General features: G+C 70.6%; 51 protein-coding genes and 4 pseudogenes (1 of these 55 running past the window's edge). 27 read left to right on the forward strand and 28 right to left on the reverse strand.

Annotated elements, in window-relative coordinates:
- Positions 1-142: 142 nt before the first annotated feature.
- Positions 143-688 (forward strand): annotated as a pseudogene (locus tag MQP27_RS20275) (reverse transcriptase/maturase family protein); the annotation flags it as partial.
- Positions 689-861: 173 nt separating this feature from the next.
- Positions 862-1,497: a group II intron maturase-specific domain-containing protein gene (locus MQP27_RS20280; RefSeq protein ID WP_242766699.1), complete on the forward strand. Its 636-nt coding sequence runs from the start codon at positions 862-864 to the stop codon at positions 1,495-1,497.
- A 553-nt stretch (positions 1,498-2,050) separates the two neighbouring features.
- Here MQP27_RS20280 and MQP27_RS51005 read toward each other — a convergent pair.
- Positions 2,051-2,397, reverse strand: a pseudogene (locus MQP27_RS51005) (sigma-70 family RNA polymerase sigma factor); the annotation flags it as partial.
- A gap of 741 nt (positions 2,398-3,138) precedes the next feature.
- Between MQP27_RS51005 and MQP27_RS20290 the strand changes: the two are divergent.
- Positions 3,139-3,527, forward strand: a pseudogene (locus MQP27_RS20290) (transposase family protein); the annotation flags it as partial.
- A gap of 21 nt (positions 3,528-3,548) precedes the next feature.
- Positions 3,549-3,901 (forward strand): annotated as a pseudogene (locus MQP27_RS20295) (transposase); the annotation flags it as partial.
- Between the two features lie 69 nt (positions 3,902-3,970).
- Here the strand turns inward: MQP27_RS20295 and MQP27_RS20300 are convergent.
- From MQP27_RS20300 to MQP27_RS20325, 6 genes are read right to left on the reverse strand one after another with little or no spacing between them, the layout of a single operon-like run.
- Positions 3,971-4,714: an SDR family NAD(P)-dependent oxidoreductase gene (locus tag MQP27_RS20300; RefSeq protein WP_242766702.1), complete on the reverse strand. Its 744-nt coding sequence runs from the start codon at positions 4,712-4,714 to the stop codon at positions 3,971-3,973.
- Positions 4,711-6,000: a cytochrome P450 gene (locus tag MQP27_RS20305; RefSeq protein WP_242766703.1), complete on the reverse strand. Its 1,290-nt coding sequence runs from the start codon at positions 5,998-6,000 to the stop codon at positions 4,711-4,713. The genes MQP27_RS20300 and MQP27_RS20305 overlap by 4 nt, the downstream gene beginning before the upstream one ends.
- Positions 6,001-6,059: 59 nt before the next feature.
- Positions 6,060-6,335: a cytochrome C oxidase subunit IV family protein gene (locus MQP27_RS20310; RefSeq protein WP_242766704.1), complete on the reverse strand. Its 276-nt coding sequence runs from the start codon at positions 6,333-6,335 to the stop codon at positions 6,060-6,062.
- Between the two features lie 4 nt (positions 6,336-6,339).
- Positions 6,340-6,954, reverse strand: coding sequence for a cytochrome c oxidase subunit 3 family protein (locus MQP27_RS20315; protein WP_242766705.1), 615 nt, complete (start codon positions 6,952-6,954; stop codon positions 6,340-6,342).
- A 21-nt stretch (positions 6,955-6,975) separates the two neighbouring features.
- Complete coding sequence (locus MQP27_RS20320) at positions 6,976-7,731, reverse strand: hypothetical protein (RefSeq protein ID WP_242766706.1); 756 nt, start codon at positions 7,729-7,731, stop codon at positions 6,976-6,978.
- Positions 7,728-8,459: a hypothetical protein gene (locus MQP27_RS20325; RefSeq protein ID WP_242766707.1), complete on the reverse strand. Its 732-nt coding sequence runs from the start codon at positions 8,457-8,459 to the stop codon at positions 7,728-7,730. The genes MQP27_RS20320 and MQP27_RS20325 overlap by 4 nt, the downstream gene beginning before the upstream one ends.
- Before the next feature lie 103 nt (positions 8,460-8,562).
- Here MQP27_RS20325 and MQP27_RS20330 point away from each other — a divergent pair, with 103 nt between their 5' ends.
- Both MQP27_RS20330 and MQP27_RS20335 read left to right on the forward strand, forming a co-directional pair.
- Complete coding sequence (locus MQP27_RS20330) at positions 8,563-9,156, forward strand: TetR/AcrR family transcriptional regulator (protein ID WP_242766708.1); 594 nt, start codon at positions 8,563-8,565, stop codon at positions 9,154-9,156.
- A 302-nt stretch (positions 9,157-9,458) separates the two neighbouring features.
- Complete coding sequence (locus MQP27_RS20335) at positions 9,459-10,838, forward strand: ABC transporter substrate-binding protein (RefSeq protein ID WP_242766709.1); 1,380 nt, start codon at positions 9,459-9,461, stop codon at positions 10,836-10,838.
- Between the two features lie 1,018 nt (positions 10,839-11,856).
- Here the strand turns inward: MQP27_RS20335 and MQP27_RS20340 are convergent.
- The 6 genes from MQP27_RS20340 to MQP27_RS20365 all read right to left on the reverse strand — a co-directional run bounded on the left by MQP27_RS20340 (position 11,857) and on the right by MQP27_RS20365 (position 17,095).
- On the reverse strand, positions 11,857-13,443 hold the full coding sequence (locus MQP27_RS20340; protein ID WP_242766710.1) for a long-chain-fatty-acid--CoA ligase: 1,587 nt from the start codon (positions 13,441-13,443) through the stop codon (positions 11,857-11,859).
- 44 nt (positions 13,444-13,487) lie between these two features.
- Positions 13,488-13,664, reverse strand: a complete 177-nt coding sequence (locus MQP27_RS20345) for a hypothetical protein (protein ID WP_242766711.1) — start codon at positions 13,662-13,664, stop codon at positions 13,488-13,490.
- A 29-nt stretch (positions 13,665-13,693) separates the two neighbouring features.
- Complete coding sequence (locus tag MQP27_RS20350) at positions 13,694-14,449, reverse strand: SDR family oxidoreductase (RefSeq protein WP_242766712.1); 756 nt, start codon at positions 14,447-14,449, stop codon at positions 13,694-13,696.
- Positions 14,450-14,573: 124 nt separating this feature from the next.
- Complete coding sequence (locus tag MQP27_RS20355; RefSeq protein ID WP_242766713.1) at positions 14,574-15,239, reverse strand: histidine phosphatase family protein; 666 nt, start codon at positions 15,237-15,239, stop codon at positions 14,574-14,576.
- 6 nt (positions 15,240-15,245) lie between these two features.
- On the reverse strand, positions 15,246-16,286 hold the full coding sequence (locus MQP27_RS20360) for a phosphotransferase family protein (protein ID WP_242766714.1): 1,041 nt from the start codon (positions 16,284-16,286) through the stop codon (positions 15,246-15,248).
- Positions 16,283-17,095 (reverse strand): enoyl-CoA hydratase-related protein, encoded by an 813-nt coding sequence (locus MQP27_RS20365; protein ID WP_242766715.1) that lies wholly within the window; start codon positions 17,093-17,095, stop codon positions 16,283-16,285. Before MQP27_RS20365 ends, MQP27_RS20360 begins: the two co-directional genes overlap by 4 nt.
- A 232-nt stretch (positions 17,096-17,327) precedes the next feature.
- On the opposite strand from MQP27_RS20365, the gene MQP27_RS20370 reads away from it, so the two are divergent.
- From MQP27_RS20370 to MQP27_RS20380, 3 genes are read left to right on the forward strand one after another with little or no spacing between them, the layout of a single operon-like run.
- Positions 17,328-18,560 carry an acyl-CoA dehydrogenase family protein gene (locus tag MQP27_RS20370; protein ID WP_242766716.1) on the forward strand — a complete coding sequence of 411 codons (1,233 nt, stop codon included), beginning with the start codon at positions 17,328-17,330 and terminating at the stop codon, positions 18,558-18,560.
- Positions 18,561-18,569: 9 nt separating this feature from the next.
- Positions 18,570-19,088 (forward strand): MaoC family dehydratase, encoded by a 519-nt coding sequence (locus MQP27_RS20375; protein WP_242766717.1) that lies wholly within the window; start codon positions 18,570-18,572, stop codon positions 19,086-19,088.
- The gene (locus tag MQP27_RS20380) at positions 19,085-19,834 is read left to right on the forward strand and encodes an SDR family oxidoreductase (RefSeq protein WP_242766718.1); all 750 of its coding nucleotides are present in this window, start codon (positions 19,085-19,087) and stop codon (positions 19,832-19,834) included. Before MQP27_RS20375 ends, MQP27_RS20380 begins: the two co-directional genes overlap by 4 nt.
- A gap of 90 nt (positions 19,835-19,924) precedes the next feature.
- On the opposite strand, the gene MQP27_RS20385 is transcribed toward MQP27_RS20380, so the two are convergent.
- The 8 genes from MQP27_RS20385 to MQP27_RS20420 form a co-directional block, all read right to left on the reverse strand.
- A complete protein-coding gene (locus tag MQP27_RS20385) occupies positions 19,925-20,872 on the reverse strand; it encodes a zinc-binding dehydrogenase (RefSeq protein ID WP_242766719.1) in 948 nt (315 codons plus the stop codon).
- Positions 20,873-20,927: 55 nt separating this feature from the next.
- Positions 20,928-23,123, reverse strand: coding sequence for an acyl-CoA dehydrogenase family protein (locus MQP27_RS20390; RefSeq protein WP_242766720.1), 2,196 nt, complete (start codon positions 23,121-23,123; stop codon positions 20,928-20,930).
- Between the two features lie 41 nt (positions 23,124-23,164).
- Positions 23,165-23,935 carry an SDR family NAD(P)-dependent oxidoreductase gene (locus tag MQP27_RS20395; protein WP_242766721.1) on the reverse strand — a complete coding sequence of 257 codons (771 nt, stop codon included), beginning with the start codon at positions 23,933-23,935 and terminating at the stop codon, positions 23,165-23,167.
- Complete coding sequence (locus MQP27_RS20400; protein WP_242766722.1) at positions 23,932-24,705, reverse strand: alpha/beta fold hydrolase; 774 nt, start codon at positions 24,703-24,705, stop codon at positions 23,932-23,934. Before MQP27_RS20400 ends, MQP27_RS20395 begins: the two co-directional genes overlap by 4 nt.
- Positions 24,702-25,760 carry an LLM class flavin-dependent oxidoreductase gene (locus tag MQP27_RS20405; protein ID WP_242766723.1) on the reverse strand — a complete coding sequence of 353 codons (1,059 nt, stop codon included), beginning with the start codon at positions 25,758-25,760 and terminating at the stop codon, positions 24,702-24,704. The genes MQP27_RS20400 and MQP27_RS20405 overlap by 4 nt, the downstream gene beginning before the upstream one ends.
- Before the next feature lie 106 nt (positions 25,761-25,866).
- Positions 25,867-27,453 (reverse strand): FAD-binding oxidoreductase, encoded by a 1,587-nt coding sequence (locus MQP27_RS20410; RefSeq protein WP_242766724.1) that lies wholly within the window; start codon positions 27,451-27,453, stop codon positions 25,867-25,869.
- Between the two features lie 153 nt (positions 27,454-27,606).
- Positions 27,607-27,939 carry a hypothetical protein gene (locus MQP27_RS20415; protein WP_242766725.1) on the reverse strand — a complete coding sequence of 111 codons (333 nt, stop codon included), beginning with the start codon at positions 27,937-27,939 and terminating at the stop codon, positions 27,607-27,609.
- Between the two features lie 254 nt (positions 27,940-28,193).
- A complete protein-coding gene (locus MQP27_RS20420) occupies positions 28,194-29,414 on the reverse strand; it encodes an acetyl-CoA C-acetyltransferase (protein WP_242766726.1) in 1,221 nt (406 codons plus the stop codon).
- A 303-nt stretch (positions 29,415-29,717) separates the two neighbouring features.
- On the opposite strand from MQP27_RS20420, the gene MQP27_RS20425 reads away from it, so the two are divergent.
- Together MQP27_RS20425 and MQP27_RS20430 are read left to right on the forward strand one after the other, a co-directional pair.
- A complete protein-coding gene (locus MQP27_RS20425) occupies positions 29,718-30,536 on the forward strand; it encodes a PaaX family transcriptional regulator (protein WP_242766727.1) in 819 nt (272 codons plus the stop codon).
- Between the two features lie 74 nt (positions 30,537-30,610).
- Positions 30,611-31,441 carry a p-hydroxycinnamoyl CoA hydratase/lyase gene (locus MQP27_RS20430; protein WP_242766728.1) on the forward strand — a complete coding sequence of 277 codons (831 nt, stop codon included), beginning with the start codon at positions 30,611-30,613 and terminating at the stop codon, positions 31,439-31,441.
- Between the two features lie 276 nt (positions 31,442-31,717).
- Here MQP27_RS20430 and MQP27_RS20435 read toward each other — a convergent pair whose 3' ends face one another.
- From MQP27_RS20435 to MQP27_RS20445, 3 genes are all read right to left on the reverse strand, one after another.
- The gene (locus tag MQP27_RS20435) at positions 31,718-32,992 is read right to left on the reverse strand and encodes an MFS transporter (protein ID WP_242766729.1); all 1,275 of its coding nucleotides are present in this window, start codon (positions 32,990-32,992) and stop codon (positions 31,718-31,720) included.
- 294 nt (positions 32,993-33,286) lie between these two features.
- A complete protein-coding gene (locus MQP27_RS20440; protein ID WP_242766730.1) occupies positions 33,287-34,240 on the reverse strand; it encodes an isocitrate lyase/PEP mutase family protein in 954 nt (317 codons plus the stop codon).
- 34 nt (positions 34,241-34,274) lie between these two features.
- Positions 34,275-35,735, reverse strand: a complete 1,461-nt coding sequence (locus MQP27_RS20445; RefSeq protein WP_242766731.1) for an aldehyde dehydrogenase family protein — start codon at positions 35,733-35,735, stop codon at positions 34,275-34,277.
- Between the two features lie 193 nt (positions 35,736-35,928).
- Here MQP27_RS20445 and MQP27_RS20450 point away from each other — a divergent pair, with 193 nt between their 5' ends.
- The 11 genes from MQP27_RS20450 to MQP27_RS20500 all read left to right on the forward strand — a co-directional run bounded on the left by MQP27_RS20450 (position 35,929) and on the right by MQP27_RS20500 (position 46,492).
- Positions 35,929-37,116 (forward strand): PucR family transcriptional regulator, encoded by a 1,188-nt coding sequence (locus MQP27_RS20450; RefSeq protein ID WP_242766732.1) that lies wholly within the window; start codon positions 35,929-35,931, stop codon positions 37,114-37,116.
- Positions 37,117-37,263: 147 nt separating this feature from the next.
- Entirely contained in the window at positions 37,264-38,736 is a 1,473-nt protein-coding gene (locus tag MQP27_RS20455; RefSeq protein WP_242766733.1) for a 4-hydroxyphenylacetate 3-hydroxylase family protein, read from the forward strand.
- Between the two features lie 22 nt (positions 38,737-38,758).
- Positions 38,759-39,763: an amidohydrolase family protein gene (locus MQP27_RS20460; RefSeq protein WP_242766734.1), complete on the forward strand. Its 1,005-nt coding sequence runs from the start codon at positions 38,759-38,761 to the stop codon at positions 39,761-39,763.
- Positions 39,764-39,773: 10 nt separating this feature from the next.
- Positions 39,774-40,787, forward strand: coding sequence for a DODA-type extradiol aromatic ring-opening family dioxygenase (locus MQP27_RS20465; protein ID WP_242766735.1), 1,014 nt, complete (start codon positions 39,774-39,776; stop codon positions 40,785-40,787).
- Positions 40,784-41,482, forward strand: coding sequence for an RraA family protein (locus MQP27_RS20470; protein ID WP_242766736.1), 699 nt, complete (start codon positions 40,784-40,786; stop codon positions 41,480-41,482). Before MQP27_RS20465 ends, MQP27_RS20470 begins: the two co-directional genes overlap by 4 nt.
- Complete coding sequence (locus tag MQP27_RS20475; RefSeq protein WP_242766737.1) at positions 41,479-42,132, forward strand: RraA family protein; 654 nt, start codon at positions 41,479-41,481, stop codon at positions 42,130-42,132. Before MQP27_RS20470 ends, MQP27_RS20475 begins: the two co-directional genes overlap by 4 nt.
- Positions 42,129-42,770: a 4-carboxy-4-hydroxy-2-oxoadipate aldolase/oxaloacetate decarboxylase gene (locus MQP27_RS20480; RefSeq protein ID WP_242766738.1), complete on the forward strand. Its 642-nt coding sequence runs from the start codon at positions 42,129-42,131 to the stop codon at positions 42,768-42,770. The genes MQP27_RS20475 and MQP27_RS20480 overlap by 4 nt, the downstream gene beginning before the upstream one ends.
- Complete coding sequence (locus tag MQP27_RS20485) at positions 42,767-43,798, forward strand: flavin reductase (protein ID WP_242766739.1); 1,032 nt, start codon at positions 42,767-42,769, stop codon at positions 43,796-43,798. Before MQP27_RS20480 ends, MQP27_RS20485 begins: the two co-directional genes overlap by 4 nt.
- Positions 43,795-44,931, forward strand: coding sequence for a cupin domain-containing protein (locus MQP27_RS20490; RefSeq protein WP_242766740.1), 1,137 nt, complete (start codon positions 43,795-43,797; stop codon positions 44,929-44,931). Before MQP27_RS20485 ends, MQP27_RS20490 begins: the two co-directional genes overlap by 4 nt.
- The gene (locus MQP27_RS20495; protein ID WP_242766741.1) at positions 44,928-45,773 is read left to right on the forward strand and encodes a fumarylacetoacetate hydrolase family protein; all 846 of its coding nucleotides are present in this window, start codon (positions 44,928-44,930) and stop codon (positions 45,771-45,773) included. The genes MQP27_RS20490 and MQP27_RS20495 overlap by 4 nt, the downstream gene beginning before the upstream one ends.
- Positions 45,770-46,492, forward strand: coding sequence for a maleylpyruvate isomerase family mycothiol-dependent enzyme (locus MQP27_RS20500; RefSeq protein WP_242766742.1), 723 nt, complete (start codon positions 45,770-45,772; stop codon positions 46,490-46,492). The genes MQP27_RS20495 and MQP27_RS20500 overlap by 4 nt, the downstream gene beginning before the upstream one ends.
- Positions 46,493-46,517: 25 nt before the next feature.
- Here MQP27_RS20500 and MQP27_RS20505 read toward each other — a convergent pair whose 3' ends face one another.
- The 4 genes from MQP27_RS20505 to MQP27_RS20520 are packed head-to-tail and all read right to left on the reverse strand — an operon-like array spanning position 46,518 to position 50,090.
- The gene (locus MQP27_RS20505) at positions 46,518-47,552 is read right to left on the reverse strand and encodes a zinc-binding dehydrogenase (protein ID WP_242766743.1); all 1,035 of its coding nucleotides are present in this window, start codon (positions 47,550-47,552) and stop codon (positions 46,518-46,520) included.
- A gap of 28 nt (positions 47,553-47,580) precedes the next feature.
- A complete protein-coding gene (locus tag MQP27_RS20510) occupies positions 47,581-48,351 on the reverse strand; it encodes an SDR family oxidoreductase (protein ID WP_242766744.1) in 771 nt (256 codons plus the stop codon).
- Between the two features lie 36 nt (positions 48,352-48,387).
- Entirely contained in the window at positions 48,388-49,455 is a 1,068-nt protein-coding gene (locus MQP27_RS20515; RefSeq protein WP_242766745.1) for a D-2-hydroxyacid dehydrogenase, read from the reverse strand.
- Positions 49,452-50,090 carry an RraA family protein gene (locus tag MQP27_RS20520; protein ID WP_242766746.1) on the reverse strand — a complete coding sequence of 213 codons (639 nt, stop codon included), beginning with the start codon at positions 50,088-50,090 and terminating at the stop codon, positions 49,452-49,454. Before MQP27_RS20520 ends, MQP27_RS20515 begins: the two co-directional genes overlap by 4 nt.
- Before the next feature lie 1,039 nt (positions 50,091-51,129).
- Here MQP27_RS20520 and MQP27_RS20525 point away from each other — a divergent pair.
- The 5 genes in view from MQP27_RS20525 to MQP27_RS20545 are tightly spaced (at most 55 nt apart) and all read left to right on the forward strand, a layout consistent with a single transcriptional unit that may run on beyond the window.
- Positions 51,130-52,506, forward strand: a complete 1,377-nt coding sequence (locus tag MQP27_RS20525; RefSeq protein ID WP_242766747.1) for an MFS transporter — start codon at positions 51,130-51,132, stop codon at positions 52,504-52,506.
- A 27-nt stretch (positions 52,507-52,533) separates the two neighbouring features.
- Positions 52,534-53,343 (forward strand): 5-oxoprolinase subunit PxpA, encoded by an 810-nt coding sequence (locus MQP27_RS20530; protein WP_242766748.1) that lies wholly within the window; start codon positions 52,534-52,536, stop codon positions 53,341-53,343.
- A gap of 22 nt (positions 53,344-53,365) precedes the next feature.
- Positions 53,366-54,097, forward strand: a complete 732-nt coding sequence (locus MQP27_RS20535; RefSeq protein WP_242766749.1) for a 5-oxoprolinase subunit B family protein — start codon at positions 53,366-53,368, stop codon at positions 54,095-54,097.
- Positions 54,094-55,116 (forward strand): 5-oxoprolinase subunit C family protein, encoded by a 1,023-nt coding sequence (locus MQP27_RS20540; RefSeq protein ID WP_242766750.1) that lies wholly within the window; start codon positions 54,094-54,096, stop codon positions 55,114-55,116. Before MQP27_RS20535 ends, MQP27_RS20540 begins: the two co-directional genes overlap by 4 nt.
- Before the next feature lie 55 nt (positions 55,117-55,171).
- Positions 55,172-55,906 carry the 5' portion of an SDR family oxidoreductase gene (locus MQP27_RS20545; protein WP_242766751.1) on the forward strand. It continues 63 nt past the right edge of the window, so 735 of the gene's 798 nt are visible here — the first part of the coding sequence; it begins with the start codon at positions 55,172-55,174; its stop codon lies off the right edge, out of view.

Below are 55,906 nucleotides of genomic sequence, written 5' to 3' on the forward strand. Positions count from 1 at the left end.
CGTGACAGCACTCACCCCGTCCGCAAGAGGTCGGATGGCGAGAGACATACTCACCAGGCCGAATATCTCTGCGAAGCCCGTCAAGCGTGTGCTTATTCCGAAAGCCAACGGGAAGACGCGCCCGCTCGGAATCCCCGTCCTGATGGACCGAGCTAACCAAGCCAGGGTCAAGAACGCTCTTGAGCCGGAATGGGAAGCCAAGTTCGAGGGACGGAGCTATGGGTTCCGACCCGGGCGCTCAACTCACGATGCGATCGAGATGATCTTTAAGCAAATCGGGAACAGGGCAGCTCGCAAGGTATGGGTTCTCGATGCAGACCTTGCGGCCGCCTTCGATCGCATCAGCCATCAACACCTCATGGATTCGATCGGCCTGTTTCCCGGTCGGAGACAGATACTCGGGTGGTTGAAGGCTGGCGTAATGGAAGGAACCACATTCGCTCATGCAGTAGATGGCACTCCACAAGGTGGTGTCATTTCGCCGCTGTTGCTAAATGTGGCCCTTCACGGAATGGGGGACGCCATCGGGGCCAACCGGCCGTTCAAGGGCCGGAAGGGCGCCCCGGTGCCGCCCGCACTGGTGAGGTACGCCGACGACCTCGTGGTGATGTGCACCTCGAAGGAACAAGCGCACTCCCTCCGTGCGGAATTGGCCGCATGGCTTGAGCCCAGAGGTCTCGCGTTCAACAGCGAGAAGACCCGCGTAGTCCATGTCGACAACGGGTTTGACTTTCTGGGATTCAACGTGCGTCGATACGGCGGGAAAACCCTCATCAAGCCGAGCAGAGAAGCCATCGAACGGGCAAAGGAACGGATCAGAACCACAATCCGAAAGGGAAGGGGAGCCCAGTTGAAAGACTGGTGGCGACACTCAACCCTTACGTGCGCGGCTGGTCCACCTACTACCGTCACGTGGTGTCTTCGGAAGTGTTCAGCTCGCTCGACTACTTCATGTACCACGCCCTGCAAAGCTGGACGCGCAGGTCGCACTCCAATAAAACCCTCGGGTGGATTCGGAAACGGTACTGGGGGATGTTCGCGCCGGGCCGTACGGACAAGTGGGTATTTGGCTCTCCGGATAGGTACCTACAGAAGTTCGCATGGACCCGGATCGAGCGTCATGTCTTGGTCGCCGGGGAGAACTCCCCGGACGATCCGGCACTAGAAGAGTACTGGGCGCACCGCCGCCGGAAGCGGATGCCGCAAACGGAATCCAAACGGATTCTCTCGCTGGCAGCCCGCCAGAAGGGGCTCTGCACGAGGTGCGGACAAGACCTAATCGAAGGGGCGGAATACGACCCCGACGACGTGAGGGACTGGGCCAGGTGGTTCACAGCGAACCTACGTGGAATCAACGTCCATCACACGGTCTACCGGAGTCAGGGCGGCGATAACCGTCCTGACAACCTGGAAGCGATTCACACGCAATGTCACCGGCAGATTCATGCCGGCGACTACCGGAAAGGAATACGCCATGCTGGCCACAAGTCCGCCTGAGCCGCGTGCGTCGAAAGGCGCTTGCGCGGTTCTGAGGGGGGCGGGATGCAGTAATGCACCCCGCCTACCCGACCCGCTCGCGGACGGGGAACGCATCCCGCCCATCGACTGGTCGACTGTCACCGACCGGGCACACATCCACCACCGGACCAATCGCCGCCCCGACGGATCCCGCGCCAGCTGCACCTACCTGCACGCGGCCATGCTGACCAGCGGCCTGCACGACGTCGCGCGCTATGCCGCTCACACCCTCGGCCAGCCCGGCGCCCTCGACGCGACCGCAGGCCATGCGAAGCCCCACCAGGGCGGACCGCGCCGCATCGACATGGTCTTCACGGACCGCCGGATCGTGCGCGCCGTACTGGCCGTCAACGTCCTCGACACCACCGGCATCAGCGATCACCACGGCATCGAGGTCGTCCTGTCCCGGCGCGGCCTGGCCGAGGCGCTGCGCCGCGAGCACCCGCCCGTCCCATTGAACCAGGCCGCTCTCTGACCCCGCCCGCACGGTTGTCGCAGTGCGGCCACAGACCGCGCATGGACCCGCCACCGCCGACTGACGCTGGATCTCGGTCAGTGTGCGCAGACAGCGCCGCACCTGCTCCCGCTCCAGCCGCGTCTCGACATGTTCGGCGACCTCGTCGTACTCCGGCATCCGGTCCAGCAGGGCGGCCTTGTGGTCCCGGGCCGCCGCGGCCTCCACCTCCACCAGCACCTCCTGTGCCACCTCCTCCGACTGCGCCTGATCCCTGACAACGGCGCGCACAACTCCGAACACCCCGCTTGCCACGGCGTCGTAGACCCCCGCGAACGCCTCCTCATCGCCCAGCACCACACGGTTGACCAGCTCCTGAAGGTCAGGCTCGGTGGATTTCTTCCGATATGTACTGCTTCTTTCACAGGGAGCCTCCGCGGTCGGGACATGTCCAGGCGTAATCCGTTCCGTCCGGGGCGGCGGATTGGTTGCAGAGATGACGAAATCGCTGGTGGCGAGGAAGGACGTCACGTCGTACGCGCAGGGTGGTCCGTCTGCTGCCGGCCTCCGCGGACGGCTACGGGCGGGCCGCGCTGGTGAGGTGGACGAGCAGGAGCGCGCTGTCGTCATGAGGGCGCGGGGTGGTAATCCCCGCTACCGGTGGCCCTGCTGACCTGAGTGGGGGCACGACTGACGACGCTCGCCGGGCAGCCTGAGCAGAAGTGGACACGACGATCGACGGCCGACTTCCCGAACTGATCGAGGTAGCGGCCTACCATGTCGTCTCAGAGATCCTGCACGGGCGCCCGTGGTCGCCCTCGCGTTTCTCCGCTTCGTGCGCCGCAGCACCATTGGGAAGCGCCCGCCAGTACCTCGAGCAGCAAAAGTGTTCGCTCCACCGTGCACGTCGGAGCAGCCTTGAGGTGCAGGCCATGAGCGTGGCTGAGTCAACGCGTCGCGCCCCGTCCGGTGAACAGGCTCGGCCGGACGACGGCCTGCCCCTGCGTCTGGAGATCCTCGGCCCGTTGCCGCCCTGGCGCGACGGCGCCGAAATGCAGGTGGGGCCGCCGCGGCGGGCCTTTCCGCTCGCCCTCCTCCTCGCTCGTGAAGGACGGCCGGTCAGCACTTCGGAGCTGGTCGCCCTGATGCGGGAGGAAGACGCGCCGGCCGGCGTCCAGGACTCCACCGCCGGCCGCACCCTGCTCGAACAGGCCGCCGTCCACCATCCCAGCTTGCGCAAGGTCTGGGTCGACGGCGGCTACCGCAAGCACTTCGTCGAGCCCGCCGCCGCCCTCGGCATCGACTCGAAATCGTCCAACACACCCCCGGGACAAGGGGATTCACCCCGGTCCCGAAGCGGTGGGCAGTGGAGGGGATCTACGGCTGGCTCATGCTGCACCGGCGCTTGGCCCGTGACTACGAGACCCATCCGCACCGCTCCGAAGCCATGATCCTCCTAGCCATGACCGACTTGATGGCCCGCCGCCTCACCGGCGAGACCACCGTCTCCTGGCGCTACCCCGCAGAACTCCATAGACCGCCGATTCCGGGATGAAACAACGGGAGAAAACGACCTCTCAGGACAGCCGCCACCTTGCTGGTCACCGTCGGCGACGGCACCAGCTTCCCCACCGCCGTCCACCTCGCCTCCTACGTCGGCCTCGCCCCTACGACCAAGTCGTCGGGGACCTCGATCCACGGCGAACACGTGCCCAGAGGCGGCAACCGACAGCTAAACGCGCGATGTTCCCGTCCGCGTTCGCCGCCCTGCACGTCCCCGCCTCCCGCACCTACTACGACCGATGCCGAACCCGAGGAAGGACCCACACCCAGGCACTTCTCCGCCTGGCCCGCCAGCGGATCAACGTGCTCTTCGCGATGCTCCGCGATGGCACCTTCTACGAACCCAGAACCCCACGCCTCGCTTGACGAAAGACATAGAGGCATCCCCGCGGCGGAGCGGCGGGAGCACGGACGGACGACAGCCCGGTGGCGGGGTCAGATGTACATTCCGCCGTTGACGCCGATCACTTGGCCCGTGATGTAGCCGCCGCCCTCGGAGCAGAGGAACGAGCAGGCGGCTGCGATGTCCGCGGGAACGCCGGCCCGGCCGAGCGGGATCATGGGGCCGATCACGTCGATGCCCGGGAAGTCGCCGGCGGCCTCGGCCTGGCGGGCCATGGGGGTGTCCACCAGGCTGGGCGGGATGGTGTTGACGGTGATGCCCTGGCGCGCGAATTCGACGGCCAGCGCCTTGGTCAGCGCGATGACCCCGCCCTTGGACGCGGCGTAGTGCGCCATGTTCGGGGCGCCCGACTGCGCGCTCGACGACGAGATCGTCACGATGCGGCCCCACCCGGCGGCGACCATGTCGGGCACGGCTGCCTGGACGCAGGTGAACGTACCGGTGAGGTTGACCGCCAGAAGCCGGTCCCACTCCTCCGGCTCGATCTTGCACAGGGGGGCGAACTTCTCGACGCCCGCGCTGGTGACGAGGATCCCGACCGGCCCCAGAATGGTCCGTACGTCGTCGAAGGCAGCGGCGACCGACTGCCGGTCCACGACGTCGACCTCGACGGCCAGGGCCTTGCAGCCCGCGTTGCGGATCTCGGCGGTGGCCGATTCGGCGGCTTCGATGTCGACGTCCAGGAGCGCGACATGGTGGCCGTCGAGGGCGAACCGGTGGGCGATGCCGAGCCCGATCCCCGAGGCTCCTCCGGTGATGACGGCTACGCGGCTCATGAACCGGCTCCCATCGGCGTGAACTCCAGGTGCAGTTTGCTGAGGCCGCGGAGCATCCAGGTGGGTTCGTAGTCGAACCGCCGGGCTTCCGCGGGGCCGTGATGTTCGGGGGAGAGCCGGATGTCCCGGGTCCGGTCGAGGATGCGCTCGATGCTCACACGTGCCTCGACGCGGGCCAGCGGACTGCCGGGGCAGGAGTGGACGCCCCGGCCGAAGGCGATGTGGGTGCGCAGGTTCGGCCGGTCCGTGCGCAACTCGGCGGGGCACGGGAAGTGTTCGGGGTCGCGGTTGGCGGCGCCGTTCAGGAGCATGACCGGAGTGCCGGCCTTCACCTCGACACCGGCGACCGTGGTGGAGCGCAGGGCCAGCCGGAAGTCGGTCTTCACCGGACTCTCCAGGCGCAGTGTCTCCTCGACGAAGTCCGGTATGCGCTCGGGATGTTCCCGTAGTTCGTCCTGGCTCCCGGGATGCTCCGCGAGGTACTTCAGCGCGGCGGCGAGCAGCCGGGCCGTGGTCTCCTGGCCGGCGGCGAACAGGAACGTCGCGCTGCGCACGACCTCGGCCACCTCGGGGGTGCCCCCGTCCGGGTACGTCGCGAGCGCGAGGTCGGTGAGGACGTCCCGCTGCGGCTGCCGCCGCCGGTCCTCGACGTACCGTGCGAACCATTCGTCCAGCCAGGACAGCGCGTTGAGGTCACCGCCGTCGCCGACCTGCTCGCCGGTGATGGCACCCGGCGCCGCCGTGAGCCCGAACCTCTCGCGGAACCGGTCGTGGTCGGTCTCGGGCACCCCGAGCAGGTCCGCGACGACTATCAGGGCGAACGGCTGCGCGTAGTCACGGACGAACTCGCACCGCCCCGCGGCGATGAAACCGTCCACCTGCCGTTCGGCCAGGCGCCGGATGAACTCCTCGTTCTCCTTGAGCCGCTTGGGCGTGATGAGCTTCATGAGCAGCGCGCGTTCCCGGGTGTGCGCGGGGGGATCCATGGTGACCATGTGCTCGTGCATCGGCAGCTGGCCACGGTGGCGGTCGACGATCTCGCCGATGTCGTCGCCCTCCAGCGGAACCGGGAACTCCGCGAACGGACCCACCACCGAGTTGCACGACGAGAAGGTGGCGGGGTCGCGGTAGACCTCGGTTGCAGCGTCGTAACCCGTCACGGCCACCACGCCGAGATGCGGCAACGGCAGCACCGGACAGGTCGAGCGCAGATCGTCGAAGTAGGGATACGGGTTCTCGATGAGTGACGCTTCGCTGAAGAAGTCGACATCTTCGCGGGCGGACATATGGACCTCTCTTGTGCGGGGGAAGGGAGGAGGGGAAGAACGCGGTGTGTTGGCGCCTGTCAGTACAGGTAGATCAGGAGAATCGCCGACATCAGGACCTGCAGCCAGTAGTCGGTGAAAACGCGGAGCCATTCCGGAGCAGTCCGGACCTCCATGAAGTAATGGATGATGCAGCGGACCTTGATGGCGGCCAGGGCGAGAATCCCGGCGGTGACCGCCGCATTCGGGGCGATGCCAGAACCTTCGTGTGTGGCGCCGAGCATCCAGGACCCCACGGTGATGCTGGAGAGAAAAATCCATACCTGGGTGACACGTGCCCGAGCGATCGACCGCATCACCTCACCTCATCACGTAGAGCAGTGCGAATATGACGACCCACAGCAGATCCACCATGTGCCAGTAGGTGGCCGTCGCTTCGACGACCGACATGCGGCGCAGGCGCGGATCGCGAATCTCGCCGCGGAAGAGTGCGAGAACGAGTATTCCGATCAGGACGTGCAGCAGATGCGCACCGGTGAGCATGTAGTAGAACATGAAGAAATCGTTGTGGGTCAGGGTGAAACCGTGGCCGATCATGGTGTGCCATTCCTCCGCCTTGATGAGCAGGAACAGCAGTCCGCAGCCGCCCGCGCCGTACACGAGTCCCGTGGCGCGCCGGATCTCACCGGTTCGTACCGACTGGACCGCCAGGGCCACGAGCCATGAACTCGTGAGCAGTACAAGGGTGTTGAGGGCTCCCATGGTCAGGTCGAGATGGCGTTGCGAGGACAGGAAAGAGCGCGGATCGCCGGCGCGAAGGACCATGAAGACGATGAAATAGACTCCGAAGATCACCAGGTCCCCGAGAACGAAGACCCACATGCCCGTATCGCCCGACAGATAGCATCCGGGAGGTGGCGTGCCGCTCTTCACGGCGGCCCTTCGGCGCGGTTCCAGTTTCGGTTCGTGCGTCATTTCCGCCTCTCGAATGCTCGGTCAGTCCGGGACCCGTTCATCAGCTGGCTGTCGCTCGATCGCCTTGCGGAGCAGGGCGATCAGGCATGCGATGTAGACGCCGAAGATCGCGGTGCCCTCGTAGAAGCTGATGGCGCCGTTCCAGGCGAAGGGCCCTGTCCTGAAGATGAACACGGGTGCTGCCATCAGTTCGGTGACGACCTGCCAGATGGACACATAGGCCATCCAGTTCGGGAGAATCCTGTTGCGGTCCAGGAAGATCGCCAGGGCGAAAATGAGGTACTGGGTGGCGAAGCAGCCCAGCGACCCGATGAAGCTGAGCAGGGCGATGTCGTACAGCAGGGCGATGAGCTGCGGATCGCGGTCCGGTCGGAATGTGGCCGTCAGAAAGGCGAGCCCCGCGAAGAGGCAGCCTGGAATCCCGCCGACGGCGAGTGTCGCGATATAGCCGTAGGCGAACACCGGACTGATCGACATCCGCTTCATCTGGTGGGCGACCAGGCCGTTGGCGATGCTCCCGCCGCCGATCACGACCATCAGCAGACCGAAGCCGATCTTGATGGTCAGCGAGTGGGCGTCGAAGAACGCGGTGATCTGATCGGCCGTCACATCCGGTCTCGGCGGTGGCATCACCCGGGTGAGTGGCACGAAGATCACGCCGAACAGCGTGTAGAAGACCGGGAAGACCCACCAGCAGATCCACAGATCGCGCTTGCCCCGGTCCCGCATGGACGCGCGCTCGCGGACGGACGCCTCGGACCCTGCGGTGCTCGTCACGCCGGCGTCCCTTCCGCCAGGGCGCTGGGCGCGACGGCCTGCTCGGCCTCCTGCCGCCTGATCACGGGCCGCAGGACGAAGAACATCACCACGACGAACGCCCCGTAGGCGCCGACCCGGAGCCAGAAGGACACGACACCGTTCCACGCCAGCGGTCCCGTCCGCACGATGGCCGCACAGGCGGCCGGAGCCATCGCGGCGGCGGTGAGCAGGCTGAAGTACGCGACCCAGCGGGGGAAGACCGGCCGGGGGTTCACATCGAGCAGGATCGCCAGGGCCAGGCAGAGGTTCTGCGCGATGATCATGCCCACCGGTGCAGTGAAGGTGATCCACGCGAGGTCGTTCAGCAACAGGGTGAGCTGCGGGTCGCGTTCCGGCCGGAACGCCGCGACCAGCCAGAACAGGTCCGCGATCGCGAACAGCGTCGCTCCGCTCACCGCCGCGCTGAGGTAGCAGTAGGCGAACACCTGGCTCGGCGTCGCCATCCGCTTCATCTGGTGGACGATCACCATGAAGAAGGGCATCAGCATGATGCCGCAGAAGTTGAAGGTGATCATGCTGAGGCGGATCATCGTGGTGTGCTGGTCGTAGAAGGCGGCGACCTCTCGCGCCGTCATCCCCGGTGCCATGGGCGGGAAGAAGCCGGGGAACAGCACGAACGCCACCAGCAGCACAGCGCCGAAGACGAGCGTCAGCCACAGGCTTATCGATTGCGCGGTCGGTTTCATGCCCGGATGGCCTCCCATCGTGGGGGGGGTAGCCGATCGGCTAGGCGATGAGGGTAGCCGATCGGCTAGGAAAGGCAAGACGGCGGGCGACTACTCTTTCCGCATGGTTGCCAACCCCGCCGAACCCGTTCTGCGACTGCAGTCGATCCACCGCAGCCCCGCGCAGGCCCGGATCCTCTCCGCGGCTCTCGGCCTGTTCGCCGATCACGGCGTCAGCGGCACCTCGCTGCAGATGATCGCCGACGCCCTCGGCGTGACGAAGGCGGCCGTCTACCACCAGTTCAAGACCAAGAACGAGATCGTGCTCGCGGTCGCGGAGACGGAGTTCGCGCAACTGGAGGCCGCGCTGGAGGAGGCCGAGGCGGAGCCTTCCCGGGAGCGCGCGCGGGAGATGCTCCTGCGGCGGGTGATCGACGTGGCGGTCGGGCGCCGCCGGTGGGTGCGGGCGCTGCAGAACGACCCGGTGATGGTGCGGCTGCTGACCGCGCACGCGCCGCTGATGCATGTGATGGACCGGGTGTACGGGCTCCTCCTGGACGACATGGGCAACGGGTCGAAGGTCCGCATGGCGATGATGGGCGCCACGATCGGCGCGACCGTCGTCCACCCCCTGGTGGCCGGCCTCGACGACGAGACCCTGCGCCGGGAGCTCCTCCACGCCGCGCGGCGCCTCTTCGACGTCCCCGGGGTGGCCTGAGGCGACCGCCTCGCCGCGATGTCCGCCCCTGTCTGCGTCCCCGCCCTCGGGCGAATGTGACGTTCTCCAGTCTGAGTGCTTGATTTGCTCATACAGAGAATGTACTTTCCGTTCGGACGTCATGGATAGCCGATCGGCTATCCGATCTGCCGCTGGCACCGGACCACGCTCCTGTCCTCGACGCGAGCGCCGGTACACACCCCCTGATCCGCCACCTCCGGATCCGCTCCCCCATCCCCCCTCCGGATCCGCATCCCCCCACCTCATCGGACGACGGCGTCCGAGCTCCCCGAGGAGGCACCTTGCGCAGGCTTCTCATCGGCACGGTCACCCTGGTCGTGCTGCTGGCCGGATGCTCCGGCCACTCCGATTCGGGAGGTGACGACGTCACGGACGCGAGCGGGTCCCCGGCGGCGGGCTCCTCGGCCCGGACGTCGGCCGACTTCGGCACGCTGAAGGACGTGTGCGGGCCCGGCACCGCCAAGCCCTCGACCGTCCAGGGCGTCACCGACCAACAGATCCGGGTCGGTGTCCTGTCCGACGTCGGCTTCACCAAGGTCTCCGACTTCCCCGACGCCGCCCAGGTGTTCACCTCCTGGTGCAACGACCTCGGCGGCATCAACGGTCGCAAACTCGTCCCCGTCACCCACGACACAGGGCTCCTGCAGGTCCGCCAGGCCGTACTGGACGCCTGCCGGTCCGACTTCGCCCTGGTCGGCGGCGGCAGCGCGCTGGACGGCCTGGGCGTGAAGGACCGCCTGAAGTGCCTGCTGCCCGACTTCGCGGCCCAGTCCACCCAGGCCGTCGGCTCCGACCTGCAGGCCCTGGCCACCGGCGCGGGCGTCGGCTACTTCCCCTACGCCGGTTTCTACACCTGGCTGATCAAGGACAAGTACCCGGACTCGGCGCGCAAGGTCGGCATCATCGCCGGCGACAGCCCGGTCAGCAAGACCTACTCCGCCCAGTTCAAGGAGGCCGTCGGCGGGCTCGGCGGCAAGGTCTCCTACACCGACCTCTACCCGGCCATCGGCGTCTCCGACTGGACCCCGTACGCCCAGACCATCAAGAGGAAGGGTGTCAAGGGCCTGACCTTCATCGGCGACTTCGTGAGCCTCGCCAAGCTGGAGCAGGCACTGACGAACATCGGCTACGCCCCCGACTGGATCGACGCCAACAGCAACGCCTACGGCCCGGCCTTCCTCCAGCTCGCGGGCTCCGCCCTGGCCGACCAGCACAACTACGCGGAACTGTCCGCCACCGCACCCCTGGAAAGCGCTTCCGCCAGCCCAGCCACCCAGGAGGTCATCGATCTCTTCAAGAAGTACGCCCCCGACAAGGAGGTCACCTACCCGGTGCTGCGCGCCTTCTCGGCCTGGCTGCTGTTCGCCACCTCCGCGCGCGACTGCGCCACCCTCACCCGCAAGTGCGTCTACGACAACGCCGTCAAGCAGAAGGCGTGGACAGGCGGCGGGCTCCAGGCCCCGGCCGACCTGAGCAAGAACGACGTCCCGCCCAAGTGCTACTCCATCGTCGAGTCGACCACGAATGGCTGGAAGGCGGCCGACTTCCATCCCGACCACGGCCCCTACCGCTGTGACGCCTCCGCCTACAAGTACCGGGGCGACTACGGCAAGCCGGCCACCCTCGCGGACGTCGGCAAGTCGATGGCCGACGTGACCTGAGTCGTCCCGGTCGTCTCGACCACACACTGAACGCCGATCCAGCCGGGGCTTGGAGGCCTGCGACTGTCCGGTCCCGGAGGCGGGCCGGGACACGCACCGCCCCGCGCGGAGGAGTGGTGCGGGCTCCCGGCTCGTCTCCGGGTGTGCCGGAGCCCGCCCCGGCGCCACGGGAAGGGCGGCCGGGCCCGGCGGAAAATCCAGAGCGTCCCCGTACAGGTTCGCCGTAGCTGGACCAGCCGCGCCACCGGCACGTTCACCCGGCCCGCTCTTCTCCCAGAGGTGCGACCACGGCGTCCCGACGCTCCGTACCACCGCCACACCCGAACGCCCCGCCACCGGCCTCGGCCACCTGCTGCACAAGGGTCACGACAACGCGCAGGTCTTCTCCATGTTCTACGGCGGTCCGCAGATACGCAGGTTGCAACTGCCGGGAATCAGTGTCGAGAGCGACGAATCAGCTTCCGTCTCACGGCAGTTGGAGAAGCTCCACACGCGGACTGGGGACTCGGGCACGCCGTGGCGGGTGTGCGGCCTCGCCGGTCCAGCACGGCGACGGCGAAGCCGTCCTCTGCCAGCCGCCCGGCCGCACCGGCACCGGTGCCGCGCCGGTCACGATGGCGACCCACTGTCGTGGGCGCTCATGTGCCTTCTCCCGCCGGATCGAGGATCAAGTCCGCCGGGTGTTCCGCCCCGGCGCGGACGCGCGGTCGTGCCGGGCCGACAGCCCTGTCGCCCACCGTGCCCGTGCCGGTGAGGCCCACCGCGTGCGGAATCCCGGCCACCGGTCGAGCCGACGGCGTCGTCCGCGGTACGGCCGACCCCGACGGTGTGCCGTGCCACGGCGGGTGGACGGGCATGGGCGTCGACCCGTCGAACCCCGGGGCCGGTCCCCCGGTCCTCCGTCGGCTGCAGTCACCGTTCTCGTCGGCGATGGCCGTCAGCAGGCGGCGGGAGCGACGGCCATGTGCCGACTCGCGTACGGTGTCCGCGCCGGACCGACCGGACGCGTTCCGGCGCGTCAGAGGGACCGGATGTCGAGCCGTCCGGCCTCGCGGTCGGACCTCAGCAGGGTCTTGAGGACCTTTCCGCTCGGGTTGCGGGGCAGGAGCGGCACCACGGCGATGTGGCGTGGATGCTTGTACCGGGCGAGCCGGTCGGCGCACCACGCCAGGAGATCGGCGGGTGTGGGCGGGTCGTCCTCGGTGGCGGCGGCGACCACCGCGAGCGGGGTCTCGCCCCACTTCTCGTCGGGCACCGCGATCAGCGCGGCCTCGCGGACCTTGGGGTGGGCGGCCAGGACGTCCTCGACCTCGGCGCAGTAGATGTTCTCGCCACCGGAGATGATCATGTCCTTCTTGCGGTCGACGATGTAGAAGTAGCCTTCGTCGTCCTGGCGGACCAGGTCACCGGAGTGGAACCAGCCCCCCGCGAACACCTCCGCGGTGGCCTCGGGCTTGTTCCAGTACCCCGCCGACACCATCGGGCCGCGGTAGACGAACTCCCCGATCTCGCCGCACGGCACGTCGTTCATCCGCTCGTCCACCACACGGACCTCGACGTTGGGCACCGGAGTGCCCACGGACCCGATCTTGCGCAGCGCGTCCGCGCCACGCAGCAGGGTGAGCATCCCGCTGCATTCGGTCTGCCCATAGGTGGTGGTGACGTCGGCATGCGGAAACGTGTCGATCAACGTGCGCAGGAACGTCGTCGTGGCCGGAGCCGCGCCCCAGCCGATGTTCCGCAGGGCCGAGAGGTCGCGCCGGCCGATCCCGGGCAGACCGCAGACGGCCTGCCACTGGGTGGGGACCAGGAAGCACGCCGACACACGTTCGGCTTCCAGAACGTCGACCACGGCCACCGGGTCGAACCGCCCCGAGGGCAGGACCACGGTGCGCCCGCCGACCAGGAGGTTGGTCAGCAGGCTGGACAGCGCCCCGATGTGGAACAGGGGCGTCGCCACCAGCAGCACCCGGTCACCGGGGGCCAGTCCCTGGTTCACGGCGTCGCTGAAGGCGTGCATCACCAGGTTGCGGTGCGTGAGTACGGCGCCCTTGGGCCGCCCGGTGGTGCCGGAGGTGTACATGATGATCGCGGGCGTGTCCTCCTGGACCTCGGTTTCCCCGGGGTCCGCGGAAGCGGCGAGCAGGGCCTGTTCGTAGTCCTCGGCGTCCTGGGGGTCCTGGGTGGCCCCGCCGCCCTCGGCGTCGTCCAGGACTCCTCCGTACACCAGACACGGTCCGGTGTGGCCGATCGCCTCCCGGGCCGTGCGCATGGTCTCGACGAGCGGCCCGTGCACGACGACCGCGCTCGCGCCACTGTCGTCGAGCATATAGGCGAGTTCGTCGGCCGCCAGCCGGAAGTTCGCCGGGACGCAGACCGCGCCCAGCCGCGCGACCGCGAAGTAGGTCTCGATCGCCTCGAGCGCGTTCAGGGTGAACAGCACCACCCGGTCGCCGGACTTGACACCCCGTACCCGCAGGGCGTCGGCCAGCCGGCTCACCCGCTCGTCGCACTCCCGGTAGGTGCGGCGCACGTCGCCGAGAACGAGGGCGACCTCCGCACCGCGCGACCGGGCATGCCGGGCCAGCTGATCGGACATGGTCATACCGCGGCCGTTCAGCCGCGGGATCGGCGTTCCGGACACCGGCCTCACCACCCGCTCGAATCCATGGACGCCGGGACGGCGTCCATGATGTCGGACCGCTCCGGGGCGAACCGCCCGGGTGAGCGGCGGTGCGCGGCGGATTCGGAGCGCTGCCGCCCGCCGTCGACGTGAATGAGCATCGGATTCCTCTTTCGATCGATCAGCGGATCGGGCTCGCTCATCAGGGCCTCCTTCGCAGGGCGAAGGACGTTCAGAGGCAGCCGACGATCCCGCCGTCCAGCGGGAGCACGTGCCCGGTGACGTATGCCCCCGCACGCGAGCAGAGGAAGGTGGTAGCGCCGACGAGGTCTTCGGGCGTGCCGGCCCGTCCCAGGGGTACCGACCGCTCGACACGCGCCCGCATCTCCGGGTCGTCGAACACCCAGGCGGACATGGGGGTCGGGAAGGGGCCGGGGGCGATGCCGTTGACGGTGATGTGTTCGGGCGCGAGGCGCTTGGCCAGGTGCCGGGTGAGCATGTTGACTCCCGCTTTGGACGCCGTGTACGCGTAGTTCTCCCGGTCCTTCGGACGGAAGCCGTCGACACTGCCGATGTTCACCACCCGCGCCGGGTCGCCGGGCGCCGCCGCCTCGCGCAGCCGCGGGAGCAGATCGCGGGTAAGCCGGAAGACTCCCCCGAGATTGATCCGCATGATCTCGTCCCACTCGGCGTCGGGGAAGTCCTCCAGCGGAGCGGCGCCGGTCGCGCCGGCGTTGTTCACCAGGATGTGCAGCGGCCCCGTGACGCTGTCCGCGAGGGCGCGGCAGCCCTCGGGCGTGGACAGGTCGGCGGCGACGCCGCGGCACCCGAGCTCGGCGGCGGCGGCCGCCACGACGTCGGCCTTGCGGGCGGAGATGGTGACGTCCACACCCGCGGCGACCAGGCCGCGGGCGATGTGCAGCCCGATGCCCCGCGACCCACCGGTGACCACCGCGGTCTTGCCGCGCAGGCCGAACAACTCGTTCATCGCATGAGTTCCTTCCAGGGGCTCCGTGTGGCGGCCGCGCCGGGGCGGGGCCTCACACGGCAAACGTATAACTGAAGTCAGGATGCAGTCAATGGAACGTTATTATTCCGTCGAGACGGGTCGCTCAGCGGAAGGTGACGTCGGACGGGTCGAGGTGGCCGTGGTCGTTGAAGGACACGGGATACGGCCCGTTGCGCCCGAACGCGATCTTGGTCACCGACGCGTTGAGGCAGACCCTGTTGAGGCGGATCCACTGTTCGACTCCCCCGCCCAGGAGGTCCGCGACGATCCAGCCGATGACCCCGGCACTGGTGACGACGACCGTCGGCCCGCCGGACGACGGATCGGTCACGGCGGTCCGTACGGCGTTCTCGGTCCGGGCGCGGAAGTCGGCGAACGGCTCTCCGGTGCCGTGCCGGATCTCCCCCTCGGCCCATCGCCGCATGCCGGTTTCGAGGGCCGCCTGGAAACGCCGGGGGTCGGTGGTCGACGGTCCGTCCGGATCGTCGCGGGGAAGGGCATGGCGGTCGAACTCGTCCCAGGCCGGGTCCACCCCGACGCCGTGTTCCCAGCCGGCGCCCGCGAGCAGGCCCGCGGCGGTCTCCCGGTGCCGTCGCATCGTGCCCGAGAGGACGGCCTCCGGCTTGACGCCCTGTGCGGCGAGTACGGTCCCGAGCCGACGGGACTGGTCATGCCCGAGGGCCGACAGGCGGTCGTAGTCGTCGGTCCCGAACATCGCCTGCCCGTGCCGCACCAGCAGCAGGACGCTCCTCTTGTCCCGGAGCAGCATGGTCGCTCACAACCCCGCTTCGTCGGCCACGAGTTCGGCCTGCCGGATCAGGCCCGGGAGAAGATCCGTGGCGAGGAGGTCCGGGTCGTCGTGCCCGGTGCCCCGCCCGGTGTCGAGCGCGCGTCGCCGCACGCCTTCGCCGATGATCGCGATCTTCCAGAGCCCGAGCGCGTGCCAGAACGGCAGTGCGGAAATGTCCCGGCCGGTCTCGGCGGCGTAGCAACCGGCCAGCTCCGCACGCGTCGGGAAACCCTGGAGGCGGGGGGCGGGGAACGGGCCCTCGCCCAGGTCGCCCGGTCGCGGCCAGTAGGCGAGGAGGGCGCCGAGGTCGGCGAGCGGATCACCGAGGGTGCACAGCTCCCAGTCGAGGACGGCGCGGATCTCGTCGCCCGACTCGGAGGCGATCACGTTCAGGAGGTGGTAGTCGCCGTGGACCAGCGTGAGCTCGCGCTGCTCGGGTACGGCCGCCTCCAGCCGGTCGGCCAGCGCGTCCACCGCCGGAACCTCTCTGGTGCGGGACCCCTCCCACTGCCGGCGCCAGCGCCGGATCTGCCGGGCGGCGTACGGCCCGTGCGAGGCGAGCGTGTCGAGGCCGGTCTCTTTCAGGTCGACCTCGTGCACCCGCGCGAGCGTGCGCGCAAGGGTAAGGCCGAGACGTGCTCGCGCTTCCGGCGACAGCGCCTGAGCGACGCTCACCTCGTCGACCACCATTCCGTCGACGAAGGTCATCAGCATCAGGGGCGCGTCCGTCACGTCCGGGTCGTCGGTGAAGGCGAGGACTCCCGGCGTGGGGACGGCGGTCGGGTCGAGCGCGCTCAGGATGCGGTGTTCACGCTTGACGTCGTGCGCGGAGGGCAGCAGGGGACCGACCGGCGGCCGGCGCAGGACCCACCGGGTGCCCGCGGCGTCCGTGACCAGGTAGGTCAGGTTCGAGCGGCCGTTGCCGACCCGCTCGAACCGCAGGGGCGCCCGCGCTTCCAGGCCCAGTGCGAGGATCCACCGCTCGACCGCGATGTCGTCGATACCGACGAGGTCCGGCGACTTCACTTGTCCTGCCCCCTCGGCGCCAACGGCTCGAAGGCCGGAAGTCTCCGTTCCATGAAACTTCGCACCCCTTCCTCGACGTCGGAGCGCCGGAAGGAGGCGACCATCAGCTCCTGGGCGGCGCCGTAGGCCTCGTCCAGGCTCTGCCCGTAGCCGTCCTGGATCTGCGACTTGATCGTCGCCATCGACCACGGCGCGCTGTGTGCGGCGAGCTCCTCGGCGTACGCCACCGCGTCGTCGACGATACGGCCGGGCTCGCTGATGCGGTCGACCAGCCGCAGGCGCAGCGCCTCCTCGCCCTGGATGACACGCCCCGACAGCAGCAGGTCCATGGCCGCGCTCGGCCCGATCAGGCGCGGCAGGATCCAGGCGATGCCGTACTCCGCGACCAGTCCGCGGCGGGCGAACACCGTCGACAGTTTCGCCTCGGCGGTCGCGAAGCGGTAGTCGCAGTACAGCGCCTCGACCAGGCCGAGGCCGACGGCCGGGCCGTTGATCGCGGCGATCAGCGGCTTGCGGACGGTCGTCGGGAAGATGCGCGGACGCGGTTTCTCCGGCCGTTCGGTGTCCACCTTCCCCGTCGCCGCGCCGTGCAGGTCCTCCATGTCGGCACCCGAGCAGAAGCCGCGACCCGCCCCGGTCACCACGATGGCCCGGACCTCCGGGTCGTCCTCGGCCTCGTCGAGCAGTTCGAAGTAGCGCCGCTCCAGGTCGTCCGTCCACGCGTTCAGCCGGTCAGGGCGGTTCAGTGTCAGCACGAGGACGGAACCTCTGCGCTCGGCGAGCACGAGGTCGTCGGTGACCTTGGGCATGCCTTCACCTCCGTGAGCGATTCGGCGGGCGGTTCCGAACGTAGCACGAGAGAAACATTATCGTCAGTGTCGTCACTATTTTGTTTCACATTGGTCAGCGCCACTACGCCGACCGAGGCGACCTCAAGGTAACATGTTGCAGATTTACGGCAGCATGCGCAGAAGCGTTGCACTATTGCCCGCGTATTCGTAGGGTCGGTGCGGACCTATGAGATACGAGGGGGCCTGAACGATGGAGTTCACCTACGACGCCCGCACCCAGGAGCTCTGCGAGAACCTGACCGACTTCCTGCGCACACACATGGAGCCGGCGGAACCGGTCTTCTACGAACAACTGGGACAGCTGCCCAACCGCTGGGCCTGGAGCGAGGTCCCCGTCATGGCCGAGCTCCGCGCGGAGGCCCGCAGGCGCGGCCTGTGGAACCTCTTCCTGCCCGGCGAGCACGGAGCCGGGCTCACCAACCTCCAGTACGCGCCGCTCGCCGAGATCACCGGCCGCAGCGGACACCTCGCCCCCGCCATCATCAACTGCGGCGCGCCGGACACCGGCAACATGGAGGTGCTGTCGATGTTCGGCACCGACAAGCAGAAGAAGGAGTGGCTGGAGCCACTCCTGAACGCCGAGATCCGGTCGGCGTTCGCGATGACCGAGCCGGAGGTCGCCTCCTCCGACGCCACCAACATCACCACCAGGATCGAACGCGACGGCGACGAGTACGTCGTCAACGGCCGCAAGTGGTACATCAGCGGCGCGATGAACCCCAACGCGAAGATCCTCATCGTCATGGGCAAGACCGACCCGACGGCGGAACGCCACCGGCAGCAGAGCATGATCCTGGTGCCTCGGGACACCCCGGGCGTCGACATCAAGCGCGGAATGCAGGTGTTCGGGTACGAGGACAACGACCACGGCGGCCACGCGGAGATCGTGTTCGACGACGTCCGGGTCCCCGCCGAGAACCTGATCGGCGACGAGGGCGACGGCTTCGCGATCTCGCAGGCCCGGCTGGGCCCCGGGCGCATCCACCACTGCATGCGGGCCGTCGGCTCCGCCGAACGCGCCATCGCGTTGATGTGCGAACGCGCGGACCAGCGCGTGGCCTTCGGCAAGCCCCTCTCGGAACAGGGCACGGTCCGCGAATGGATCGCCCAGGCCCGGGTGAAGGTCGAGCAACTGCGACTCCTCACCCTCAAGACCGCCTGGCTGATGGACACCGTCGGCAACAAGGGCGCCCACACCGAGATCCAGGCGATCAAGATCGCGGCACCGCAGGTCGTCGGCTGGATCTACGACAAGGCGATCCAGCTGCACGGCGCCGGAGGGCTGTCGCAGGACTTCCCGCTCGCCCAGTCGGCTGCGCTCATCCGCACGCTCCGCATCGCCGACGGCCCCGACGAGGTCCACATCAACTCGCTGGCCAAGCGCGAACTGCGCCGGCAGGCCGCCGCCCGAAACGCCCGGTGAGGGAGAGCCATGAAGATCTACCGGAACCTCGCCGAGTGGGAGACGGCCCTCGGCACGCACATCGGCCACTCCGACTGGTACACCGTCACCCAGGACGAAGTGAACCTGTTCGCCGAGGCCACCGGCGACCACCAGTGGATCCACGTGGACCCGGTGCGCGCGAAGGACGGGCCGTTCGACGGGACCATCGTCCACGGATACTTCACGCTGTCCCTGATCCCCGGGCTCGTGTGGCAGGTCTTCCGGGTGGACGGGATCGAGATGTCCATGAACTACGGCACCGACAAGGTGCGCTTCCCGGCGCCGCTGCCCGTGGGGGCGCGGATCCGCGCCGGTGTCGAACTGGTGGCCCTGGAGCCCCGGGCTGGCGGGGTCCAGGAGGTCCTCCGGGTCACCGTCGAACGCGAGGGCGGTGACAAGCCCGTCTGCGTCGCCGACACGGTCAGTCTTCTGTTCCCGGCGACGCCTGCGGTCCCGGCAACGCCCGTGGCCCCGGCCGGCACGAACGACGTCGGGAGCCGTCCATGAGCGCGGCCCTCGTCGGCCGGACCGCCATCGTCACCGGCGGAAGCCGAGGCATCGGACTCGCCGTCGCGGAACGCCTGGTCGCCGAAGGCGCCCGGGTGGTCGTGACCGGGAGGAAGCCGGAGGTCCTCGATGACGCGGTGCGCGCGCTGGGCGGTGCCGAGCACGCGCTGGCCGTACCCGGCAAGGTCGACGACCCCGACCACCAGGCCGAGACCGTCAGCAGGGCGCTGGAGGAGTTCGGCTCGGTCGACCTGCTCGTCAACAACGCCGGTATCAGCCCCGCCATGGCCCCGCTCGTCGACCTCGACCTCGGCGCGGTCCGCAAGACGCTGGAGGTCAACGCGGTCTCCGCCCTGGCGTGGACCATGCGGGCCCATCGCGCCTGGATGGGCGAGCACGGCGGATCCGTCGTCAACATCACCTCGCTGGCCTCCCGGCGAGCGGCCGCGGGCATCGGGTTCTACGGCGCCAGCAAGGCCACACTGACCTATCTGACGGAGCAGCTCGCCGTCGAGCTCGGTCCCCGGGTCAGGGTCAACGCCGTGGCGCCGGCCGTGGTGAAGACACGCTTCGCGAGCGCCCTCTACGAGGGCCGTGAGGACGAGGTGGCGGCGCCCTATCCGCTCAAGCGGCTGGGGAACCCGGGCGATGTCGCGGGCGCGGTGGCCTTCCTGCTGTCCGACGAGGCCAGTTGGATCACCGGCCAGGAACTGCTGGTGGACGGCGGGATCTCGCTCGTCCGCTGAGCGCCCCGCCGGAAGTGCCCCGCCGTGACCGAAGAGGGCCGGAGCCTGACGGCTCCGGCCCTCCTGTTGTCCGTTCTGCCCCCGACGGGATCAGTCCCCGAACCGCGCCACCAGGCGCGCGTCCAGTCCGCCCTTCGACAGGCGGGCCAGCCCGGCGGCGATCTCCTCGAAGGCGATCGTCTCGGTGACCGGGCTCAGGTCGCCGGTGGCCATCAGGTCGTAGACACCCCGCTGCGCCTCCTTGGAGGCGCCCAGCGCGCCGGCCAGCGTGACCTGCTTCATGATCAGCGACTTCGTGCTGATCGTGGTCTCCAGGGCCGCCATCCCCGGCAGGACCACCCGCCCGCCGCGCCGGACCGCGTCCACGGCGGCGGCGGTCGTGGTGCCGGCGCCCGCGAAGTCCACGATCACGGCCAGCTCTTCGTCGGCGAGTTCCCGGATGTCGCCGACGATCCGCCGGGCGCCCATCTCCATCGCCAGCGGCCAGAGGCTCTGGTTGCGGGTGGCGACGTAGACCTCGTAGCCCTTGAGGACCGCGATCCGGGTGGCGATCTGCCCGAGGCCGCCGAAGCCGATGATGCCCACCTTGTCACCGGGCCGGGCCTCGCCCACGCCCACCAGGGCGTGGTAGGAGCAGGCGCCGGCGTCCGCGCCCACGGCCGCGTGTTCCCAGGAGACGCCCTCGGGTATGCGGATCAGGTCCTCGGCGCGGGCGAGCATCCGGGGCGCGTAGCCGCCGTCCCGCTCGTGGCCGGGCATGGACGCGAAGGTGAGGAAGACGCTGACCCGGTCGCCCGTCTTCCATTCGGTGACGCCCTCGCCCACCTCGCCGACGACACCGGCGATCTCGTGGCCGAGGGTGATCGGGTTCTTGCTCCCGTGCCGGGGCCAGTTCTCGTCCTCCAGCATGCCGACGTCGGAGTGACACAGACCGACGGCCTTGACGTCGATGACGACCTCGCCGGGGACGGCGACGGGTTCCGCCACCTCGTTCAGGACGAGGGGCTCGTGGACCGCGGTGAACTGCCATGCCTTCATATGCGCAGCGCTCCTTGTGCGAGTGCGGACGATGACGAATGAGTACGGGCCCCTGTCAGCGCGGCAGCCCCATGCCCCGGGCGACGAGGTTGCGCTGGATGTCGCCGGTGCCGCCGGCGATCACGCCCATGATCGACGAGCGCAGACCTTCCTCGAAGTGCCCGGCGCCGACCGCGCCCTCGGCCCCGTGGTGGCAGAAGGCGTCGGGGCCGAGCAAGGCGACGGCGGTGGCGTTCAGGTCCTCGGCGAGCTCGGTCGCCGTGATCTTGGCCATCGGCGCCTCCTTGCGCGCGCCGTCACCGGAGGCCATCGCCTCGACCGCGGCGTTGACCAACGCGCGCGCCGCCTGCAGCCGGACGGCCAGCCGGCCGATCTCCGCCCGCAGGTCGGCCCTGCGCGCCGGCACCACCAGCTCCGGACGGTCGGTCACCAGCCGCACCAGCCGGTCGAAGGACCGGTGTGCCTTCATCACGCTGGCCCCGATCAGCACCCGTTCGCCGGCGAGCGCGGCGCCCAGCGCGGCCCACCCCTGGTTCTCCTCGCCGATGAGCCGGTCCTCGGGGACGAGGACGTCGTCCCAGAAGGTCGTCGCCGACACGTCGCCGCCGAGGGACCGGTGTCGCTGGACCGTGATGCCCGGGGAGTCCAGGTCGACCAGGAACAGGCTGATCCCGGCGTGCGGCGGGGTGGCGTGCGGGTCGGTCCGGGCGGCGAGCACGATCAGCCGGGAGTCGGGCACGCAGGTGCCCCACAGCTTCTGGCCGTTGATCCGCCAGCCGCCCGGCACCCGTTCGGCGCGGGTCCGCAGCGAGGCGAGGTCGGATCCGGCTCCGGGCTCGGAGTAGCCGAGGGCGACGGACAGGTCGCCGCGGCGTATCTCGTCCAGGAGCAGGTCCCGCAGTTCCGGCGGGCCGGTCCTGATCAGCATCGGCGCGATGGAGTTGACGCCCATCCAGATGTTGCCGACCGGGGGGTCGCTGTAGGCGATCGCCTCGGAGAAGGCGGCCGCCTCCGCCGTACCGAAACCGCCGCCGCCCAGCTCCCGCGGCCAGCCGACGCCGATCCAGTCGCGGTCGCGCAGGACGGCCCGTGCCGCGTCGTCCCACGAGCTCAGGTTCGCGGGAGGCCCGTCCGCCCAGGGGGCGAACGCCTCCAGGACCTCCCGGCGTATCCGCTCCGCCTCGAGGCCGAGCTCGAAGTCGGGCAGCCGCGCGCCCTCGTCGAGCATCCGGTCGCCCACGCTCGTCGTACCGGCGGCGGCCGACAGTACGGCCAGGTCGGCGTGGGCGCGGCGGAACAGCCAGGGCGCCTCGTGCTCTTCGAAGTAGCCCACCGCCGCCAGCGTGTGGTGGCCAGCGAACTGGAGTTCGACCAGGGTTCCGGTGACGAACTCCAGGTGGATCTCCGCCGCCGTCCGCCACTGCGGATCGCCCCTGCCGAGCAGGACCATGGCGTGGTCCAGGAGCCGCCCGGCCGCGGTGAGGGCGGTCTCGACGTCGACGAGCCGGTGGGACACCGCCTGGAAGGAGCCGATCGGCTTCCCGAACTGCTCGCGCTGACAGGCGTGTTCGACCGCCAGCTCATGGGTGCGCCGCACCGCGGCGGCGGCGCGGGCGGCCAGGCCGGTGCGGCGCAGCAGGAGCAGGTCGGGGTGGTCCTCCAGCTTGGCGGTCCACTCCGGCGGCCCGGACAGACGGGCCTCGGACCAGGCCGGAACGGCAAGCCCGGGCAGCGGGGTCACGGTGGCCCCGTCCAGCGCGTGCCAGGTCAGCAGGCCCGCCTCCTGGTCGATGGCGAGGACGTGCGTGGCGACGGCGCCGGCTTCGAGGTGTCGTACGACGATGTCGCCGCCGTCCCGGTCCCGTGCCGTGTGGGCCAGGACCGGGCGGAGCGAACCCTCGGCGATCGCGCGGACGGCCGAGCCGTGGCCGCGGTCCTCCAGGACGCCCGCGGCCAGCGCGGCGTCGACGACGGGCAGCGGGCAGGCGACGCGGCCGAGTTCTTCCTGCATGGCGATCGCCGCCGGCGTGAGTTCCGGGCCGGCGAGGTCCGTCCAGCCCTGCCGCGCGGCCACCGCCCACACTCCGGTGAGATCGCCGTTCTCGGCGGTGGTGGCCGCCGGCCAGTGGCGGGAGCATTCGCCGCGCACGGACTCCCGCAGGGCGTCCAGGTCGTCGGCGTCCATGCCGCCCCAGGAAGCGGCGCCGGACGTGCTCCCCGGTGCCTTGCCGTCGGGTCGTTGTCGGTTCACGGTTCCTCCGCGCAGTTCGTGTTCTCGCGCGCCGGTGCTGGTCACAGCGCGGTCATGCCGCCGTCGATGAGGAGGTCCACGCCCGTCAGATAGCCCGCCTCGTCGGAGGCGGCGAACACGGCCAGCGACGCCACGTCCTCGGGGGTGCCCATCCGGTTCGCGATCAGCGAGCGGTCGATCAGCTGCTGCTCCGCCCCGGGGTTCTTGGACAGGTAGTTCCGGTCGACGACGGGAGTCTTGATGGCGCCGGGGCTGATCGTGACGGCGCGGATCCCGTAGGGGGCGCCGTCGGACGCGACCTGGCGGGAGAAGGCCAGCACCCCGCCCTTGGCCGCGCAGTGGGCGGCGAACCCCTGCCCCGGTGTGGCGAGGTACGCCGACGTCGACGCGGTGCTGATGACGACCCCGCCGCGCTCGGCGAGGTGCGGCCAGGCGAACTTGGTCACGTAGAAGACGAGATCGAGTTCGTTGCGCATGGCGTACCGCCAGTCCTCCACCGTCATGTCCGGCAGGGGCGCGAAGCGGGGCGCGGAGGCGTTGTTGAAGACGACGTCGATGCGTCCGTGGACGGCGGCCGACTCCTCCACCCAGGCGCGCGCGGCGTCCGGGTCGCCGAGGTCCACCGGCGCCATGCCGGTCATCTTGGCGCCGGCCTCCGCGACCAGCTCGACCGTCTCGCGGTTGCCCTCCTCGGAGAGGTCGCAGCCGATGACCAGCGCGCCCTCCTGGGCGAACCGGACGGCGGCGGCCCGGCCCATGCCGCTGGCGGTTCCGGTGATGAGGGCGACCTTTCCCTCAAGGCGTCCGGTCATCGGCCCGTCTCCTCAGTGGTGTCGTGTACGGCGGCCTGGAGGATCCCCGGGTCCTCGTGGAAGAGCAGGTGTCCCCGGCCGGGGAAGGTCCGCAGCGTGGCGTGCGGCAACGCCTTCTGCCAGGCGGCGGCCTGGGGCAGGGGGTTGACCGCGTCCTCCTCGCCCCACAGCAGCAGCGTCGGCGCGGTGATCCCGGCCAGGACGTCCGCCAGTGCGTGGTCGCCGTCGCCGGGCACGTACCGGGTGCGGGACTCGTGCTCGCGCACGCGAGCCGCCTGGAACTCGGGATCCGGACCGGTGGGGAACCGCCCTTCGAGGATCCGCGGGTCGGTGGTCAGCGCGGCGAGGCGCTCGGCGGGGCTCATCGGGGCCAGGTCGGCCGACGGGTGGCCCGGCACGTCCATGCCCCAGGGCGCCCCCAGCACCAGCCGGCTCACCCGCTCCGGGAACAGGGCCGCGAAGTGCGCCGCCCGCCAGCCGCCCATCGAGTGCCCGACCAGCACGGCCCGCTCGACGCCGAGCGCGTCGAGGACGTCACGGGTGTGCTCGGCAACTTCCCGGCGGCTGCTCACGGGAGGGTCGAGCTCGGTGGAACCGTATCCGGGCAGGAGCGGCACCACGACCCGGAAGCGCTCGGCCAGGCCGCCCAGGAAGCCGAAGCCCTCGACGACGCCACCGCCGTGCAGGAAGACGAGCGGCTCACCGGTGCCTGCCTCGCGAACCTCGGTGGGCCGGCCCTTCACGCCGAGGACGGCGACGACGAGGGTCATTCGTCCACCGCCTCGCGCACCGCCGGGATGACGTGCTCGGCGAAGGCGTCGAGGGTGCGGTTGCCCTCCTCCGGCGTCATGTCACCGACCGGGGTCATGAGGACGAAGTAGTTGGCGTGTCCGAGCCGGGCCTGTTCGACGTAGTAGTCGCGTACCTGCTCGACCGTTCCGGCGACCGCCATCCCGGACTCCAGGGGGTCCCGCTCCAGGACGGCCTGGGCGACGGGGTTGTCCATCACGGGCAGTTCGGTCTGCAGGTGCGGAGGAACCGTGCCGCGGGCCCGCGTGATGGACTCGATGTAGTACGACCACGCCCGGTCGAGGATCTTCTTGGCCTCCGCCTCGGTCGGCGCGATGACGACCGTCTGGGTCTGGCCGATCAGCGGATCCTTGACGTGCGGGTTCTGGTGTCCGGGCTCTTCCCGGCTGGCCGCGCGCAGCTCGTCGTAGCGTGCCCGCATCGCGGCGGTGACCGGGCCCGTGGTCACGAAGTTGTGCCCGCCCCGCCCCGCGACCTCCACGTTGCCGGCCGTCCACAGCGGCGGGTAGGGGTGCTGGACTGGCTCGAAGGGGAGCTTCATCTCCATGAAGTCGTAGAAGTCCGAGTCCGCGCTGGAGATGATGCCCGTCTCCCAGGCCTCCAGCAGCATGGCCGAGATCTCCCGGGCGCGCGCCGACGCCTCCTCGGGGTCGTGCCCGAACTGGAGGTGCTCGAACTTGGTGATGCCCTTGCCGAGACCCAGTTCGAGCCGCCCGTGGGAGAGCACGTCCAGCATCGCCATGTCCTCGAAGACACGGACCGGGTGGTGCAGCGGAAGACAGACCACCGTGGGGATCAGTTTCAGCGTTGTCGTCTCGCGGGCCAGCGCGGCGAGGAAGACGGACGCGGAGGGGGAGGCCGAGAGCCGGTGACCGTGGTGCTCGGCGAGGTGGAATCCGTAGAAGCCGGCCGCCTCGGCCCGCTTGAGGTAGGCGATGCGGGATTCGTAGAGGGCCTCGACGCCCTGGTCACCGCTCATCTCGATGTGGTCGAAGATCCCGAACTGGATCGGCACGGGGTGCTCCTTTGTCAAAGCCACCTTCAGGGCGGTGGGAAGGGTGCGGAGGGAGGGCGGACACCGGTGTGCGGCCGGTGTCCGCCGTGGACTGCGGGCCGGGTAGTCAGTCCCGGCCGTCGCGGAAGGACTTCGGCCAGATGCCCTGCTTGCCGGGGGACAGGATCCCGTTCGGGTCCACGGCGTCCTTGATCCTCTCCACGAACCGGAGGTAGGCCTGGTCGCCGAAGCTGTACTGCGCCTGGGCCAGATCCATGTTGGCCAGGTGGGCGCGGTACTCGCCGAAGCCCGCCTTGCCCGCGTCCTCCACCACGCGCCGGCACACCTCGTAGCCGCGCCGGGTGTCGGAGGCGTCGAGGACGTCAAAGATCACTCCGAAGACGTGGATGTAGCTGCGGGCGTTGATCAGGATGGGGTTGGCGAAGTAGTCCAGGCCCATCTCCCGCTCGATGAAGTTCTTCAGGAGGGTGTGCAGCCGGAACGCCTCGATGCCCTCCAGGGCCGAGACGAGTCCGGTCCCGGTGTGGGCGCCGGCGTCGGTGCCGTACCAGCGCAGGAAGTTCAGCCACTCCAGGTTCGGTGCCCCGCCGAGCACCCGGTCCGGGAAGCTCTCCAGGCCGGCGATGTCCTCCGGCGCGTGCTTGGTGGCGAGCACCCGTGCACCGGGAATCCGCCCGATCGCGGCGGTGATCTTCTCGATCTTGTGGTCGGCGACCACGTTGTCGTCCCACAGCGCCCCGTGCACGCTCCACCGGCCGACCTGCAGATCGCCCGCGATCTGGTCCACGATGTGGTCCGGGGTCGGCCCGTCGCCTTCGTACCAGCGCGAGCGCTCCCCCGTGATCGACGCGAGGGTGAGCGTGTTGTACATGGACGGCACGCCCTCGATCGTCCGGTCCAGGCGCAGCCGCCGCAGGGTGTCCATCAGCGGCACCAGGTCCGCCTCGCGCGGGACGTGGATCCAGAACGGCGCGTACACCTCCGGCTTCGGCATCAGCCAGACGCCCATCTTGACCACGACACCGAAGTTGGACTGCATGAACAGCGGGTCCAGGGTCGGGCCGAGGCCGCGCCGGTAGAGGTGCCAGGCCTTGCTGCCGGGCAGGGCTCCCATGCCGGTCCGCAGCAGCTTGCCGTCGGCGGTCACCACTTCCATTCCGCACGGGGCCATGAAGTCGGCGCCGTAGGGCAGATACGTGGTGCCGTGCTCCAGGGAGTTGCCGATCACGCTGCCCCAGCCGAGGTCGGTGGTCGACACCATGAGCCGGTGCCCGCCGGCCTCGATGGCCTCGTACAGCTGTGACCAGGTCACGCCGGGTTCGACGACGGCGTATCCCAGTTCCTCGTTGATCTCCAGGATCTGGTTCATACGGCGCAGGTTCACGACCACGGAGCCCTGCACGCGCGGCGAGCTGCCGCCCAGGCCGTTGTTGCGTCCGGTGGAGGTGGTCCAGATCGGCACCCGCTGCTCGTTGGCGATGCGCAGGATCGCCTGGATCTCCTCGACGGAGGCCGGCTGGACGACCGCCGAGGACTCGAACTCGGGCCAGTCCCGGTGCCAGAAGGGGTCACGGAACTCCAGCGCGTCCTCACCGGTGAGGACATGCGCCTCGCCCACCACGGCTCGGAATGCGTCAAGGGCCTTTTCGAGCTCGGCGCTCGACAGACCTGCGGGGACTATCTTGGTGCTCAAGGTTGCCTCCGTCCCGCGCCTCACCCGCTCGGTCGCAGGAGTGCGACATCGGAAGGCGGCTCTGCGCGTACACGTCGTTGTGATGGGAAAGGCCCGTAAACAGGACCGTAACGTCTTCGAATGACATTGTCACGACTGGCGTCGTAGTTTTGTTTAGCTTTCCTGGGGTCCCGGGGCCTGGCCGCGGACCACGTGGGCGCGCAGCCGTGTGCCGGTGCCGTCGGTCCATCCCCTGGAGGCCGCGAACGCCACCATGGCGTCGAACTCCCGCACCCAGTCCGCGTCGTCCTCGCGGGCGCAGGCGGCGCGCAGCTCCCGGACGGACACCCACGCGTGCGTGGGCGACAGCAGCCGCGCCAGCGGTGCCGAGGTCCGGTCGATCTCCTCGTCGGCGGCCTCACCGGCCACCACGACACTCAGCCGTTTCAGGTCGCCGGCGTCACGCACCTCGCAGCGCCGACGCCCGACGTCCACATGAACGATCATGTGCTCCTCCTTGCCGTACGGGCGGCGGCGACGGCGGTCCCGCCCGCGAAGCGTCCTGTCATGCCGCCCTCCTCCTTCTTCGCGTCTCCGCGCTTCTGCGCGTTCCGCGCGTCCACGCGGGGCCCGGAACCGGGTCCGGCGAGGTCCACCGCGGTTCGGGGGACCGCGCGACCGGCCGCGACCGTGCCGCGGACGACCGACGTCCCGTCGCGGCCCCGCGGCGGAGCCGCATATCGACACAGCCGGCGGAGCGCTCAGCTCAGCCGCTCGACGATCATCGCCATGCCCTGCCCGCCGCCGACGCACATGGTCTCCAGGCCCACCTGTTTGTCGTGATGCCGGAGCGAGTTGATCAGCGTGCTGGTGATCCGGGCACCGGTCATGCCGAAGGGGTGTCCGACCGCGATCGCGCCGCCGTTGACGTTGACCGTGTCCTCGTCGATGCCGAGTTCGCGGACGGAGGGGATGACCTGCGCGGCGAAGGCCTCGTTGATCTCGGTGAGGTCGATGTCGCCGATGCCCATCCCCGCGTGGGCCAGCGCCTGGCGGGTGGCCTCCACGGGGCCGAGCCCCATGATCTCGGGAGACAGCCCGGTCAGCCCGGTACTGACGATGCGGGCGAGCGGGGTGATGCCGAGCTGCCGGGCCTTCGTGTCGGACATGATCACGAGTGCGGCGGCCCCGTCGTTGAGCGGGCAGCAGTTGCCCGCGGTCACGGTGCCGTCCGGCCGGAAGACCGGCTTCAGCCCGCCTACCGCCTCCAGAGTCACTCCTGGGCGCGGGCCGTCGTCCTGGGTCACCACCGTGCCGTCAGGGAGGGTGACCGGCGTGATGTCCTTGGCCCAGAAGCCGTCGGCGATCGCCTTCTCGGCGCGGTTCTGGCTGCGCACCGCGAACGCGTCCTGCTCCTCGCGGCCGACCCCGTGCAGCGCCGCGACGTTCTCGGCGGTGTGCCCCATCGCGATGTACACGTCCGGCAGTGCCCCCTCCTCCCGCGGGTCCGTCCAGACCCGGCCGGCCGCGGCGATCTCCTCCGTCCGCGCCCGCGCGTCGGCGAAGGCCGGGTTGAGGGCGTCGGGACGCAGGTCGGAGCTCTCCGGGCCGCCGTAGGCGCTCACCGTCTCCACCCCCGCGGAGATGAAGACGTCGCCCTCGCCCGCCCTGATCGCGTGCAGCGCCATCCGGGTCGTTTGCAGGCTGGAGGAGCAGAAGCGGTTGACAGTGGTGCCGGGCACCTGGTCGAGGCCGGCGAGCACCGCCACGATCCGGGCCATGTTGAAGCCCGAGACACCGGACTGCTGACCGCAGCCCAACATGAGGTCGTCGATGTCGCCCGGGTCGAGCTGCGGGACCTGCGCCAGGGCCGCGCGCACCATCTGCACGGTCAGGTCGTCGGGGCGGATGCCCCGGAGCGACCCCTTGAAGGCTCGGCCGATCGGGGAGCGGGCGGTGGCGACGATCACGGCTTCGGTCACGTGGGACTCCTTGGGACGGCGAATCGCTGCGACTGGAGCCCCGGCCCGCGGGGGCCGCTCCAGATCCGGGACGCGGCGGTCGGCGGCTGCGGCCGCGCCGGGCATCCGGTGCGCACACTACCCTGAGAGAAACAAATTGGAAACGCTACACGCAAATCTGTTAGACATGAATCGGATCGACACCACCGGGACGCCACACACCCTCCCGATCGAGCGGCACGGATTCAAGATCTCAACGAATCAAAAGGGTATGCCGACGATGATCTGTTACACGTTCCGGCCGGCGCCCCCTAGGATGGGGCCATGGTGGACAACGGGAACTCACCCAAGCCGACATCGCTGACCATGGATCTCCTAGGCGACTTCGACCGCACCGGTGGCCGGGAGATCCGGCTGAAGGCCCTCGTCGCCCTGGGCGAGGAGCTCGACATCTCCGGCCCGGTGATGCGGGTCACCCTCGCCCGACTGCGCGAACGAGGGTGGTTCGACGTGCGCCGCGAGGGACGCGAATCGATCTACCGCTTCACTCCGACCGCCCTCCAGGCACTCGACGAGGGACGCCGGAAGATCTTCCGGGAGCCCCTCGCCCCCTGGGACGGCGAGTGGTCGATGGTCATCTACACGGTGCCGGAGAGCGACCGCCAGACGCGCGACGAACTCCGCAAGAAGCTGTCCTGGCTCGGTTTCGGCCCCCTCGCGCCGGCGACCTGGGTGTGCCCGCACCCCCGGCTGGACGAGATCGCCAACGCCGCGGCGACACTGCCCAACGCCCGGCTGGCCCTCCTCACGACCCGCACCACCGGACTGCCCGCCGACCGCGCCATGGCCGCCCAGTGCTGGGAACTGGAGGAGATCGCCGCGGACTACGCGACGTTCGTACGGTGGCTGCGCACCCGGCTCGACGAGTACCGCTCCCCCGCACTCGACGCCGGCACGGCGCTCGCCGAGCGTGTCCGGCTCGTCAACACCTACCGGCACGCCGTGCAGCGGGACCCGCAGCTCCCGGCGGAACTCCAGCCGCCCGGCTGGACCGGCGACGAGGCGCACCGGCTGTTCGTCCGGGCCCACGACGCGCTCGCGGCGGCAGCGACCCCCTACGCCGAGGCCGCCGTTCCGCAATGAATAACAATCATCTGGCCATAGCCGAAAAACCGTTATACATTCTCCTCGAAGCCTAGTGGCCGAGGAGCGACGACATGCCCCACTACGAGTGCATCTCTGTTGAGACCGAAGACCGCGTCACCACGGTGACCCTCAACAGGCCGCACAAGCGCAACGCGATGAGTCCGCAGCTCAACGACGAGATGCTGGACGCCCTCACCCGTCTGTCGACGGACGCCGGGACGGACGTCCTGGTCCTCACCGGCGCGGGGGACTCCTTCAGCGCCGGCATGGACCTCAAGGAGTACTTCCGGGAGACCGACCACGACCAGGTCCTCGCCGACAAGGCCAGGTGGACCATGCGGGAGTGGGCCTACAACCGCCTGCGTTTCTTCCCCCGGGTGACCATCGCCGCAGTCAACGGCTGGTGCTTCGGCGGGGCCTTCATGCCCCTCGTGTCGTGCGATCTCGCAATCGCCGCGGACGAGGCCCAGTTCGGACTGTCCGAGGTGAACTGGGGCATCCTTCCCGGCGGTCTGGTCACCAAGGACATCGCGCTGTCGATGGGCTACCGGGACGCGCTCTACTACGCGCTCACCGGCGAGACCTTCGGTGGACAGCGCGCCCGGGAGATCGGGCTGGTCAACTCCTCGGTGCCGGCGGAGGAGCTGGGCGAGGCGGTCCGGGAACTCACCGCCAAGCTCCGCAAGCTCAACCCCGAGGTGCTGCGCTCCACGAAGGAGACGTTCCGGCACGCGGCGACGATGAGCTACGAGCAGGCCACGGACTACATGGCGGCCAAGTCGGCCCAGCTGCTCACCCGCGACGGCGAGGACGGCAGGCAGAAGGGCCTCACGCAGTTCCTGGACACCAAGGAGATCAAGCCGGGGCTGGCCCCGTACCGGCGGACGGACTCCGGCAGCTGAGCCGCGGGTGGTGATCCGCCGCGCCGGTGACCCGGCACGGCGGATCACCACCCGCGTACGGACACGCCGATTCGGCCCGCCGCCCCTGGGGCGGCGGGCCGAATCGGCGTGTCCGGGGGTACCGTCCGGGCCGAGCGGGCCGGACGCCGGGCAAGCTGAGCGGGCCGGGTGCAGTCGACTGCGGTTCGGCAGCACCCCCATAAGGACGCGGTTCCTCCCCCCCCAGCCGAAAGCCGGGGGGGGAGGGACCGCGCGACCAGCCACAACGGCGGTGGATCAGCGAGTGCCCCGGATCCGGGGCACCGACAGCGCGCCGGCCAGGGCGAGGGCGCCCGCGAAGGTGAAGAAGAGGGCGTAGCTGTCGCCGCCGCCGATGCCCAGCAGCGCGGGGGCGAGCAGGGGGGCCAGCATCAGGGGCAGGGCGTTGGCGATGCTCATGACGCCGAGGTCCTTGGCCGCGTTCTCCTTGCTCGGGAGCACCACCGTGATCATGGCCATGTCGACGGCGTAGAACATGCCCGCGCCCGCGCCCGCCAGGATCTGGGAGACCACGACCGTGGCGAAGTTCGGCGCGTACGCCAGAAGCACCAGGCTGAGCGCGATCACCAGGCTGGCGCCGATGACGAAGGGCTTGCGGGCGCCCGCCTTGTCGGAGATCCAGCCGCTGCACGCCGCCACGAGGGCGTTGGCGACGTAGTTGACCAGGATCAGGAGCCCGACCTTGCCCGCGACGACGGCATCCGCGACCTGGAAGTCGGACATCAGGTAGTAGGCGAGATACGACGGCGGGGCGACTATGCCGAACATGACCAGGACCCTCGACAGCCAGGCCCAGCCGAAGTCGCGGTGCTTGACCGGGTTGGTCCAGAAGCTGCCGGCGATCTCACGGACGGACAGCCGCCCGGGCTTGGCCTCCAGGCGCTGGTCCGGGAGCGTGACCGCGTAGTAGGTGACGAGCACGAACGCCAGCAGGGCCGGTCCGAGGAACTGCACCCTGACGTCGGAGAACCGGGCCACGAGCTGGGCGCCGGCCACGGTGGAGACGGTGAGCGCGAACCCCAGCGCGCCGGAGACCTTGCCGAGCCGGGAGGCCGGCACCTGGTCGGCGACCGTGGCCTGGAGGGCGGCCATGGTGCCGAAGAGCGACGACTGGGCGATCACCCAGCCGACGGCGATGACCGGCACCGAGGGCACGAACGCGATCAGCGACAGGCCGAGCAGGCCGCCCGCCACACCGCCGACGAGCCAGGGCCGGCGCCGGCCGAAGCGGGAGGTCGTACGGTCCGAGAGGCGGCCGACGAGCGGGGTCCCGATCAGGGAGAACAGGGCGCCCAGGGTCAGCACGAGGCTGAGGCTGGCCGTCTTGTGGGCCGGGTCGACGTGGGCCACCCGGAGCGGCAGCGTGACGAGTACCGGGGTCAGAAGGGCGCTGAAGAGGCCGAACTGAGCCAGGGCGATCTTCGTGACGAAGCCGGGGGGAAGAGCGCGTGGCACGTCGGCCACGGAACCGCCCGGGGCGCCTACGACCACCGGGACGCTTGAGTTATCCATGACCATGTCTCCTCTGAGCGGAGGGAGCGGAGCGACATGAGACGGGCGGCGAGGTGGGGGGACGCAGCGGCTCGGCCGGAACCCGGGCCCGGCACGGAGGACCGGGCCGAGCTGACAGAAAACACTTTCAGGTTCGCCATGACGGATCGGTTTGACATCGCGGCTCGAAGTCGCCCCGGTCAGGCAGCACCAAAGTAGAAGGCATCCAGCCAAAGAACAACACTTCTGCGTACGCAGAATAAATTGTGTTTTACATCGATGGGCTCGCTGAGTCCACCGGGTGCGGCACCGCGCTCAGGTGGACGGCGTGTGCCCGAAGGTCGACTCGTAGTCGCGCCGGATCTCGGCCGGCAGGAACTCGTCCTCCAGCCGCCGCACCCGCTCGGTACCGGTGAGGGACGGCAGCGGCGCCGCGCCCCAGGGGCTGTCGGCGACCTTCCGCGCCCAGTCGTCGAGGGCGGGGGTGCCCTGCTGCCGGAAGGCGTGCAGCAGCTCCCACGCCGCCTGCAGACCGGACTTCGAGGCCAGGACCGGGAAGAGGGCGATGCGCAGGCCCAGCCGCTCGTACTCGTCGAGGGTGGGGCCCGGACCCTCGCCTCCCCACACGGTCATCACGGGCGCGGGGACGCGCTCGCAGGCCTCGGCGATCTGTTCCCGTGTCTGGAGGGAGTTCAGCCAGACGAAGTCGGCTCCCCCGTCCTCCACGTAGCGGACACAGCGCTGGACGGCTTCCTCGAAGCCGCCGTCCTCGGCTCCGATGGCGTCGCACCGCGCGCAGATCGCGAACAGCGGGTCCAGTTCGTCGCGGGCACGCACGGCCGCGCGGTACTTGCCCACCGCCTCGTCCACCGGGACGAGACGGCGGCCCGCGTCCGTGCCGGACTTCTTCGGGGCCTCCTGGTCCTCGATCTGCACCGCCGCCGCGCCCGACCGGACGAGCTGCTGTACGGCGAAGTACACGTTCACCGCGTTGCCGTACCCGGTGTCGCCGTCCACCAGGACGGGGATGTCGGCGTGCCCGGCGACGCGGCCGGCGTGGACGGCCATGTCGTTCAGGCCGAGGACCCCGACGTCCGGCGCGCCGTACAGGAACGCCGCCGCCTGGGAACCGGCGAGGAAGAACGCGTCGTAGCCCGCGCGTTCGGTCATGGCGGCGTCCATCGGGCTGAATCCGCCCGGTACGACGGTCAGGCCGTCGCGGGCCAGCAGGGACCGGAACAGTTCGCGCTTCTGCGTCGCCGATCGCACGGTCGGTTCCTCTCGATCAGATCGGATAGGTGGGTCAGATCGGGTACGTCGGAGCCGTCGGGCTCGCCGTCACCCACTGCCAGTGGGTGAACTCGTCGAGGTTCCAGTGGCCGCCGTGCCTTCCGCCGTTGCCTGAGCCACCCATGCCGCCCATGGGGATGTGGGCGGCGTCGTTGATCGTCTGGCCGTTGACGTGGATCATCCCGGCCCTGATCCGGCCCGCCAGGGCGAGGCCGCGGGCGAAGTCCCGGGTGTGCACGGCGGCGGACAGGCCGTACTCGCCGGCGTTGGCGAGGGCCACCGCGTGGTCGTCGTCCGTGAACGGGGTCACCGCGACGACGGGGCCGAAGATCTCCTCGGTGAACGCTAGGGAGGCGGGATCCACGTCGGCCAGCACGGTCGGGGTGAAGAAGGTGCCGTTGCGGGTGCCGCCCGAGACCAGCCGCGCGCCCGCCGACACCGCCTCGTCCACGATCTTCTCGACACGGCCGGCCTGGTCCTCGCTGATGAGCGGGCCGATGTTCACGGCCGGATCCGCCGGGTCCCCGACGCGCAGCGCCTCGGCCTTGGCGGTGATCCTCTCGACGTAGGCGTCGGCGAGGCTCTCGTGGACCAGGTGGCGGCCGGTGGCCATGCAGATCTGCCCCTGATGGAGGAAGGAGCCCCAGGCCGCGTTGTTGACGGCGGCGTCGAGGTCCGCGTCGTCGAGCACCAACACCGGGTTGTTCCCGCCGAGTTCGAGCACCGCGCGCTTGATGAGGGCCCCGGCTGCGGCACCGACCCGGCGCCCGGCGGCCGACGAACCGGTGAAGGAGATCACCGGCACCCGGGGGTCCGCGACCAGCGCCTCGCCGGTCTGCGGCCCGCCCGGGACGACGTGCAGCACCCCCGTCGGCAGCCCGGCCGCTTCGAGGATCCGGGCGATCACCCAGCCGCCGGAGACGGCGGCCTTGGGATCGGGCTTGAGCACCACGGCGTTGCCGAGCGCCAGCGCGGGCGCGACGGAGCGCATCGCGAGCAGGAGCGGGGCGTTCCAGGGGGCGATCACGCCCACGACGCCGACCGGGACACGGCGGGCCATGCTGAGCGTCCCGGGGGTGTCGTGCGGCAGCAGCTCGCCGGTCGGGAGGTCGGTCAGGGCGGCCGCCGCGGTCAGTTCGTCGAGCGACTTCGTGACCTCCTGCTCGGCCTTGCCCCGGGTGCTGCCCGTCTCGGCGACCAGCGTCGCCACCACCTCGGCGCGGGCCTCGGCGAGGGCGTCGGCGGCGGCCAGCAGCACCTGCTTGCGCCGGGTGGCGGGGCCGAGGCCCCAGGCAGGCTGGGCGCTCGCGGCCACGGCGCACGCCCGGTCGACGTCCGTGGCATCGCCGAGGCCGATCCTGCCGACCGGGGACCCGTCCGCCGGGTTGCGCACCTCCCGCTCGCCGCCGGACGGAACGCGCCATCCGTCGGAGAAGATCAGTCCCTGGAGCGAGATCAGGTTCAGGGCGGACATATGGACTCCCCTCTCGGCCAACGGCCCCACGCTAAGATCCACGCCGTCCCGCCGCCTTGGGCACACCGCGCCAACCTCCGCCCCCTGTTTCCTACACGGTGTCGGATGCGATCATGAGGCGGGGCGCGTTCCGGACGGTGGACCGGCGGGCTGGTGGACGGGCACGTGGAACCCCGGGGCAAGGAGGCCTGGCATGGACATCGACACGACGGTGGAACACCTCGCCGCGCTGCTCGAACGCCCGCTGGTGCTCTACGACGTCGACCTCAACGTGGCCGCGTACAGCGCCCATGACGCGGACGTCGACGAGGCCCGCAGGCTGACGATCCTCTCCCGGCGCGGCAGCGCCACCGTACGCGACATGCTGCGCGCCTCCGGAGCGGCTCACACCGCCTCACCGGTACGGCTGCCCGCGGCGGACGGGGTCCCCGAGCGGATCGCGGTCGGGGTGCGCCACGACGGCCGGCTGATGGGCTACCTGGTGTGGGTGGAACCCGGAGCCCCACGGGACGTACCCGCCACCGTGCGCGAACTCCTCGACCGGTTCGGACCGGACCTCGGCCGCCTGCTCGCCGTACGGGCGCTGGACAGCCAGGAGACGCGGCTGCGGTTGCGCATGCTCGTGTCGGACCTGGTGTCGGACGACGCGGCGCGGCGCGCCGAGGCCGCCCGCGCCCTGGTGGACGACGGCGCGCTGCCGGACGCGGCGGAGTACACCGGCTTCGTGATCGCCGCCCCCGACGCGGGAGGCTCGTCGGCGGCGCAGCGGCGCACCGCCCTGGAGTCGGCGCTGGCAGGTCTCGCCCGGTCGATGCGCGAGGCGGTCGCGGGGGCGGTGATCGGCGACCGGGCGGTGGCCGTCCTCGCCCACGGTGCGAGCCGGTCCCGGACTCCCGTTCGGCCGCCCGCGCGCGAGGGGGTACTCGTCGGCATGGGCGCCCCGGTGCACGAGCTGTCCGACACGGTGTCGTCAGTGCGGCAGGCCCGGCTCGCCGTGCGCGGCGGGGAACTGGACCCCGTGCGGTACGGCCCGGTCGTCTCGTGGGACGACCTCGGCCTGGACCGGCTCCTGCTGCGGCTGCCGTTGGAGCGGCTGACGGTGGAGGATCTGCCCGCCTCGGTCGCCCGGCTGGTCGACCCGGCGTCAGGACCCGATCTCGCCACCACCCTGGAGGCCTACCTGGACTGCGGCGCGGACGGCCAGGAGACGGCGAAGCGCCTGATGATCCACCGCAGCACCCTCTACTACCGGCTGGATCGCGCCCGCAAGGTCACCGGGGCCGACCTGCGGGACGGCGCCGCACGCAGGGAGCTGCACACGGGGCTGCGGGTCGCGCGGCTGGCGGGGATCCTGCCGCTCTTCCCCTCCACCGGCGGCTGAAAAACGCGGCCGGATCGCCACCTCTCCGACACCGTGTCGGAATTCCCGCCCCCCATGTGGTCCACGGCATCCGATGTGCCCGCAGCGGGGCCGGGCGTTGACTCCGAGTGACACAGATCCGCAGGGTCCAGGTCCGTAGGAGCACACATGACCACCTCAGTACCGGCCGGCACGTCCGGTGCCCTCACCGGCGCCACCGGCATCCTGACCGGAGACCAGTACCGCGCGAGCCTCGACGACGGACGCGAGGTGTGGCTGTCGGGCAAACGTGTGGACAACGTGGCCACGCATCCGGCCTTCAGTGGCGTCGTCGACGAGTTCGCGAGGCTGCTGGACCTGCGCCACGACCCGGAGCACGTCGAGCTGTCGACCTTCGTGTCTCCGGAGACGGGCAACCGGGTCAGCCAGGCGTACTCGATGCCGACCACTCCCGAGGAGCTGCGCGCCAAGTTCGCGGCCAGCGAGTGGTGGATGCGCGAGAGCCTCGGCCAGCTCGGGCGCTCCCCCGACTTCATGTCGAACGTCGTCGTCGGCCTGCGCGACTACGCGCCCGAACTGGCCGCCGTACGGGAGGAGTTCGGGAAGAACGCCGTCGCCTACCACCGGTACGCCAGCGAGCACGACCTCGTCCTCACGCACGCTCTCGGCGACCCCCAGATCGACCGCAGCGCCGACCCGCGCAAGGACGACACCCTCTCGCTGCACATCGTCGAGGAGAACGCGGACGGCGTGGTCGTGCGCGGCGCCAAGCAGCTCGCCACGCTCGCGCCCTTCTCGCACGAGGTCCTCGTCTACCTCAACGGCGTGACCGCGGCGCGCGGCGCCGAGAAGTTCGTGCTCTGGTTCGCGCTGCCGATGAACGCGCCGGGGCTGCGGATTCTCTGCCGGGAGCCGTACAGCCTGGACGCCGAGGGCCACACGCACCCGCTCGGACGCCGCTTCGACGAGCAGGACGCGATGCTGTTCTTCGACGACGTCCTCATCCCCTGGGACCGGCTGTTCCTGCTCGGCGACAGCATGACCGCCATCAAGGGGCTGGTCCGCATCAACGCGTGGAGCCTGCAGTCCACCCACATCCGGTTCCTGCAGCGGCTGCGGGTGTTCGTCTCCGTCGCGAAGATGGTCGCCCACTCGATCGGCGTGGACACCTTCCGCGGCATCCAGGAACAGCTCGGCGAGCTGATCTCGTACGCCGAGACCCTGGAGCTGGGCATCATCGGCGCCGAAGCCGCCGCCGAGCGCACCCCCGGCGGGCTGCTCGCGCCCCGCGTGAGCTACGGCCTCGGCTTCTGGTCGGCCGGTGTGTCGGCGCGGGTCGCCGAGATCCTGCGGCAGATCGGCTCCTCCGGGCTGATCATGCAGCCCAGCGAGGCCGACCTCACCTCCGAGCTGCGGCCGACCCTGGAGACGTACATGCGCGGCCACGACATCGGCGTGGACGAGAAGTCACGGCTGTTCCGCATCGCCTGGGACCTGGTGGGCTCCGGCTTCGGCTCGCGGCAGGAGCTGTACGAGTACCTGCACCGCGGCGAGCCGGGCGCCGGCCGCACCCGGCTGTGGCGGTCGTACGACAGCTCCGCCGTCGACGCGCAGATCCGCGACCTGATCTCCCGCCCCTGAAACTCCCCGTAAGGAGCCCCCGTTGATCATCGACGCCCACGGGCATGTCACCGCGCCCGACTCGCTCTACGTGTGGAAGTCCGGCCTGCTGTCCCATCGCGGTTCGCACGGCGTACGGCCGCCGTCCGTCAGCGACGACCAGCTCCGCGAGGCCTGGCACGCCCCGAACCCGAGCTTCGGCCACGTCTCCCACATGGACCACCTCGACGAGGCCGGGATCGACATCCAGCTGATCTCGCCGCGGCCGTACCAGATGATGCACAGCGAGCAGCCCGCCCGGATCGTCACGGCGTTCACCGAGGCGGTCAACGACGTGATCCACCAGTCCGTCCAGCTGTTCCCGGACCGGCTGCGCGGCATCGCGGGCCTGCCGCAGACCCCGGACACGGACGTCGCCGCGTGGACGAAGGAGCTGCGCCGCACGGTCACCGAACTCGGCTTCGTCGGAGCGCTGTTGAACCCGGACCCCTACGAGGGCACCCGTACGCCTCCCGCGCTGGGCGACCGCTACTGGTACCCGCTGTACGAGGCGCTGTGCGAACTCGACGTGCCCGCGGTCATCCACTCGGCTGGCTGCAAGCCGCCCACCCGGGAGCCGTACAGCCTGCACTTCATCCAGGAGGAGACGGTCGCCGTCTGGAGCCTGCTGTCGTCCTCGGTGCTGACCGACTTCCCGGATCTGAAGATCGTCGTCTCGCACGGCGGCGGCGCGATCCCGTACCAGGTCGGGCGGTTCCAGCCGGACGTGGTGCGCTCCGGCGGGGTGCCGTACATCGACCGGCTGCGGCGGCTGTGGTTCGACACCTGCCTGTACACGCAGGACGCGATCGAGCTGCTGATCCGCACGGTGGGCGTGGACCGCTGCCTGTTCGGCACCGAGAAGCCCGGCACCGGCTCGCAGATCAACCCGGCCACCGGCGGCTGGTTCGACGACATCCACACCCTGGTCGACGGCATCGAGTGGCTCAGCGACGGGGACCGCCAGGCGCTCTACGAGAAGAACGCCGTCTCGCTCTTCAGGATCTGAGGGAACATCAATGGCTCGCATTGTCACGGGGATCGGCTCCTCGCACGGACCCCAGCTGAAGATGGCACCGGAGCTCTGGCACGTGCGCGGCGTCGCCGACCGCAAAAGCACCTCCCTCGCCTTCCGGGGCGGGACGTACACGTTCGCCGAACTCGCCGCACTGCGCGAGGACTTCTCGGCCGAGTGCACGTCCGAGACCCAGACGCGGCGCGCGGCCTCCTGCCAGAGCGCCCTGGACGGCCTCGGCCGGCATCTGGAGAAGGCCGACGTGGACGTGCTGGTCATCGTCTCCAGCGACCACAAGGAGGTCTACGACGACGAGCTGCTGCCCGCCTTCGCCGTCTACTGGGGCGACGAGGTGGCACATGTGCCGTTCACCGAGGCGCAGTTGGACGCCATGCCGCCCGGACTGGCGGAGGCCGCGTTCGGGGACGTGCCCGATCACCTGATCGTCCGGCCCACCGCGTCCGGCCTGGCCCGCCACCTCATCGAGCAGACCGTCACCGCCGGTTTCGACACGGCGGCCTCGAAGCGGCTGCCGGCGGGCGACTACGACAACCACGGCATCCCGCACGGCTTCGGCTTCATCTACCAGCGGATCCTGGGCGAGACCTCGACGGTGCCGTTCGTGCCGGTGTTCGTGAACACCTTCTACGAGCCCAACCCGCCCACGGCCCGCCGGTGCGTCGCCTTCGGCGAGGCGCTCGCCGCCGCCATCGCCTCCTTCCCCGAGGACCTGAAGGTCGGTCTCGTCGCCTCCGGCGGCCTGTCGCACTTCGTGGTCGACGAGGAACTCGACCAGCGGTTCCTGGCGGCGCTGCGGGAAGGGGACACCGAAGCCCTCAGGGAGTTCACCCCCGAGGAGATGCGGTCGGGCAGCTCGGAGCTGCGGAACTGGATCACCGTCGCCGCGGCCCTCAACGCCACCGGGCTGGCCGTGGACTCCGTGCGCTACGAGCCGTGCTACCGCACCGAGGCCGGAACCGGCAACGCGATGGGCTTCGTCACCTGGAGCCCCGCATGACCGCGGCAGTGGTGACGGACACCGCCGATCCGAGGGTGCTGGAGAAGCTGCGCGCGCTGGACGCCTGCGCCGTCTCCGACGCACTCGACTCGCTGGGCCTGCCCGGCGCCGTCACGGGCATCGCCCCCATGTGGGCGGCACCAGGCGTCACCGTGGGCCGGGTCCGCACGGTCAAGGCCGTGCCCGTCGGGGGCGACGGCCCGAGCACCCACATCGCCTCGCCCCTCGTGGCCGTCGCCGGAGCCGGTGACGTCGTGGTCGTCGACAACGACGGCCGTACGGACGTCTCCTGCTGGGGCGGACTGCTGGCCGAGGCCGCCACCGTCCGCGGTGTCGCGGGGGTCGTCGTGGACGGCGCCTGCCGCGACGTGCAGGAGTGCGAGCAGCTCGGGTTGCCGCTGTTCGCCCGTGCCGCGGTGCCGGTCAGCGCCCGGGGCCGGATCGTCCAGCGGGCCATGGACGTCCCCGTGTCGGTCGGCGGTGTGACCGTCGAGTCCGGGGACTGGCTGATCGCCGACCGCAACGGGCTCGCCTTCATCCCCAACGGCCGCCTCGACGACGTCCTCGCCGCCGGTCTGCGGATCGTGGAGCGCGAACGGCTGATGGGCGAGGCCGTCCGAGCCGGGCGCTCGGTCGTCGACGTGATGCACGACTCGCAGTTCACCGCCGCCCGCTTCCAGGAGCCGACCTCATGAGCGACCTCGACCTCGACGACTGGACCGGCCTCTCCACGGCCACCGTCTCCGACGCCCTCGACCGGCTCGCGCTGCCCGGCTCACTGCACGGGCTCGCGCCCCTGGGCGCCGGGCAGCGGCTGCTCGGCCGTGCCTTCACCGTGCGCTACCAGGCCGCGGGATCCCCTCCGGGCACGGTCGGCGACTACCTCGACGACGTCACACCCGGCCAGGTCGTCGTCCTCGACAACGCCAGCCGCACCGACGCCACCGTGTGGGGCGACATCCTCACCGCCGTCGCCCACCACCGCGGCGTCGCCGGAACCGTCATCGACGGCGTCTGCCGCGACACCCACCGCGCCCTCGGGCTCGGCTACCCCGTCTACAGCCGGGGCCGCTTCATGCGCACCGGCAAGGACCGGGTGGAAGTGGCCGAGGTCGGCGGGCCGGTCACCGTCGGCGGCGTGCAGGTGCGCCCCGGCGACCTGCTGATCGGCGACGAGGACGGCGTGGTCGCCGTGCCGTGGGACCGCGCCGAGGAAATTCTCGGTGTGGCCCGCGAGATCGAGGAACGCGAGGCGGGCATCCTGGCCGCCGCGCTGGAGGGGGCCACCATCGCGGAGGCCAGGTCCCGCTACGGCTACCACCTGTTGCAGCGGAGGTCGTCATGACCGTTCTCGACGCGGGCGAGCTGAAGGAACTGCTGGCCCTCGGCTCGGCCACCGCCTACGAGGCCTCCGGACTGCCGTGCGCCCTCCCGCCGGTGTTCCGGCCGGCCTGGGCGGGCGCACGGTGCGTGGGCACCGCCCTGCCCGTCGCGGCGGCACCGGGCGACAACCTGCCCCTGCACTGGGCACTGGAAGCGGCGCGGCCGGGCGACGTGCTCGTGGTCGACGCGGGCGGCAGCGAGCACGGCTACTGGGGCGAGGTCCTGGCGGTCTCCGCACTCGCCCGGGGGGTCGCCGGGCTGGTCATCGACGGCGGCGTACGCGACACCGACCGGCTGCGGGAGATCGGCTTCCCCGCCTTCTCCACCTCCGTCGCCATCCTGGGCACCGGCAAGTCCTGGCCCGGCCGCGTCGGCAGCCCCGTTCACCTGCGCGGCCACCGCGTCGCACGCGGCGACCTGGTCGTCGCCGACGCCGACGGCATCGCCGTACTGCCCGCCGCCGAGGCGCGACGGGTCCTGGACGCGTCACGCGCCCGCGCCGCCAAGGAGGACCAGTACATGGCGGAGCTCCGCGCCGGCGCCCTCACCCTCGACCTCTACGGCTTCCGCGAGCTGGGACAACCGGAGGACCAATCATGACCACGACACCCTCGACCCCCCTTGCGACGGACACCCTGGAGGACGCCTTCCGGGCCGCCGCGGGCCGCTTCGCCTCCGGTGTGACGGTCGTGGCCCTGCGCGGGCCCAGCGGCCTGTACGGCCTCACCGCGACGTCGTTCGTCTCGCTGTCGCTGCGCCCGCTGCTGGTGTCGGTGTCGGTGAACACCGGCAGTGCCCTGCTGGACGAGGTGCGCGCGGCGGGCGCGTTCTCCGTGAACGTGCTGGGTGAGGACCAGCAGGCCGTGTCGAAGTACTTCGCGACGCGCGGCCGGGGGTTCAGCCAGGACGCCTTCCCCGGCATCCCGAGCCGCACCGAGGTCACCGGCGCACCCGTGCTGGACGGCGGCCTCGCCTGGTTCGACGCGACGGTGGAGGCGATCCTCCCCGGCGGCGACCACGAGACCCTCGTCGGGAGCGTCAAGGCCGCGGGCCGCCGCGACGGCGAGCCCCTGGTCTACTGGTCGGGCGGCTACCGGCGCCTGGACCCGACGGACCCCGGCTCGCCCGACGACCGTATCGCCCCGCTGTCGGCCGCCCTGTCCGAGCAGTTGAACGCGTCCGGGCTGTCGCCCGCCGACCTCATCGACGCCCAGCTGGCGCTGGAGCCGGTGGCCGCCGAACTCGCCGCGTTCCGCCACGACCCGGAGACCCTCGCCGCGCTGCGCGAGTGCATGCGCCGCGCCCACGAGGCGGCGGGCGACCCGGCGGCGTTCACGGCCGAGGCCGTCGCCTTCCACACCGCGCTGGGCCGGGCCAGCGGCAACCCCGCCATCCGCGCGGCGCTCGACACCCTAGTCCAGGCCCGGCACCGGCACTACGCGGCCGGCACCGACGACGCCGCCACCGCCCACACCAACACCGCACACCAGGTGATCTACGACGCGATCGCCCGGGGCGACGCCGAGGCCGCCCGCGTGGCCATGACGGAGCACCTGGCCGTCGTACGCAACGGTCTGGGGCCGCGAAAGGCGTCCCTCACCGCGGCGGAGCAGGGGGTTCGCGCATGAACACGCCCGTCCGGCTGGCGGCCGTCGAGGCGCCCGGCCAGCCTGAGGTCACCCCCGTGCTGAAGTCCCTCTACCGGGGCTTCGAGCGCGAACTCCTCGTCCCGCTGTGGACCGAGATCGGCGACCTGATGCCGGCCCACCCGCGCTCCCGGGCCGTTCCGCACCTGTGGCGCTGGGACCGGCTGCGTGAACTGGCCTCCCAGGCGGGCGAGTTGGTTCCCGTCGGCCGGGGCGGCGAGCGCCGCGCCATCGCCCTCGCCAATCCCGCGCTCGGCGGCCGCCCCTTCGCCACCCCCACCCTGTGGGCGGCCATCCAGTACCTGATGCCCGGCGAGGACGCACCCGAGCACCGCCACACCCAGCACGCCTTCCGTTTCGTCGTCGAGGGCGAGGGCGTGTGGACGGTCGTGGACGGCGACCCGGTCCCCATGCGGCGCGGCGACTTCCTGCCCCAGGCGGGCTGGAACTGGCACGCCCACCACAACGCCACCGCCGAACCGATGGCCTGGATCGACGGCCTCGACATCCCGTTCCAGTACGTCACGGAGGCGCAGTTCTTCGAGTTCGGCCGCGACCGGATCAGTGACGCCGAACGGACCACTCCCGAGCGCTCGCGGTCCGAACGCCTGTGGGGCCACCCGGGGTTGCGACCCGTCTCGGCCGGTACAACGGCCCCCGGGTCGCCGCTCCTTGCGTACCGCTGGGAGCACACCGATCGGGCCCTCACCGACCAACTCGCCGTCGAGGCCGAGGGGTTCGGCTCCACCGTCGAGCCGGGCCACGCGGCCGTCCGTTTCACCGACCCGGCCACCGGCACCGACGTGCTGCCCACCATCCGGGCCGAGATGCACCGGATCGCGCGCGGCGCCGGGACCGCCCCGGTGCGCGAGACGGGGTCCTCCGTATACCAGGTCTTCGACGGCTCCGGCACGGTCACCGTGGGCGAGAAGACCTGGTCGGTCACACGGGGCGATCTGTTCGTCGTCCCGTCCTGGGAGCCGTTCTCGGCGCGTTCCGAGGCCGGGTCCACCGACTCCGACTCCGGGGCTCTGGACCTGTTCCGCTTCAGCGACGCGCCCGTCTTCGAGGCGCTCCGCCTCCACCGCAAGCACACCGAAGGAGCCGCCCGATGAAGCTCGCCACCCTCCGCACCGACGGCACGACCAGGGCCGTCCGGCTCGACGGCGACGTCCTGATCGACCTCGGGGACTCCGACCTCGGCGTCTTCCTGGCCCGGCCGGACTGGTACGAGCGCGCGCAGGCCGCCGTTCCGGGGACGACGTATCCGGTCGCCGGCGCCGACTTCGCGCCCGTGGTCCCCCGCCCCTCGAAGGTGGTGTGCGTGGGCCTCAACTACCGCAACCACATCACGGAGATGGGCCGCGACCTGCCCGAACACCCCACGCTCTTCGCGAAGTTCGGCGACAGTCTGATCGGGGCCGGTGACGACATCGTGCGGCCGGAGGAGACCGCCCAGTTCGACTGGGAGGTGGAACTGGCGGTCGTCATCGGCAAGCAGGTCCGCCGGGCCACCCCTCACATGGCCGTGGAGGCCATCGCGGGCTTCACCGCGCTCAACGACATCACCTGCCGCGACTGGCAGTTCCGCACCCGTGAGTGGCTCCAGGGCAAGGCGTGGGACTCCTCGACACCGGTCGGCCCCTATCTGGTGACGCCGGACGAACTGCCCGGCGGGGTCCGCCCGGCACTGGACGTACGGCTGGAGGTGGACGGCGAGGTCATGCAGTCCGACACGACCGGCGACCTGCTCTTCGACCCCGTCGCCCTGGTCGAGTACGTCTCCACGATCGTGCGGCTCCACCCCGGCGACATCATCGCCACCGGAACGCCCGGCGGGGTCGGCCACGCCCGCAAGCCCTCGCGCTTCCTGCTGGGCGGCGAGACCGTCGTCGCGGAGGTCGAGGGCATCGGACGGCTGCACAACCGGGTCGTCAAGGAGGACAGCGCCCCATGAGCCGATCACTCGCGGACACCAGCCTCTGGATGCGGGAGGGAACCGCACTCCTCGTCCACACCGCCGCCCTCCTGGACGAGACGGCCTACGACGCCCCCTCGGCGCTCCCCGGCTGGTCCCGCAAGCACGTGGTGGCGCACGTCGCCGCCAACGCGGACGCCCTGGCCAACCTCGTGCACTGGGCGGTCACCGGCACGCCGACCCCGATGTACGCCTCCCCCGAGGAACGCGCGGTCGGCATCGAGGAGGGCAGCCGACAGCCCGGCGCACGCCTCACGGAATGGCTCCGGCTCTCCTGCGACGCCCTGGAGAAGGCGATGGACGCGCTGGACGACGACCGGTGGACGGCGCGCGTGCTGACCGCGCAGGGCCGCACCGTACCGGCCACCGAGATCCCGTGGCTGCGCTCGCGCGAGGTGTGGGTGCACGCCGTCGACCTGGGCACCGGTGTCCGCTTCGGTGACCTGCCCGCCGACTTCCTCACCGCGCTGTGCGACGACGTCGTGGCCAGACGCGGTGCCGCCCCCGGGGCGGGGATCACCCTGGAACCGACCGACGCGCCCGCACGCTGGCACCTGCCGCCCGCGTCCGACGAGAACGGGGAAACGATCACGGTCACCGGCCCCCTCGCCGAGATCACGGCCTATCTGGCCGGCCGGGACCATTGCGTGACCACGGCCCCGGGAGCGGAGGCACCCGCACTGTCCGCCTGGTTGTGAGCGGCGGACGTCGCCGGTGCGGGGCTCAGAACGTGAGGAGGACCTTGCTGGAGACCGAGGCGTCGGCAGCGACGGCGAAGGCCTTGAGCGCCTCGTCCACGGGGAAGTCGTGGGTGATGACCGGGCCGACGGCCAGGGACCCGTCGGCGATCGCCGCGATCACCTCGTCGATCTCGTCGTTGAAGCGGAACGAGCCGACCAGCCGGAGCTCCCGGCCGATGGCGTGCGCGATCGGCACGGGCTGGTCGCCGTTCGGCAGGAGCCCCACCATGACCACCGTGCCGCCCCGGGTGGCACCCCGGATGGCGGACGCGAGACCCCGGTGGTTGCCGGAGGACTCGATCACCACGTCCGCGTCCACGGCGGCGACGGCCTCGGTGTCGCCCGCGTCGAGTGTCCGTGTCGCGCCGACCACGGCCGCGATCTCACGGGGCTTCGCGTGCAGGTCGACCGCCACGATCTCCGCGGCGCTGGCGCGGGCCGCCACCGCGACGGCCAGGGCACCGATGGGGCCGCTCCCGACGACCAGGACGCGCTTGCCGGCGACATCGCCCGCCCGCGAGACGGCGTGCCAGGCGACCGCGGCCGGCTCGGCCAGGGCCGCGGCACGCAGGTCGATCCGCTCGGGCAGTGCGCGCAGCATCGCCGCGGGAAGCACGATCTCGCGGGCGAAGGCTCCCTCGGTGTGCGGGAAACGCGCGGCCGAGCCGAGGTAGCGCACTCCCGGAGAGAGGTTGGGCCGGTCCGGGGGGAACCGGACGTCGGTGTGTTCGTGCCGCGCCGGATGGACCGTGACCCGGGTTCCGGCGGCCGGGCCGGTTCCGTCGGAGGCGGCCTGCAGGACGGTTCCGGACACCTCGTGCCCGAGGACCATCGGCGCCCGCAGGACGGATTCCCCGACGGCGCCGTGCCGCCAGTAGTGCAGGTCGGAGCCGCAGATACCGCCGTGGGCGACGCTCAAGACGGCCTCGTGCGGCTCGGGCGGACGCAAGGCGACGCGTTCGATCCGGACGTCGTCGGCGCCGTGGGCGACGACCGCGAGGGTGGTGCGGGGAGTCATGGACGTTTCCCTTCTCGGACGACGGCACTCATACGACGACCGTCATGCCGCCGTCGACGAAGACGACCTGGCCGTTGACGTAGTCGGAGGCGCTGGAGGCGAGCCACACGGTCGGGCCGACCACATCGGCCACCGTGCCCCAGCGCCGCGCGGGCGCACGGCCGAGAATCCATGAGTTGAACTCGTCGTCGTCCACCAGGTTCTGTGTCATCTCGGTGTGGATGTATCCGGGCGCGATTCCGTTGATCTGCAGCCCTTCGGCGGCCCATTCCGCGGTCATGACCCGGGTGAGGTTGCGCAGGGCGCCCTTGGCCGCCGTGTAGGGGCCGATGGTCGGGCGGGCCAGGTCGGTCTGCACCGAGCAGATGTTGATGATCTTCCCGGCGTGCCTGGGCAGCATCCGGCCGGCGACCTGCCGACCCACGACGAAGGCACCGGTGAGGTTGGTGTCGAGCACGCGCCGCCAGTTGTCGAGGCTCACCTCGACGAGCGGTTCGCGGTGCTGGACGCCCGCGTTGTTCACCAGGATGTCGATGGCGCCCACTTCGGACTCGATCGACGCGACGGCCCGCGCGACGGCGTCCTCGTCGACGATGTCGAAGGCCCGGGCCGCGACGCGGTCGTCGCCGAACCGGTCGGCGAGCGTCGCGCGGGTCGCTTCGAGACGGACGGGATCCACGCCGTTGAGGACGATGGTGGCTCCGGCGTCGGCGAGACCCGTGGCGATACCGAGTCCGATGCCGCGGCTCGATCCGGTGACGAGGGCGACCTTTCCGGTGAGGTCGAAGGCGGAGGTCATGTGCGTGGTTGTCTTCCTTGATGTCAGTAGAAGATGTCAGTAGAACTCGACGGTGTTCACCCGGTTGACCGGGCGGTGTCCGTCGAGGAGCCGGGTGGCGTTGGCGGCGAAGAGCTCGGCAATGAGCCGGTCCTCGGCGGCGTCGAGCGCTGCGGTGTGCGGGCTCACCAGCACCTGCTCGTGGTCCCAGAGCGGGCTGTCGGCGGGCAGCGGTTCGGTCTCGAAGACATCCAGCGCGGCGAAGCCGACACGGCCGGAGTCGAGCGCGTCGAGCAGGGCGGCCTCGTCGACGACGCTCCCGCGGCCGACGTTGACCAGGCAGGCGCCGGGCCGCAGGGCGTCGAGGAACCGTTTGCCCACGAGGTGCTCGGTCGCCGCGGTACCGGGAAGCGTGTTCACGACGGCGTCCACGGTGGGCGCCACCTCGACGACGCGGTCGGGGTGCACCACGGTGGAGACGCCGGGGACGGTGACGTCCCTTCTGCTCGTGCCGACGACCGTCGCGCCGAGCGCGTCGAGTTTCGCGGCGACGGCCCGGCCGATCCCGCCGAGGCCGAGCACGAGCACGGTCTGCGCGCTCACCTGCCCCATCGTCCAGCGGCCGCCCCACTCGTGCCGCCGCTGCCGGCGCCTGAGCAGGGGCAGGTTCTTGGCCCCGGCGAGTACGCCGAACACGGCGAACTCGGCGAGCGGCTGTCCGTGCACCCCGGCCGAGGTGGTGAACAGGACCCGGTCGAGTTCGTCCACGCTCAGCCCGGCGGCCTGGACCTGGCTGCCGCCGCCCGCGGCCATGGTGTGCACCCAGCGCAGGCGGGGATTGGCCCGGACGGTGCGCGCCAGGGCCGCCGGGTCCACGTCGGGGATGCCGTACAGGGCGTCGGCCGAGTCGATCAGGGCCTCGTAGGCGCGCTGCTGCCCGGGGGTGCGCCGCCAGGCGGGATCACCCGCGAAGTCGGCGGGCCAGCGCATCGGAGGCAGGAGGGAGTGGTCGACGACGAGATCGACCCGCGGCTCCAGCTCCCGGATGCGCGCGCAGTTCTCCTCGGCGAGCCGGGCCGCGACGGCGACCCGGAGACGGCCCGCCACCTGGTCCGGGGCGTTCACCGGGCCGCCTTGGTCCGCAGCGCCTCGACCTCGGCGTCCAGAGCCGCTTCACGGGCGACGATCTCCTCGACCGCCTTGAGCGCCTCGTCGGCGCGGTGCGGCGGTATGACGATGACACCGTCCCCGTCGGCGGCGACGATGTCGCCGGGGTTCACGACCACGCCGCCGATGGCGACGGGCTCACCGATCGTGCCGGGCCCGTTCTTGAACGGGCCGGCGGGCGTGAGACCGCGGGCGAAGACCGGGACGCCGAGCTTTTCGATGATCGCGGCGTCCCGTACATATCCGTCGACGATCGCCCCGACGGCACCGAACGCGTCGAAGCGCTGGGCGAGGTTGTCGCCGATGACGGCGCGGCCCTCGTAGCCGAAGGCGTTGATGACGAGGATGTCACCCGGGCGAATGTGCTCCAGGGCCGCGATCACGGCCTTGTTGTCGCCCGCGACGGTGAGCACCGGGAGGGCGGTGCCGACGGCCCTCGCCCCGTTCCAGATGGGCGCGATACCGCCGTCGACGATGTTCAACCGGTCGAGGGCGTCACCGAGGTTGGCCACGGAGTGGGTGCGGAACTGATCGAGCACCTGACCGTCGACGCGGTCCCATGAGCTGGTCACACGTACGTTGTCCTGGGGCATCGCAGGCTCCTTGAAGTGGTGTCGGCGGGGCGGGGGGCAGAGGGCGAACGGGCAGGCCTCGCCTGTCCGACGGTCACACGCGGGAGCGGTGCGGCACCGAGTGCTCGGACCGCGCCGCGTCAGGTCTCCACGAGAGGCGGCCGGCAGCGGAGTCCGGCCCGGGCTCCGCTCCGAGGGCACTCGCCTCCGGCGAGACGCCGGCCCTGAGGCCGCCACGGGATGTGCCGCGAGCCGCCCGGTCGGGTCCTGGCCGTGTGGTTTCGGCCGCCGAAGCGGTTCCCGCAGTGGGTGCCATGGGTACATCCCATCCCGCCCCGAGGCAGAAAATGCGAAAGCTTTCGCTTTTTACGGAAGTCATTCTGCATCCATCCGCAGGCCAGGACAAGGGGCGGAGCACTCGGCCCCCCTCCAGCACGCCCCCCTCGCCAGCAGTCCCCGCATCGGCACCCGCCGAGCGGACCGCCACCTCCAAGGATGGACAGCCGGGCCCGAGGGTCCGGCCTCGGCGCGAGGAGGCAAGGGCCACCTGGCGGAATCGAGCGCCGCACAGCCGGGCCGGCATCCCGAACGGTGTCCGCCAGGCGCCCGCCGGACACCGGAACCGTCCGCAGCCCACCAGGAGCAGCCGGACCACCCAAGACGGAAGCGCGATGGAATCGCAAGGTTAACGTGGGGGCAACACCGACCCTTGACCGCCCAGGAATGCGAACCTATTCTCATTCGAAATTCAAGTCGCAACTTGGCTCCGACCCTGGTCTTCGGCCGGCTCGGGGCACGGTGACACCGTGCAGTGCAGGAACACGATGAGCCGACACCCCGACGGCCGCGCCCGAACCACCACAAGACCGGGACGAACGGTTTCCTGAACGGCACCGACGTCACACCACTCCCCCCGAGGCGCCACCACCGCTCTCCGCCGAAATGACCCACAAGGTACTGGTGCGCCTCGACACAGCAGCGGCTGCCGGTAGCGACCACGTTCAACACAGGTTTTCTCAGGACGCCGTCCCCGGAGTCCGCGACCCGAAAGTGAACGCGTATGACAACGTCAGATCGGCTCCACACCACATCAGACCGCCCCGAGGGCGCGTCGGAACAGTTCGGCGCGACTGCGGTCGACGTCGTCTCCGCGGACGCGAAGGTGGTGCGCAAGGCCACCGTCGCGGGTGCGATCGGCTCGTTCGTCGAGTGGTACGACTACGGTATCTACGGCCTGCTCGTCACCTATCTCGCGATCAACATCATGGGCGGGGCCGAGGCCGGCGGCCTCTTCCTCACCAACGTCGGGTTCCTGATCAGCTTCCTGGCCCGCCCGTTCGGCAGTGTCATCTGCGGCTACCTCGGGGACCGCATCGGCCGCAAGTCCCTGCTGGCCACCCTCCTGGTCCTGATCTCCGCGGCGACCGCGGCCATCGGTCTCATCCCCTCCCACGCGGCCATCGGAGTCGGCGCGCCCGTCCTGCTGGTCCTGCTGCGGGTACTGCAGGGCTTCTCGGCCGGCGGTGAGGTGGCCGGTGCCATGTCCTTCGTCGGCGAGTACGCGCCGGACGCGCGCCGCAACTACATGATGAGCTTCATCGCCGTCGGCTCGTTCGTCGCCCTGATGTTCGGCAGCGCCTTCTCCGCCGTCCTCATCACCGCGCTCGGCGACGACGCGATGACATCCTGGGCCTGGCGGGTACCGTTCCTGCTGGCCGTCCCGCTCGGCTACGTCGGCTTCTACATCCGGCGCCGGCTGGAGGAGACCCCGCACTTCGTGGCCCTGCGCGAGCAGAGGACGGTCGCCCGCAACCCGCTGCGCGAGGCCCTGACCTCCCCGCGCCACCTGAAGGCGATCGCGCTCACGATCTTCCTGCCCTCGCTCAACGGACCCGGCTACTACCTGCTCTTCGTCTACATGCCGACCTACCTGAAGACCTCGCTCGGCGCGCACAACTTCTCGATGCTGCGGGCGCTCACCGTCACGGCGTTCAGCCTGGTCGCCATCGCCGTCTCCATCCCGCTGATGGCCCGGCTGTCGGACCGGATCGGCCGCAAACCCGTGCTCGCGGGCTCCGCCATCGCCATGGCGGCCGTGTCGTACCCGATGTTCCGTCTCATCACCACGGGCGAGTTCGGGCTCGCCTGTATCGGCACCGTCGTCCTGGCGGTCGCCTTCTCCGGGCACGCCGCCGTCGTCCACACCGCACTCGCCGAGATGTTCCCGACCAGCGTCCGCTACTCCGCCTACAGCATCGGTTTCAGCATCTCGACCATCATCTTCGGCGGCAGCGCCCCGCTGGTGATGACCGACCTGATCGAGTCGACGGGCTCCAATCTGATCCCGGCCTTCGCGTCCATCCTGACCGCGTTGATCACTCTGGTCAGCATCGCCTTCCTGCGCGAGACCAAGGGCCGCCCCCTCGCCACCAGCTGAGACACCCGAAACACCCCGGGAGACACCATGGGAACCAACTCCGTAGCCGTCGTCGCCGACCTCGGCGAGAGCTTCGGCAACTACACCATCGGCGACGACGCCGCCCTGCTCGGGCTCGTCACCTCGTCGAACATCGCCTGCGGCTTCCACGCCGGTGACCCGCGCATCATGGACCAGACGGTCCGCGACTGCGTGGAGCGCGGTATCGAGCTCGGCGCGCACCCCGGCTACCCCGACCTCGTCGGCTTCGGCCGCCGGCTCATCGAGGCCACCGAGGAGGAGATCCGCACCGATGTCCTCTACCAGCTCGGCGCGCTCGACGCCTTCGCACGGGTGCACGGCGGCACCATCAGCCACGTGGCGCCGCACGGCCGGATGGGCTCGATCGCGCAGACCGACGCCAAGCACGCCAGGGCCATCACCGACGCGGTCGCCGCGTACAACCGCGACTACATCGTCATCTGCCAGCGCGGACTGCTCGCCGAGGAGTCGCGCAAGCGCGGCCTGGAGGTCGGTTACGTCTTCCTGGCCGACCGGGGCTACGGCGACGACGGCATGCCCGTGCCGCGCTCGCACGAGGGCGGTCTGATCCACGACCCCGAGCTGATCGGCGAGCGCTCCGCACAGGTCGTGCGGGAGGGAACCGTCCGCTCGGTCGACGGCAACGTCGTGCCGCTCGGTCACGACGCTGACGTACTCCTGCTGCACGGCGACCACCCGTCCGTCCTCGCGAACGGAACCGCGCTGCGCGCCGCGCTCGCGGCGGCGGACATCAAGGTGGCCGGGTTGCGGGACGTCCTGGCGGAGAAGGCGAAGGAGGCCGCGCTTGCCCGCTGAGGGCCGGACGCGGGATCAGGCGATGACCACGGCACAGTACGGCGCCGTCGCCGTCGAGCCCTTCGGGGACTCGGCGGTGATGGTGACCATCCCCCACGCCGACCAGGCGATCCGCAGGGCCGCGATCGTCGCCTTCCGCGACCGGTTCCTGGCGCACCGCCCGCCCGGCGTGCTCGACGTCGTCTCCGGTCTCGAGTCCCTGCTCGTCGAGTTCGACCCGCTGCGGACCGCGCTCCAGCACGTGGAGTACGCGGTCCGGTTGGTCGCGCGGTGGGCGCCCTCGGACGGGCCGTCCCCCGGACGGACGGTGCGCGCGTTCACCGTCCCTGTCGTCTTCGACGGCGAGTACGGCCCCGACCTCGCCTCCGTGGCCGAGGAGTTGGGGTTGACCCCCGCCGAAGTCATCGAGGCCATCGGGGAGTCCACCTTCACGATCGCGCTCCTGGGCGCGGCGATGGCCCCGATGATGGACGGGCTCAAGGTGCCCCGGCCGGTGCGCCGGCGTGCCGAGCCGCGGACGGACGTCGTACCCGGGTCCGTCATGATCGCCGGCACCAACGCGATCATCCAGCCGTTCCCCGGCCCGACCGGCTGGCGGGTCGTCGGGCGCACCCCGCACACCATCGTCGACATCTCCCGCCCGGACCCCGTCTCGTTCGGGCCCGGCGATGTCGTACGGTTCACGCCCGTCACCCGTGACGAGGCGGCGGCGCTGGACGCCGGCTTCCTGCTACCGACGGAGGAGGCCGTATGACGACCGTCGGACTCGACATCACGAGCAGCGGATGGGTCACCACCTTCCAGGACCTCGGCCGCCGGGACACGGAGCGGCGCGGTGTGCCCACCGGCGGCGCGGCCGACCAGCACTCGGCGAGCGTCGCGAACCTTCTCGTGGGCAATCCCCGGGAAGCGACTCTCATCGAGAGCCTCGGCGGCGAACTGGCCCTGGTGCCCGGCGCGCCCGTCCTGCTGGCCGTGACCGGCGCACCGGCTCAGGTCACCGTGGGCGGCGCGCCCGCCGACAGCTGGTCGCCGCTGGTGGTGCCGGCGGGTCAGGAGATCCGGGTCCGCGGGGACATGGACCGCGGGACCCGGACGTATCTGGCCGTGAACGGCACGCTCACCGCGCGGACCCTGCTGGGGAGCGCCGCCCCGGACGCCAGGATGGGGTTCGGGCAGGTCATCGCCCGGGGCGAACGGCTGCTGGTGGAAACGGAGTTCCGGGGCTTCGGCCGCCGGCTGTTCGAGCCGCAGTTGTTCAGGCTGCCCGTCCCCGTCCCGCGCTTCGACCACGGGCCCTGGGTCGTCGACGTCGTCGCGAGCCACGGCATCCACACGATCGCCGGCATCCGCCAACTGATCGAGGACTCGACGTACGTCGTCACCCCGCGCTCCAACCATGTGGGGCTCCGGCTCGACGGCCCGGTGCTGCACCCGGACGACGACACCGAGATCGTGTCGCACGGTGTCCCCGTCGGCGCGCTCCAGATCCCGCACGCGGACGAGCTGATCGTGCTCGGCCGCTACCGGAGTCTGACGGCGGGCTATCCGATCGTCGGCGTCACCTCGCGGGCCGCGCTGCCGCTGCTCGGGCAGGCCGGTCCGGGACGGGAGCTGCGGTTCCGCTGGATCGACCGCGAGACCTCGCTACGGCGGTTCGCGCGCCGCGAGGCCGAGGTGCGCGCGCTGGGACACGCGGCCGCCGAGGCGTTCGGGGCCCTGGGGTTCGGGGCGCCCTTGTCCCGTATCAATTGCGAAGCTATTCTCATTTGAGATTCGAATTTCAGATCTGCTCGGATTCACTCAGATCTGTCATGGAGGAGGAACGGTGACCACGTCGCCCGGCAGGACCGCGCTCATCACGGGAGCGGGCAGCGGGATGGGGCTGGAGACCGCCCGGCTGCTCGCCCGGGACGGCGCGACCGTCGTACTGGTCGGCCGCAGGCAGGAGGCGCTCGACGCCGTCGCGGCCACGATCCGCGCCGAGGGCGGCACCGCCCTCGCCCTCGCGGCCGATGTCACCCGTACCGACGACGTGACCCGCGTCCTCGACCGGGTGCACGCCGAACTCGGCCCTGTCGACGTCCTGGTGAACAACGCGGGCAGCGCCTCCTCGGTACTCAACCCGCAGTGGCTGCCGCACGAGGAGTGGCGCGAGGTCCTCGACGTCAACCTCACGGCCGTCTTCCAGCTCACCCAGGCCGTACTGCCCGACATGCTCGGCCGGGGCACCGGGACGATCGTCACGGTCTCCTCGCTCGCCGCCGTCAACCCCAACCTGCTGGGCGGGGCCGCCTACGGCGCGGCGAAGGCCGGGGTCCGCAACTTCATGACCTTCCTGCACAACACCTTCCGCAACCAGGGCCTGCGCGCGATCACCGTGCTGCCCGGCGAGGCGGACACCCCCATCCTCGACAACCGCGCCCGACCCCCGGCCCCCGAGGAGCGGGCGAACATGGTGCAGCCCGAGGACGTCGCCGAGGCCATCCGCCTCGCCGTCACCCTGCCCCAACGGGTCGTCCTCCAGGAGATCGTCGTCGCCCCCACCCGGCAACGCGACACC

Origin of the sequence: Streptomyces cylindrosporus (assembly GCF_022698165.1) — a bacterium.
GTDB classification, from domain to species: Bacteria; Actinomycetota; Actinomycetes; order Streptomycetales; family Streptomycetaceae; genus Streptomyces; species Streptomyces cylindrosporus.

What these genes read in the sequence shown, in the direction of transcription:
- MQP27_RS20530 (WP_242766748.1), top strand. Translation starts at nt 52,534, where the DNA reads ATGGGAACCAACTCCGTAGCCGTCGTCGCCGACCTCGGCGAGAGCTTC.
- MQP27_RS20435 (WP_242766729.1), bottom strand. Translation starts at nt 32,992, where the DNA reads ATGGATAACTCAAGCGTCCCGGTGGTCGTAGGCGCCCCGGGCGGTTCC.
- MQP27_RS20500 (WP_242766742.1), top strand. Translation starts at nt 45,770, where the DNA reads ATGAGCCGATCACTCGCGGACACCAGCCTCTGGATGCGGGAGGGAACC.
- MQP27_RS20325 (WP_242766707.1), bottom strand. Translation starts at nt 8,459, where the DNA reads ATGAAACCGACCGCGCAATCGATAAGCCTGTGGCTGACGCTCGTCTTC.
- MQP27_RS20310 (WP_242766704.1), bottom strand. Translation starts at nt 6,335, where the DNA reads ATGCGGTCGATCGCTCGGGCACGTGTCACCCAGGTATGGATTTTTCTC.
- MQP27_RS20305 (WP_242766703.1), bottom strand. Translation starts at nt 6,000, where the DNA reads ATGTCCGCCCGCGAAGATGTCGACTTCTTCAGCGAAGCGTCACTCATC.
- MQP27_RS20470 (WP_242766736.1), top strand. Translation starts at nt 40,784, where the DNA reads ATGACCGCGGCAGTGGTGACGGACACCGCCGATCCGAGGGTGCTGGAG.
- MQP27_RS20510 (WP_242766744.1), bottom strand. Translation starts at nt 48,351, where the DNA reads ATGACCTCCGCCTTCGACCTCACCGGAAAGGTCGCCCTCGTCACCGGA.
- MQP27_RS20430 (WP_242766728.1), top strand. Translation starts at nt 30,611, where the DNA reads ATGCCCCACTACGAGTGCATCTCTGTTGAGACCGAAGACCGCGTCACC.
- MQP27_RS20525 (WP_242766747.1), top strand. Translation starts at nt 51,130, where the DNA reads ATGACAACGTCAGATCGGCTCCACACCACATCAGACCGCCCCGAGGGC.
- MQP27_RS20395 (WP_242766721.1), bottom strand. Translation starts at nt 23,935, where the DNA reads ATGACCGGACGCCTTGAGGGAAAGGTCGCCCTCATCACCGGAACCGCC.
- MQP27_RS20445 (WP_242766731.1), bottom strand. Translation starts at nt 35,735, where the DNA reads ATGTCCGCCCTGAACCTGATCTCGCTCCAGGGACTGATCTTCTCCGAC.
- MQP27_RS20370 (WP_242766716.1), top strand. Translation starts at nt 17,328, where the DNA reads ATGGAGTTCACCTACGACGCCCGCACCCAGGAGCTCTGCGAGAACCTG.
- MQP27_RS20375 (WP_242766717.1), top strand. Translation starts at nt 18,570, where the DNA reads ATGAAGATCTACCGGAACCTCGCCGAGTGGGAGACGGCCCTCGGCACG.
- MQP27_RS20355 (WP_242766713.1), bottom strand. Translation starts at nt 15,239, where the DNA reads ATGCTGCTCCGGGACAAGAGGAGCGTCCTGCTGCTGGTGCGGCACGGG.
- MQP27_RS20330 (WP_242766708.1), top strand. Translation starts at nt 8,563, where the DNA reads ATGGTTGCCAACCCCGCCGAACCCGTTCTGCGACTGCAGTCGATCCAC.
- MQP27_RS20485 (WP_242766739.1), top strand. Translation starts at nt 42,767, where the DNA reads ATGACCACGACACCCTCGACCCCCCTTGCGACGGACACCCTGGAGGAC.
- MQP27_RS20450 (WP_242766732.1), top strand. Translation starts at nt 35,929, where the DNA reads ATGGACATCGACACGACGGTGGAACACCTCGCCGCGCTGCTCGAACGC.
- MQP27_RS20505 (WP_242766743.1), bottom strand. Translation starts at nt 47,552, where the DNA reads ATGACTCCCCGCACCACCCTCGCGGTCGTCGCCCACGGCGCCGACGAC.
- MQP27_RS20425 (WP_242766727.1), top strand. Translation starts at nt 29,718, where the DNA reads ATGGTGGACAACGGGAACTCACCCAAGCCGACATCGCTGACCATGGAT.
- MQP27_RS20480 (WP_242766738.1), top strand. Translation starts at nt 42,129, where the DNA reads ATGACCGTTCTCGACGCGGGCGAGCTGAAGGAACTGCTGGCCCTCGGC.
- MQP27_RS20385 (WP_242766719.1), bottom strand. Translation starts at nt 20,872, where the DNA reads ATGAAGGCATGGCAGTTCACCGCGGTCCACGAGCCCCTCGTCCTGAAC.
- MQP27_RS20380 (WP_242766718.1), top strand. Translation starts at nt 19,085, where the DNA reads ATGAGCGCGGCCCTCGTCGGCCGGACCGCCATCGTCACCGGCGGAAGC.
- MQP27_RS20475 (WP_242766737.1), top strand. Translation starts at nt 41,479, where the DNA reads ATGAGCGACCTCGACCTCGACGACTGGACCGGCCTCTCCACGGCCACC.
- MQP27_RS20415 (WP_242766725.1), bottom strand. Translation starts at nt 27,939, where the DNA reads ATGATCGTTCATGTGGACGTCGGGCGTCGGCGCTGCGAGGTGCGTGAC.
- MQP27_RS20455 (WP_242766733.1), top strand. Translation starts at nt 37,264, where the DNA reads ATGACCACCTCAGTACCGGCCGGCACGTCCGGTGCCCTCACCGGCGCC.
- MQP27_RS20345 (WP_242766711.1), bottom strand. Translation starts at nt 13,664, where the DNA reads ATGAGCGAGCCCGATCCGCTGATCGATCGAAAGAGGAATCCGATGCTC.
- MQP27_RS20400 (WP_242766722.1), bottom strand. Translation starts at nt 24,705, where the DNA reads ATGACCCTCGTCGTCGCCGTCCTCGGCGTGAAGGGCCGGCCCACCGAG.
- MQP27_RS20520 (WP_242766746.1), bottom strand. Translation starts at nt 50,090, where the DNA reads ATGCCCCAGGACAACGTACGTGTGACCAGCTCATGGGACCGCGTCGAC.
- MQP27_RS20495 (WP_242766741.1), top strand. Translation starts at nt 44,928, where the DNA reads ATGAAGCTCGCCACCCTCCGCACCGACGGCACGACCAGGGCCGTCCGG.
- MQP27_RS20340 (WP_242766710.1), bottom strand. Translation starts at nt 13,443, where the DNA reads ATGACCATGTCCGATCAGCTGGCCCGGCATGCCCGGTCGCGCGGTGCG.
- MQP27_RS20490 (WP_242766740.1), top strand. Translation starts at nt 43,795, where the DNA reads ATGAACACGCCCGTCCGGCTGGCGGCCGTCGAGGCGCCCGGCCAGCCT.
- MQP27_RS20315 (WP_242766705.1), bottom strand. Translation starts at nt 6,954, where the DNA reads ATGACGCACGAACCGAAACTGGAACCGCGCCGAAGGGCCGCCGTGAAG.
- MQP27_RS20365 (WP_242766715.1), bottom strand. Translation starts at nt 17,095, where the DNA reads ATGCCCAAGGTCACCGACGACCTCGTGCTCGCCGAGCGCAGAGGTTCC.
- MQP27_RS20535 (WP_242766749.1), top strand. Translation starts at nt 53,366, where the DNA reads ATGACCACGGCACAGTACGGCGCCGTCGCCGTCGAGCCCTTCGGGGAC.
- MQP27_RS20350 (WP_242766712.1), bottom strand. Translation starts at nt 14,449, where the DNA reads ATGAACGAGTTGTTCGGCCTGCGCGGCAAGACCGCGGTGGTCACCGGT.
- MQP27_RS20465 (WP_242766735.1), top strand. Translation starts at nt 39,774, where the DNA reads ATGGCTCGCATTGTCACGGGGATCGGCTCCTCGCACGGACCCCAGCTG.
- MQP27_RS20300 (WP_242766702.1), bottom strand. Translation starts at nt 4,714, where the DNA reads ATGAGCCGCGTAGCCGTCATCACCGGAGGAGCCTCGGGGATCGGGCTC.
- MQP27_RS20540 (WP_242766750.1), top strand. Translation starts at nt 54,094, where the DNA reads ATGACGACCGTCGGACTCGACATCACGAGCAGCGGATGGGTCACCACC.